The following is a 57,671-nucleotide window of genomic DNA, read 5'->3' on the forward strand; positions in this document are numbered from 1 at the left end:
GAAGAAGTTATATTTACATATAAAGACGAAAGTAGACCAATTACAATTGAAAATAATATAAACACAACATACATAACATTACCAGCAAGACCTGAAAGATAAAGAATGCAGTTAGAAGTTCACCATTTCAGAAACTTCGAACACAAAACGTTCGATTTTCAAGAAAAAAATTTAATAATTGGAGAAAATGCAACAGGAAAAACAAACATACTAGACGCAATATACCTAACTCTTAGAGCTAGAACGAAAAACAATATACCAAATCAAAGCCTAATACAATTCTCAAGAGAAAATGCCCTTATAAAAAATAACATATATGGCAAGAGAATAGAAATGTTAATAAATAAAACAAACAAAACAATAAAGCTTAACGATAAAAAATTAAATTCTACTATTGTTTTATGGCATTATTTTAAAGTTTTTTATATAAATCACTTTGATTCTTTACTTTTATCTCAAGAACCAAAAAACAAGAGAAAATTTTTAGATGATGCTATTTTAAACGCAAATCCAGAAAAAATCAAATTATACAAGGATCTTAAAGCTTTAAATACGCAAAAAAATTACATTTTAAAACACAAAAAAGATAAAGAATTAATCAAAAGCTATGATATCAAGTTAACCCAATTATCTCAAGAAATATCAAATTTAAGAGAAAACGTATTGAATAATATAATTTTAAATACAAAAGAATTCCTTAAAGAAGAAGATATTAAAGTAAAATTTTATAAAACCCTAGAATCAAAGGAAATGGAAAATAAAGACATAATTGAAGAAAGAACAAAAAGAAATATAATCAATCCATCTAGGGATAATTTTTCAGTAAAAGTTAAAGACATAGATTCAACTTTCTTATCCACTGGTGAGATAAAGAAATTCTCGATGGCTCTTCACCTTGCCAAGATAAATATATTTAAAGAATATAACTGTATCTCTCTTTTTGATGAACTAGACTCCTTTTTTGATAAAGCAAATTTAGAATTACTCTCAAAATGGGTTCAAAAAATAAAGGGATATGTCTTTATCACGTCAAACTCAGATCTAGCCCTCGAAAACTTTAAGAAAATCTTTTTATAGGTGAGTTAACGTATGATAAAACTTGAAAACATAATCTTAAATCAATTACCAAAAAATTTAAAAGAATGTCTTATAACTGAAAAAAACTGGGAAGAAATAGTGGGCTTAAAACTGTCACAAATATCAAGACCAATAGGGTTAAATAATAGAACTCTTATTATTTCTACAAACCATCCTACAATAAGTAGAGAACTTTCGCTTTATTCAAATATAATTATTGATAGAATTAAAAAGAAATTAGATATAAATGTTGAAAAATTAAAATTTAAAACTTCAGACTATAAAGTAGATAAAAAAAGTAATACTGAGGATAAAGATAAAGAGACTCACCTAAAAATAGACTATCCAAATTACATTTTGGAGATTGAAAACAAAGATATCAGAGAAAAAATATTAAACATATACAAAACATTAAAAATAAGAAAAATAAAGTGCAACGAAGGAGATGAATAATTTTATGAAATATACCTCAAAGGATATTGTAGTTCTAGAGGGAATGGAAGCAGTAAGAAGAAGACCAGGAATGTATATTGGTTCAACCGGTATAAAGGGTCTCTTACATTTAGTATATGAAGTAATAGATAATTCTGTAGATGAATTCATGGCAGGATACTGTAAAAAAATTTCTGTTATAATACACAAATCAAATTACGTTACAATTGAAGACGATGGCAGAGGAATCCCTACAGATATACACGAACAAACAAATAAAAACGCACTAGAATTGGTTTTAACAACACTTCACGCCGGAGGAAAGTTTAATGATAAGGTATATAAGGTATCAGGAGGGTTACACGGCGTCGGAGTTTCGGTAGTAAACGCGCTTTCTGAAAGATTTATTGCAACAGTATATAGGGACGGAAAAATATTTGAACAAGAATTTTCAAGAGGCATACCAATATCAGAGTTAAAAATCATCGGAGAGAGCGATAAACATGGAACTAAAATAAAATTTTTGCCAGATAAAACAATTTTCAAAGATATAACTTGGGATGTAGATGAATTAAAGGCAAGATTTCAAGAAATTGTATTTCTCAACCAAGGTTTAGAAATAAACTTTCTAGATGAAAGAATAGGTGAAAGAGAAACCTTCTATGATGAAAGGGGTATACTGGGTTTTGTTGAATATTTAAATAAAAACTCAAAGCCCCTATACTCTCCTCCTATAGTTATACAGGGTGAGTATGATGAAGTATATGTAGATATAGCTCTACAACACGTTGATTCGACATATGAAAATATAATTTGCTTTGCTAACAACATTGCTACAAAAGAAGGCGGCTCTCATCTAACAGCTTTTAAAAACTCTTTAACTAAGTTAACAAATCAGTATGCAAAGGATAAAAAAATCCTTAAAGATGAAGAAAACTTCCAAGGAGAAGATGTTAGAAGCGGTTTAACGGCTGTAATATCAGTAAAACTAAAAGAACCGTTATTTGAGGGTCAAACAAAAACCAAACTTTCATCACCTGAGGCCAAAAATGCAGTTGAGAAACTCATGGAAAAATTTATCATAGAATTAGAATCTAAACCAGACGTTGCCAATATGATAATGAAGTCATCCCTAGCTGCAAAGGAAGCAAGAGAGGCTGCAAAAAAGGCAAGAGATATGGTCAGAAAGAAACACGATTTTACAACGGGCATCTCCCTACCAGGAAAACTTGCTCTTTGTTCCTCAAAAAAACCAGAAGAATGTGAATTGTTTATTGTAGAAGGAGATAGTGCGGGAGGTTCAGCAAAACAGGGAAGGGACAGAAGATTTCAAGCTATTCTTCCATTAAGAGGGAAAATACTTAATGTTGAGAAGGCCAACATAGATAAAATTTTAGCTAATCAAGAAATAAAGGCCCTTGCTGCTTCAATCGGTTTGTCATTTTATGAAGAAGATAAATCACCAACAGAGTGGATAAAAAATCTTAGATTTCATAAAATCATAATTATGACTGATGCAGATGTTGATGGTTCTCACATTAGAACACTTCTGTTAACTTTATTCTTTAGGTATTTTAGGCCACTAATTGAGATGGGAAAGGTGTTTATAGCACAACCACCTCTTTATATGGTTAGAAAAGGGAAGGAAAGAAGATATGCTATGAATGACGATGAATTAGGTAGTATACTTGCTGAAATAAAAAATCCTGATTCCATTCAAAGATTCAAAGGTTTGGGAGAAATGACTCCTACACAACTTTGGGATGTTGCAATGGATCCTAAAAAGAGAACAATTTTAAAGGTTTGTATAGAGGATGCAAGCGAAGCTAATAGAATTTTTGAAATTCTCATGGGAGATAACGTAGAATACAGGAAAGCATTTATTGAAAGATATGCCCGGGAGGTAAAGAATTTAGATGTCTGAGATCACAAGAATAGTAGAAGAGGAAATTAAAGATTCATATTTAGATTATGCAATGAGCGTAATAATAGGTAGAGCTATACCTGATATAAGAGATGGTTTAAAACCAGTTCAAAGAAGAATAATATATGCTATGAGTGAAATGGGAATGACATATGACAAACCACACAAAAAATGTGCAAGAGTAGTTGGCGAAGTTTTAGGAAAATTTCATCCTCATGGAGATACAGCAGTATATGATACCCTTGTTAGGATGGCTCAGGATTTTACTTACAGATACCCGTTAATTGACGGTCACGGCAACTTCGGATCTTTGGATGGTGATAGCGCAGCTGCAATGAGATATACAGAAGCAAGATTAGCAAAAATTTCAAATGCCCTTATTTCAGAGATGAGTTATAATATCGTTCCAATGCAGGATAACTTTGATGGTTCCTTAAAAGAACCAGAAGTATTACCTGCTAAATTTCCACAACTCCTAGCAAACGGTGCTTCTGGAATAGCAGTAGGTATGGCCACTTCTATTCCTCCACATAATTTGGGAGAACTTATTGATGCCCTTCTTTTAATTTTAAGAAATCCTCAAGTAGCTGAAGAAGAACTCTTAAAAGTGCTTCCAGGACCTGACTTTCCTACAGGAGGAATAATAGTAGGGAGAAACGGAATTAGAGAATACTTTCTAACGGGTAAGGGCAAGATCGTTTTAAGAGGTAAATATGAAATAGAAACTAGTCCTAAAAATAGCAAACTTGTTATTAAAGAAATACCGTATTCTGTAAATAAAGCTATTTTAGTTGAGAAAATAGATCAGCTTATCAAGGAAAAAAGGTTAGATGGAGTATCAGAAGTAAGAGATGAATCTGGTCGAGAAGGAATAAGAGTTGTTTTAGAACTAAAAAAGGGCGTAAACTTAGATAAAATTGTAAAAAAACTTTATAAGCACACTACATTACAAATAACCTTTGGTGTAATAATGCTTTCTTTAGTATCAGGCGTTCCTAAGGTTTTACCAATAAAAGATGTGCTACTTCACTTTCTTACGTTCAGAAAAGATATCCAAAGAAAAAGACTTGAAAAGGTACTTGAAGACTTAAAGAAAAGATTAGTACTTCTTGATGCCTTATCAAGGGCTTTAGAAAGGATAGACGAAGTAATTGAGATTATAAAGAAGTCACTCAATCCAGCAGAGGCAAAACAGACGTTATGTAAGTTTCTCCAAATAACTGAAGAGGGAGCACAAGGGATACTTGATTTAAGACTACAAAGACTAACCTCTTTAGAAAGAGAAAAAATTCTTAAAGATCTAGAAAAAACTTTATCAGAAATTAAAGAAACTGAATTTGCACTAAACGACGAAGAAAGGTTTTTAAAAATTTTAGAAGAAGAACTTATTGAAATAAAGTCAAACTTTGCTGATAAGAGAAGAACAGAGATCTCTTTAGATTTTGAAGAAGAAGACATTGTAGAAGAAGATATTCCAGAAGGCGAAGTTATTGTTACAATAAGTAAATTGGGTTTTATAAAGAGAATGAGAAAGGATGTTTTTGAAAGACAAAACAAAGGCGGAAAGGGTATCGATGGAATCCAAAAAAGTAGCGCAATTCAAGACAGAATCCAAGCTTCTATTGTTTTGTCAAATAGAGACAGAATATTATTTATATCTTCTAAAGGCAGAGCCTACACTCTTTTAGCATATAGTATTCCTGAGTTTTCAAGAACAGCAAGAGGTACAGGTATAGCAAATATCTTGCCGCTTTCAGAAGACGAAAAAATAAATTTTATGGTTCAAATAAAAGAGGATGAAGTAAAAAAGAACATAATACTAGCTACTTCAATGGGTTATTTAAAAAAAATTAAACTTCAAAATATAATTTCAAAAAGAAGAAATGGAGTAATTGCAATAAGATTAAATGATTCTGAATCTGTAGTTGGAGCCTGTATGGTATGCGATGATAAATTTTTGCTTTATTCTAGTAATGGATTTGCAACTCTGGTAAACCTTAAAGATTTAAGAAACATGAGTAATAATTCACACGGCGTCATCGGCATGAGACTATCTAAAGACGATAAACTTTTAGGTATAGTTCCTAATTCTCAGTATTTTATAGTAATTGATAAAGACGGCAACGGCAAAAAGGTTAGTGGTGATAATTTCACCAGTCATAAAAGAGGAACCAAAGGAGTTAGGGTATCTAAGACAAAACTTGCAACGATCTTGAACTATAAAGAGGGTATGGATTTAATTATATATACAGAGAAGGGTAAAGTTATAAGAATTGATATCGATTCTGTTAAGCAATTATCTAAAAATGCAAAGGGAATAAAGCTTCAAAAGTTAGATGGTACTGATAAAGTTTTGGATGCGACTATTGTTAGACCTAATACTGATCCGGTTGAAGATAATTTATGAATATTACTACAGTTAGTTTAGAAATAAAGTCACATATAAAACTATCTGAACTAGAACTTGCTAAGATTCTAGAGACAGAAGTAGAAACTTTAAGAAAGGCTTCTTTACACTTACTTGAAGTAGGAGGAAAAAGAATTAGGCCAACATTAGTTTTTTTAAGTGCACTTTGTGTTAATCAAGACATAGAAAAAGTTATAAAATATGCTGCTGTAGTTGAAGGTATACACCTTGCTACTCTTATTCACGACGATGTAATCGATGAGTCAAATGTAAGAAGAGGAATGCTAAGCGTAAACGGAAAATATGGTTTTAAGGTAGCAATTCTTTCTGGTGATTTTATTTTAGCAAAGATAACTCATTTTCTTTCATTATTGGAAAACAGAGAACCTCTAAGGCTTATGGCAGAAGTGATAATGCGTATGGCCGAAGGAGAAGTTATGCAGCAAGAAGATCTTTTTAAAATAGTCCCAATAGAAAGGTATATTGTAAGATGTACAAATAAAACTGCTAAATTAATTAGTTCATCAGCATTTCTAGGGAGTATTGATGTTATTGAGAAAAGAGATATCTTCGCTGAATTTGGATTAAATTTGGGAATAGCTTTTCAAATTATTGATGATATATTGGATTTTACTGGAGAGATGAAAAAGTTAGGCAAAGTTCCAGGTTCGGATTTAAAATCAGGGGTAGTTACTCTACCTGTTCTGCTCCTTTCTAAAAAGAGAAAGGAGGTAAAAATGCTTTTAGAAGAAAAATTTGAAGATGGAATCAATAAAATTATAGAAATGGTAAAAAACGAAAGTGTACTAAAAGAGAGTTTTAATTTTGCAAGATATTATTCAAATCGTGCAATTGAATGTTTGAAAGAGCTAAAGATTAATAATGTTTACACAAGAACTCTTATGGATTATGTAAAAATGCTTGAAGAGAGAGTATCTTAATTTGCCCGAAGAAATAATTGAGAAGATTAACAACCTAAATGAATTTTACAAACCTGGAACTAAAATTGACGTATTTTTAATACTTAGGTCTGTAGGCAAAGAAGACTTAGACGGGCCCTATGCCTCCTTGATTTCTTTTTTAGACAACAACGAAGTACTGTGGATAGAAACTCCAATGAAACAGGGATATCCTCTTATACTAACTTCAGGAGATTTAGTATTAATTAACATTAAAAAAGGAAAGATAATATATCAGTTTCAGGGCTTAATTCTGGAAAGAAAAAGAGAACCAAATACGAATCTTTTCCTTTTTGCGCTAAATGCAGCCAAAGAAGTTAAAAAAATAGAAAGGAGACAGTTTTTCAGGTTACCTGTAGTGTTAGACGTGAAGCTAACAATTAAAAAAGATATTAAAGACAAAGATTCTATAAATTTTAAGGGTAAAACAAAGGATCTTTCAGGCGGTGGGGTGAAGGTTGTCTTTAAATTGAGTGATTACAAAGAAATCATCAAATTGATAAAGGAAGAAAATTTAGTTTTTATTGAATTTGAAATTGATAAAAAGAAGAAAATAAATCAAAAAATCAAATTTGTCAATTCGTATACAGATAATGAATCAAAAATTGGTTTTATATCTTTTTGTTTTGAAAATATACCTCGGGGAGTCCAAGATTCAATTATTAGATTTCTTTTTGCTAAGCAAAGAGAGATGAAGCAAAAGGGGATAGAGTTTAATGACTAATATTTTAAATTTTGAACTTTATTTGTTAAACTTAAATAAATAGACTAAAAAACTTTGAAAGGATAAATGATTTGTTTATTTCTATTCTTACTTTAATAAGGATAAAAGATGTTAAATGAAAAGTATCTTTGGTCAAAGTATAGAAATAACCCAAACCAAGAAAATAGAAATTTACTTGCTCTTAATTATCTTCCGTTAGTAAAAAGAGTTGCTGCAAAGATATACACAAGTATACAGGGAAAAGTAGAGTTTGAAGAACTCTTAAATTATGGCATTTTTGGTCTATTAACTTCGATTGAAAGATTTGAGGAATTTCGTAATCTTAAATTTGAAACCTTTGCTACCCATAGAATTAGAGGAGCTATACTTGATGGTTTAAGACAAATCGATCCGTTGAAAAGGGGGACTCGCTCAAAGGTAAAAAAGATAGACAAGGCAATCAGCGATTTAAAGTCATCACTTGGCAGAGAGCCAAACGATAAGGATATTGCTGATTATTTAAATATAACTCAAGAAGAGTTGTTAGATTGGTATGCTGAAATAGATGCCCCATCAATTTTTCAAAATGATGCCTCTAACTCAGAAAAATCTTATATTGACCTATCAATGGCTATTGAGTCCCTAGACGAGAGAGAAAAACAAATTATAGATCTGTATTATTATGAAGACCTTTCTTTGGATGAGATTGCAAAAATTTTAAATATATCAATTTCAAGAGTATCGCAAATTCATGGTAAGGCTCTCATAAAACTAAAATCTCATTTAGAGGGGGACAAATGAATATAGATCTAGATCTTTCCATTGATAAAATGCTTGCTACAATTTGTATTAGGTTACAAGAAGGCGAAGCTCTACCAACTGTTGAAGAACTAAAGCAATATCTTGCAAAGGGTGGAATAAACTACGGCATAGATGAAAAAGCCTTAGAGCAAGCTATAAAAAATCCTGGGTCAATTATAGCAGTGGCTAAAGGAGAAAGTCCTACTGAACCAATAGACGGGGTGGTTGAGTACAAATTTCCTTTAAAGACAGAAATAAAACCTAAAGAAGATAAGAGTGGAAATGTAGACTACTTTGATTTAGGATTTGTTTTTAATGTAAAGGCGGGAGATCTGCTTGCTACAAAAACTCCTCCAGTAGAGGGGAAACCTGGACATGATGTGACTGGAAAAGTTTTGATGCCAAAGAAGCCATTTAATCCAAAGTTTGTAGCTGGCAAGGGGGCGAAATTATCCGAAGATGGGTTGTCTATATTTGCAGAAGTTGCAGGAACGCCTAGACTTATAGATGGAAGGGTCGTAGTTTTACAAACTCTTGACGTTGATAAAGATGTAGATTTTGCAACTGGAAATATTGTATTCAACGGCTCTGTTAACATAAGAGGAAGCGTTTTGTCTGGATTTTCTGTTGAGGCAGATGGAGACGTTATAATAGCTGGGATAGTTGAAGAGGCTACTGTTAAGGCAAAGGGTAATGTAATAATAAGATCGGGCTTTGAAGGTGGAGCAAAGGGTCTCCTTCAGGCTGGAAAGTCGGTGAACGTCAAGTTCGTTCATAATGGCAAAGTTTTTGCAGGTGAGGACGTTTTAATTGAATCAGAAGCATTTTTTTCAAGAATTACTGCTGGCAATAAGATTATTATGCAAGGTAGAAATTCTCAAATAACTGGTGGAAACGTAGAGGCGGGTATGGAAATTAGATGTAGAGCTATAGGTTCTTATAAACACACAAAAACATTAGTAAGTGCCGGAGTAGTTCCAGGTTTAAGGGAAAAGCTAGAGGGAGTGACGAATAGAATAAAGTCAATTGAGGCACAAATAAAAAAAGCAAAAGAGTTGGAAGAGAAGTTTCTCTACTTAAAAAAAAGGCAAAAGGAAAATTTTCCTCAAGCTCAAGCTGAAGCTCTTGAAAATGTGCAAAAAACTATAGAATCTTACATAAACCAGAAGGAATCATTGCAAAAGGTTAAAGAGGAGATAATTAAAACAAAAGAAGAAAGAAAAGGTGGGAGGATAATTTCAGATATAATATATCCAGGGGTAGTTGTGACGATTGCAGATATATCACAGGAAATAAAAGAAGAAATAAGAGGTGCAAATGTTAGAATTGAAGAAGGAGAGTTAAAGTTTTATTAAATGAAGTGGGTATTAATTGTGGGACTTTTAATAATTGTTATTGTTGGTGTGGTTGCTGGCTTGTATTTTAGCGGCACTGTGAAATTTCCTTTCTTACCGTCACGAGAATCTAAGGCAACTCAAATTGAGAGTACTAGCGTTGCACAAAATCAAATTCCACAACAAACTTCAACACCAATCCAAACAGTAAGTGCAACACAAAATAACACTGGAAACAACACTTCAATTAACAATAGTCAAAAAAACATTATTCAATCTGCTGCAGAGAAAGTAAAACAGCAAGAAACTTTGAAGTTACAAAGAGAGGCAAAGGTTTTGTCCAATATGGATCCATCTGATGCTGCAAAGATTATAGAGAATATGGACGAAAATCAAGCTGCAAAGATACTCAGCTATATGAATAGTAAAGAGACATCAGATATACTTTCTGAGCTCACATCAAGCAATCCAAAGAAGGCTACAAGACTTTTAAATATGATGGGGGCGTCACCTGGTGGCTAAAAAAAAGAAAGGATCAAGTGAAAGTGGGGGTGGTGCAGGCCATGACAGTGCTGGTGGAATGAGATGGCTTCTGACCTACTCAGACATGATAACTCTCTTAATGGCCTTTTTTATCCTGTTATTCTCTATGGCTACAATCAATGCATCGAAGTTTGCTGCAACAGCGCAAGCTCTAAGAGAGGCGTTTGGAGGATATACAATTCTTGATAGGGGTTCTTCGGTTATAGGAGAACCAGGTTCAACTACTCAAAGTGCTCCAGTAGTGCCCGATTCTGCATTAAAAGCACAGGAGGCTTCTTTAAAGATAGCAGAGATTTTGAGGCAATCGTTAAATCCAGAACAATTTTCAGTTATTCAAACTGAAAGGGGTTACTTAATTTCTATCTTAACTGACAAGATTCTTTTTGATTCTGGAAAAGCCAATCTAAAACCTGATGCCTTTCCACTCCTTACTAAAATTGCAGCTGTTCTAAAAAAGATCGACAATGAAGTATATATTGAAGGGCATACTGACAACGTTCCAATTCATACAGTAGAATTCCCATCCAATTGGGAGCTTTCAGCTGCAAGAGCTGCATCTGTAGCAAAATATTTTATAGAGCAGGGTATATCTCCTTCAAGGTTAGTGATAGCGGGCTACGCAGATACCAGGCCTGTAGCGTCAAACGATACCCCTCAAGGTAGACAAAAAAATAGAAGAATTGATATCCTTATAACAAAGAAATAAAGAAATTTGATAACAGGAGGAAAAAGGTGAAGTTATTTTCAAACAAAAAGATGTTAATAATATTAGTTATTTTAGTTATATTAGGTGGAGGAATTGGTTTTTACATTGCAAACATGCTTATGCCGAAACCTGCTCCAAAAGAAAAACACGAGCCTATCTTTTTTACTTACCCTTTACAGGAATTTGTGGTTAACACTAAAGACGGAAGATTTCTAAAAGCTAGTATTGTTTTAGAACTAAACGAAGAGATACCTCTTAAAAGTGAAGCTGCTGCGGCAGAAGGTAAAAAGGTTGTCTTAGAACCAAAAGCTAAGCCAATTTTGGATGCTCTAACTCCTGAACTAAGAAATGCTGCTATAATTATATTGTCAAGCCAGACGTATCAAGATTTAATAACCTCTCAAGGTAAAGAAAGGCTTAGACAGCTACTATTTCAGAAATTTAACCAGATTGTTGGACGTGACATTGTAAAGAATGTTTACTTTACAAACCTTGTTATGCAATAATATTTTACTTGAAAAATTATAAAGGGGTGTAATTATGGCAAGGATATTAATTACTGATGATGCTACTTTTATGAGGAAGATGTTAAAGGATATCTTAACAAAAAATGGTCATGAGGTGGTTGGAGAAGGAACAAACGGCTTAGAGGCTTTAGAAAAATACAAGGAGCTCAAGCCAGATCTAACTTTATTAGATATTACTATGCCTGAAAGAGATGGTCTTTGGGCGCTCAAAGAAATTAAGGCATTTGACCCTAATGCTAAGATTATCATGGTTTCTGCAATGGGTCAGCAAGCTATTGTAATTGAAGCTATACAATCAGGAGCAAGGGATTTTGTCGTTAAACCTTTCCAACCAGATAGGGTATTAGAGGCTGTGAGGAAGGCTCTTTCCTAAATTGATTAAGTTAAACGTTCGTCCTTTTAATACATTTGTACTGTTTTTTTTAGCAACAATTCTTTTTTGTAGTAGTGCCTTTGCAGCCTCAAAGGACATTAAAGGCCCTCTCCCCCCCTTTTTTCAGGATAATAATTCTGTATTTAATATAAAATTTGAAGATAACACCCCTAAAGATGTATATTCCTTTAACGTTAAAGACAAGCAGAGCAATACGTCTCCTAAAAGCGATAGCAGAGTAAAAGATGTTGTCTCTACTCATGAAACTGTTAAGGATCTAGCTGTAAACGGATCAAATTCAATTCAAAATTTTAATAATTTTCTAACTCAAGAGAGTCAACCTTCTAACGCGTTACCACCTGAAAGTAACAATAATAAAATTCTAACAGATACGACAAACAGCAAAAATTTGATAAATACTGTAAACACCGAATCAAATGAAAAAAATTCATCATCTCTAAAGGATCCCTTCTTAGCAACGCCCTCTTCAACAAAAGATCAACCAAATGAAACTAAGTTAGATATTATGGGATATCTAACAAGGTTTTTTGTATTTTTGGTCTTGTTAGTTTTAATACCTATGTTGATTATTAAGAAAATAAAAGGAAAGTTTAACGCTACCTATTATATGCCAAAGTCCTCTAATAGTTTTATCCGTGTTATCGACAGAGTTGTGCTTTCATATTCTGAGTTATTAATAGTTGAAGTTATGGATAAATATTTCCTTCTTTCCATATCTAAAAACGGTGAAATAAAATTATTAAAAGAATTTGATACTATAGGTATCTTTCCTGAAGGAGAAAATTCTGAAAAAAAGCTTGTAAAAAGCAGTTTTTTAGAAGTTCTAAGAAGATTTAGACAAGAAGTAAAACAGCTAAAATAAAAGTTGACAGTGAAGAAGTGTTTTTTCCTATCATTTTTAATTGTTGGGCTAATTTTACTTAACTTTAATAGCTTTGCTAGTGCAGCTCCAAACATTAATATCGATCTAGGTGCTAATTCTCCAAACGAAATTGCCAATTCCCTAAAGGTCTTGTTCATTCTTACGATCCTTGCTTTTGCACCTTTACTTATTTTAATGACTACCTCTTTCTTGAGACTAATAATAGTTTTTGGTTTCTTGAGAAATGCTCTCGGAATTCAACAAATAATTCCTGGTCAAATTATAATTGGGCTTTCCTTGTTTTTAACGCTTTTTATAATGACCCCCATTATCCAAAAGATTGAACAAAGCGCGTATATTCCATATCAAAAAGGTCAAATTACTTTTCAAGACGCAATCGAGAAAGGATACATACCTCTTAGAGATTTTATGCTTCATAATACTAGAAAGAGCGATTTAAACCTTATGATAGAACTTTCTAGATCTCCAAGACCTAATTCTATAAATGATATTCCACCGACTGTTGTTATAAGCTCATTTGTATTGAGCGAACTAAAGACATCCTTTATAATCGGAATAGTAATATATTTACCATTTATAATAATTGATCTTGCAGTTGCAAGCATATTGATGTCTATGGGCATGATGATGATCCCGCCTGTAATGATCTCTTTGCCCTTAAAAATACTCCTTTTTGTTTTGGCCGATGGTTGGTCACTTTTAGTAAAAAGTTTGATTGCAAGTTTTACACTTTAGGAGGTTTAAGTGTCTAGAATAAGACTATTCCTTGTTGAAGATTCACTGGTTATAAGATCAATCCTAAAAAGGATGCTTCTTGAGGAAACCGATATAGAGGTAGTCGGAGAGGCTAGCAAGGTAAAGGATGCTATAGATGGAATAAATTCTTTAAATCCAGATGTGGTGACCCTTGATGTAATATTACAAGATGGTTCTGGACTTGATGTTCTAAAGAAGTTTTCAGATAGTAAAATTCCCTTTATAATGCTTAGTTCTTTGACAACTGAGGGAGCTCAAGTAACAATTGATGCGCTTAACTACGGTGCGTTTGATTATGTTGCTAAGATTAACCCGCCGCTTGGGATTGTGTCTATTAAGGAAGAACTCTTGAAAAAGATTAGGGCAGCTTATCTTGTAAAGGGTAAGATAAGAGTAAAGTCATGTATCGAGTGCCTGCCGTCAAAAAAGGCAATTGCGAAAGTAGAGAAAAGAGTTGCAAACAAAGCAGTTGCAATAATTGCATCTACAGGAGCACCGCCTCAAATTAGAAAGGTTGTATCAGAATTAGATCCTGTTTTTGATGCATCTTTAATAATAGTTCAACATATGCCTGTTGGTTTTACAAAGCTCTTTGCAGATAGTCTTAACACAATTAGTCCATTTTCTATAGTCGAAGCCGAAGATGGGCAAATGCTCCTAACTAATACTGGGATTGTAGCAAAGGGTGGATATCACCTAAGAGTAAAAAGTGACAAATCAATATATTTAGATGATAAAACTCAAGCTTATTTTGGTTTAAGGCCAGCGGGAGATATGACTCTTGAAACGCTTGCTCCACTTTTTAAGGAAAAACTCTTGGTAGTTATTATGACTGGGATGGGATCAGATGGTACAAATGGAGCAAAAGTTGTTAAGACCTTTGGCGGAAAGGTATATGCTGAAGATGAGTCATCTTGCGTTGTTTATGGGATGCCAGGTGCAATTATACGTTCAAATTTGCAAGATAGAATAGTAAGTTTGTCCGATATACCCAATGCTATAATGGAGTTTGTTAAAAATTATTAAAATCAAGAGACGAGGTAAAAGGTGGACGATCAAAAAGATTATAAAGAATTTACCGAAGAGATATTTAGATTAACAAACATCCCTTTACACTTATACAGGGAAAACCAAGTACGAAGAAGAGTGACTCTATGGATGAGCTTTTTAGGCATAAAGACTTTTAAAGAATATTTGAATTATCTTAAATCAACTCCAAAAGCAATGGATGAGTTTAAGAAGAAATTTACTATTAACGTTTCTGAGTTTTTTAGAAATCCAGAACTTTTTGAGGAGTTGCGAAAGTACATACCCAATTTAGCAAAAAATACTGATATGTTAAGAGTTTACAGCGCAGGCTGTTCTGTCGGAGCTGAAGCTTATACTGTTGCAATTATACTTGAAGAATATTTTAAGGACATAAATTATCACATCTGGGGTTTAGATATTGATGAGGAGGCTCTTGAGAAAGCAAAATTGGGAGTTTATACTCAAGATTTTTTTAAAAGTGCAAAGAGAGAGTTGATTGATAAATACTTTAATAAGCTATCAGAAAACGAATATCAGATTAAAGATAAAATAAAAGAACACACAACCTTTTTAAAAGGCGATTTAATTTTAGGCAAACCACCGAGATCGGATTTTGATATTGTGCTTTGTAGAAATGTGGTAATATATTTTGATGAAGAGGCGAAGGAGAAGGTATACACAAATCTAAGCAATAGTCTTAAAACAGGGGGAATTCTTTTTGTGGGAGCTACGGAAAGAATTTTCAATGCAAGAAGGTTTTCCCTGGAATATGTTTCGTCATTTATATACAGAAAGGTCTGAGGAGGTTCCATGGGATACGAAAGGCTTGAGGCTGACCACTTAGATGCTTTAAAGGAATTAGGCAATATTGGGGCGGGGAATGCTATTACTGCTCTTTCTACTTTTTTAAATACTGAAATAAATATGGAGGTTGTTGAGGCAAAGCTTGCAACTTTTAATGAAGCTGCCAACATATTCGGTAGTCCGGAGACTGAAGTAGCGGGTGTTTATTTGGCAATTTCAGGTGATCTAAAGGGACACGTTCTATACCTTTGGCCAGTACAGAGCGCGAAGTCAATAGCGGGTATGCTTATGGGAATGAATCCAGAAGAGCTAGAATTTGATGAAATGACGATGTCTGCAATTTCTGAGATAGGAAACATTATGTCTGGTTCTTATATAACTGCTCTTTCAACATTTACGGGTATGACGTTTGAACTTAGTCCTCCTGCAGTGGCCGTTGATATGAATGGAGCACTATTAGATGGGATCATATCCCTGACTGCTGTAGGTGACAAAGTTTTAATCATACAAACAAGTATGGTTGCGTATGGTATAAGAATAGCTGGCGTTTTAGTCGTCTTGTTTGAACCAGACTCTTTATTAAAACTTTTAGAGTCAATCGGAATGGGTGTTTAATATGGCTGAATACTTTTGTGGTATGGGAGAATGGGCTGTGGGTCAAGCTGGAGATGTACTTTGTGCGAGAGGCCTTGGTTCTTGTATAGGTCTTGTTCTTATCGACAACAAAAAACGCATGGCTGCTATGGCTCATGTTATGCTTCCATCTTCAAATGGCAAGGTAGATATGCCTGCTAAATATGCAGATACAGCAGTTGTGTTTCTTTTAGAACAGCTAAAGAAAAACGGTTCTAGCATGGATATTAGTTGTAAAATGGCAGGTGGATCAAAGATGTTTAACGTCTCTGAATCTTCTCTTCTTGATATAGGTAGAAGGAACGCTGAAGCCTTAGAGAAATCCTTAAAAGAGGCGGGAATTAACCTTGTAGCTAAAGATGTAGGGGGAAGTTTTGCCAGAACAGTAATTTTTGATGTTATGAAAAGAAAATTTTTGGTTAAAACAATTGGTCGAGGTGAGGTAGAGATCTGATGAGTCAAGGGCTTGTTCTCGATCTTTCAAGGAACGCAATGCTGATTTTACTTTTAATAACAGCACCAGTTTTACTTGTTGCTTTATTTATCGGTCTTTTTTTGGGGATATTTCAGGCTGCTACACAGCTACAGGACATCACCATATCGTTTGTGCCAAAGCTCTTAGCAGTTATAATTGTACTATTTTTGTTAGGGCCTTTTACGCTAAACGTTCTAACAAATTACGTAATAAGATTATACCAAGATATTCCTAATATCATAAAATGAACGATATATCCCTCTTTTGGGATATAATAATGCGTTCTTTAATGCCAGTACTCAGATTTTCTGGCTTTTTCGCTGTTGCTCCATTCTTTAATACCCAGGTAATACCCGTTAGAGTTAAGGTATTATTAATTTTGATCCTTTCAATGCTTATCTCGATAAACATGAAGATAAACGTTCCAGATAATCCTATAGTTTTTATATTTTCTTCAATTTCTGAGGTCATAATAGGAATGTGGATAGGCTTTATTTTTTACCTGTTTTTATGGATTCTCGAATTTGCGGGGGGCTTTTTTGATATGCAGTCAGGAATGGGTATGGCTGCATTCTATGACCCCCAAATGGGCTCTGAGACATCAGTTTACGGTAACTTCTTTACATTGTTGGGACTTTTAATATTCTTAATTGGTAATTTTCACTACCTTCTTTTAAAGATATTTGTCGAAAGCTATTACGTGTTACCTGTGGGACAATTTATTAAATCAGGACCTTCTTACCAATTGCTAATGACAACTCTAATATGGACGATGACAGCAGGCCTGCAGTTGGCCTTGCCCGTAGTACTAATTTTGTTTCTAATAGACTTAAGTTTGGGAATTATGGCTAGAACTGCACCTCAATTAAACGTTTTATTACTTGGGCTTCCTTTGAAGATCCTAATAACCAGTGTAGTAATAACAATATTTTTAGGTTTCGCTTTACCTTTTATAAACCAGTGTTTTAACTACATGAATAGCGTTTCAATGGAGTTAATCAATGCCCTTCGATGAAGGAGACAGAACAGAACCGGCTACAGAAAGGCGGCGAAGAGAAGCCAGAAAAATGGGGCAGGTTGCTAAATCTCAAGAATTGTCGAGTATTTTGGTTTTTTTTGGAAGTTATGTTGTATTGCAATTCTTTTTAATTATAGGCTTTAACAATTGGTTCAACGTTTGGAGAAAGTTTTTCTCTTTTGATAGCCTTGACTTAAGTCTTCAGTATCAAAATTTTATAGTTGCTTTCTTAGTCCTTACAATTCCCCCAGTAATAGGGGCTTTTTTTATGGCAATTTTTTCAAATATACTACAAGTTGGTTTTGTAATAACCCCGCAGGTTTTGATCCCAAAGTTTTCCAATCTTGATATCACAAAGTATTTTAAAAGGTTGCTATCCTTTAGGGGTTTTGTAGATCAGGTTTTAAAACCGTCAATAAAAATACTTATTCTTGTATATATACTAATTTCTTCTTTATTAGAAGTCTTTTTAAAAATTCTTAATCTAAGTTTTATAGACATTCATAAAGGTTTTAAAATAGTATTAGATATTGTTTCTTCAATACTTGTAAAAACAATGGTAGTATTGTTCTTTTTTGCCTTGGTTGATTACCTTTTTCAAAGATGGCAATATGAAAAGAGTATAAGAATGAGTAAGCAGGAACTTAAGGAAGAATTTAAGACAACAGAGGGTGATCCTTTAATAAAGGCCAGAATAAAGAGATTACAAAGTGAGTTGGCAAGAAGAAGGATGATGCAGGAGGTTCCAAAGGCTGATGTTATCATTACCAACCCTACTCACGTAGCAGTTGCTATTTTTTATGATCCAGAAAAATTTAAGGCACCTAAAGTTGTAGCAAAGGGGATGGGATTAGTGGCTGAAAAGATTATGGAAATAGCTAAAGAAAACAATGTTCCCTTGGTAAGAAATGAAATGTTAGCCAGAGCACTATTTAAAGAGGTAGAAGTTAATTTTGAAATTCCAGAAAAATTTTATAAAGCTGTTGCAAGCATTTTAGCAACGGTGTATAAGAAGAAAAAGAAGGTGATTTAATTTAAAAAAAGAGTTGTGGCTTTAAAATATGATAAATCAAAGGGCCCCCCAAAAGTTGTTGCAAAGGGGCAAGATGAGCTTGCTGAGAGAATTATAAATTTGGCAAGATTAAATAAAGTGCCAGAAATAAAAGATCCTAAACTTTTAGCAGAACTGTATAAAGTTAATGTTGGTGACGATATACCAGTAGGACTATATGAAGCAGTTGCAAAAATAATTGCAAAGATCTACTTATTAAAAGGCAAAAAGAATATTGACCAGTGAGTCATACATGCAATGATTTGATGATATACTTAAAAATATCAATAGTTAGGGGTGATCAGAGTGATTAGTTCTATTGATATGCAAGGGGTACTTATGCAAATAACTGAATCAGGAAGGGCGCAGCTTGCCAATCCTGGTTCAAGAGTGGATGCTGCTCAGCAATCAATGGCTATTCAATTTCAAAAGATCCTGGAAGAGAATAGAAATAAAGTAAAAAAAACAGAAGAGACAGAAAAGGCTTCGGCAGTTAAAAGGGTGTCTCACAGACAAACAAAAGGAGAACACGATAAGAACAATAAAGGTTTAAATGTGGTGATTTGAGGTGGAAGTGATAATCTTATTATTTCAAATAATAGTTTTAGGAATTTCCATTTTTTTCTTGTATAGCAGAGAAATGAAGTTAAGGGACATCTATTCGAAACTTCCATCTGAAAGCGAGATTTTGGAACTTGAAAGTGAAATGAGAGAAATACTTTATGAACTTAAGGATTCATTAAGAAAGGTAAAAAGTTCTGAGGCAGATAAATCTAAGGTAAAAGCACATGAAATAAAAGAAGATGATAATAACCAAGAAGATTTCGTTAATAGTGATGTTGATAGTAAAAATAATCAGCCTAAATCTTTGGAGCAAAATGGAGTATACGACAGCGTAATAGAACTTTTCTATAAAGGTTTGTCTGAAGTTGAAATTTCGAAGAAACTTAATCTCCCACGGGGGAAGGTAGACCTTATTTTGAGCTTAGAGAAACTTAAAAAAAGACTTTAAAGGAGGCTTTTAACTTTGGAAAAAAACAGTTTAACTTCTGATGTTTATGAGATTCAGCTTGTAGTTTTTAAATTAGCCAACGAATTTTATGGTATTGAAATATCTTCTGTTCAGGAAATAATTAAGATTCAAGACATTACGAGAGTACCGAAGGCACCGGCTTTTGTAGAAGGTGTTATAAATCTTAGGGGTAAAATAGTACCAATTATAGACTTAAGGAAAAGGTTTGAATTGGGTCAAACTGAGCGCACAAAAGATACTAGGGTTATAGTTGTAGAAACCTCAGGGAATATAGTAGGGTTTATTGTTGATCTTGTTACTGAAATTTTAAGGTTTTCTTCTGATTCTCTTGAACCACCCCCACCCATTTTCTCTGGAATCGATGCAGAATATATAAAGGGCGTTGCGAAGGTCGATGAAAGGCTTATCGTTTTATTGGATATTAATTTGATCTTTAAGGGAGAGGAAGAAGAAAGCTTAAAGATGTTAGAGGCAGGCAAGTAGGAGGGGAATATGGATATTGATATAAATGAATATAGATCAATTTTTTTAGAGGAAACAAAAGAGCTCATTGATCAGTTTGAAAAATCACTTTTAGAGCTAGAAAAGGATCCGAATAACACAAACGCTATACAGTCGCTTTTTAGGGCTGCTCATACCATAAAGGGTTCATCTGCTTCCCTTGGTTTTGATTCCCTTTCCAAATTTACTCACAGCCTTGAAAATCTTATGGATATGGTAAGGAACTCAAAAATTCCTCTAAATCAAAATATTATAGATATACTTTTTAAAGGCCTTGATTACATACAAGAGGCTATTGATGATATAGAAAGTGGTCATAATGGCGACATAGATTCATCTGAGCTTCTGCAGTTGATAGAAAAAGCAAAAACTTCTCCGTCTGAATTAAGCGTTTTACCTGATGTTTCTAAAATAGAAAAAAACGTTTCGCGCTCTTTGGAAGAGCTAAATGATATTGAGACTGGAGTTATAAATGAAGCATTTATTAAAGGACTAAATGTTTTTGTTGTAAAGTTTTCGTTAGCACAGGGATGCCAGATGAAATATCCAAGGGCGTATATGGTTTTAAAGTCTCTTGAGCAACTTGGAGAGGTATTTAAAACAGTACCTGAAGTTACTGATATTGAACAGGAAAAGTTTGGTCTGGATCTTGTTTACTATATAGTAACTAAATCAAGCGAAGAAGAGGTAAAGAACGTTGTACAAAGCATTGCAGAAATTGAGATGGTAGAGGTAATACCATATGAATCAACTAGAACAGAACAGATACAAAAGGTATCTCAAGAAAGCATTGAAAAAGACGATAAGAGTGAAATAAAAGTTAAGGCTGATTTTAAAAAAAGCCAGACCATTAGAATTAGCGTTGAAAGACTTGATAATTTGATGAACCTTGTGGGGGAACTTGTTATAGATAGAACTAGGCTTATAAAGATTAGTGAGGATGTAGAAGAAGCCCTATCTGGATCTGATTCGGTAACTTCGCTTGCCGAGGTTACTACCCATATGGGCAGGACAATTAATTTGCTTCAAGATGAAATACTAAGAACCAGAATGCTTCCTGTTTCACACATATTTGAAAGGTTTCCACGATTGGTTAGAGATCTATCACATCAATTGAATAAGCAAATAGACTTCATTGTTTCTGGCGAAGAGACAGAATTAGATAAATCTATAATTGATGAGATCGGTGAGCCTCTTGTTCATCTTATTAGAAACTCACTTGATCACGGAATTGAGCCTCCAGAAGAAAGGAAGTCAAAAGGTAAACCCGAAAAAGGAAAACTTATGTTATCTGCAAAACAGGAAGAGGGATACGTTGTTATTCAAATTGAAGACGATGGAAGAGGATTAGATCCAGACAAAATTAGAGAAAAAGCAAGAAAGAAAGATATAGTGTCGCCGAATATCCTTGAGCAGATGGACGATCAGGCTCTATTTGAACTTCTTTTCTTGCCAGGCTTTTCTACAGCAGATAAGGTTTCAGAGGTTTCGGGTAGAGGAGTCGGACTTGATGTTGTAAAGTCTGTAGTTGAAAGATTAAATGGTTCTGTATCCTTAAGCAGCAAATTAGGAGAATATACGCGCTTTACACTGAAATTTCCTCTTACACTTGCCATCATTCAGGCCTTGCTCGTTAAGGTTGGTAAGGAAGTTTATGCCCTACCATTAAACGTAGTTTTAGAAACAAGATTTTTGGAAGAAGAAGAGGTAAAATCTATACAGTCTCAACAGGTAACCTTGTTTAGAGGTGAAGTTTTGCCAGTTTTAAGGCTTGCAGATATATTTGAAACTCCTGGAAGGGAGAATTTTCAGGACAATTTTCTTGTAGTAGTTTCTACCTCTGATAAAAATGTTGTACTTTCTGTAAGCGATCTAATCGGGAATTCAGAGGTTGTTATCAAGCCTCTTGGCTATATTGTCAATAAGGTGAAAGGTTTCTTTGGGGCAACTATATTGGGAGATGGTAGGGTAGCGTTGATTGTAGATACTGTTTCTTTGATGAGTGCGGTGAAAGAGAAAAACTTCATGAAGGTGGGTTAGAAATGATAGATCTTTCTAAAAAAGCAGAAGAGAACATGAAACAAATTTTGGAGAGGGTATCTGATATACCCCCTTTGCCGCACATAGTAATAGAAGCCTTAAATATAATAAAAGACCCAAAATCTACTGCGGTGAACCTAGCTAGTGTTATAAGCCAGGACCAGGCTCTTACAGCAAGAGTTTTGAGACTCTCAAATGCTGCCTATTTTGGATATGCAAGACGGATAAAGACTGTTACAGAAGCAATTGTAATACTGGGTTTTGGGGTTGTTGAAAATATCCTCTATGCAGCAGCGCTACATGCACACCTATCCAAAGAGGTTGAAGGTTACGAACTTCAAAAGGGAGCCCTTTGGGAACATTCAATGTCTGTGGCAATTGGTGCGAAGACATTGGCAAAGTTGATTAAGTATCCTAAGCCAGAAGAGCCCTTTACTGCGGGTATACTCCACGATATAGGCAAAACCATTATTGGCAAATTTGTTCAGAAAGAGTTTGTGATTATAAACGAACTAGTGGAAGAGGGGAAGTCTTTCCAAGAGGCTGAAATAGCTGTTCTTGGTTTTGACCATGCATATCTGGGTGGCAAAGTAGCAGAAAAATGGAATCTACCTCCAATGTTGGTTGAAGCTATAGCTCATCACCACAGTCCGATGGATGCTAAAGAATATCTAGATATAGTATGTATTGTGCATATTGCTGATGCGGTTGCTCTTATGAGCGGGCAAGGCATTGGCGCAGATGGACTTTTATATAGATTAGAACCAAAGGCTATGGAAACTTTAAATATTAAAGAAGAAGATCTTGAAAAAATCTACTCTCAAGTAGTTCAGGCGTTTATAGACCATAGGCAGCTTTTGGAGTTAGACTGATGATAATTAACGACCCTGTTTTTAAAATACTTGGTTTTGGTCTTTCAGGCGCATATAAAAGAAACGAGGTTCTTGCTCAAAATATTGCTAATGCCGATACTCCGGGATATAAATCCTACGATGTTAATTTTATGTCCGAACTAAAAAAAATCCTTCAAGAAGAACAAGATAATTTACCCTTAAAAGTGACTAACCCTTTGCACATAAAAAACACCCCCACTCTCAGCGAAAACTTTAAAGTAATAAAGAGAAATGAGGGCGTATATACAAATGGCAACGACGTTGATCCAGAGAGAGAGAATGCAATGCTTCTAGATAATGCCCTTTATTATGAATCATTGCTTGGTAGTATATCTAAAGAGTTTACGATCTGGATGAACGTGGTATCAGAAGGCAAAAAGTAGTTCAGATAGTTATATTATTTAGAATATAATTAGCTTTAAGATACTGATGGAGGTTAAGATGAAAAGGGTAACTCAGAAACACGGACTTGATATTTCAAGTTTGATATCTAGCTCTGGCTCATTTAAAGAGAATTATAAGGCTGATTTCAAAAGCGTTTTGAAGGAGACTGAGAATAAAAAAAATTTAACCGCTTCTTCTGGCTCAAAATTTAGTGGTCTAATATCTTCTTCGGGTGCTGTCTTCTCTTCAGAAATCAGTTCATCTGTTGCTCAGATGCCATCTGCTAACCAAAATTGTGATAAAGATGAAGTAAATCAGATAGCTTATAGTGACTGGGAAAAAGAGCTTCCAGATATAGCAAATGAATATGGCATAAAGCCAAGTCTACTAAAGGCGATAGTTTTAGCTGAATCTAACGGGAACCCAAATGCTGTTTCGCCCGATGGGGCAATAGGGTTAGGCCAACTTATGCCTTCTACTGCAAGAAGTTTGGGTGTAGAAAACCCCTTTGATCCAATAGAGAATCTTAGAGGGACAGCAAGATATTTTTCGAATCTCTTAAAAACCTTTAAAAATGTTGATTTAGCGCTTGCTGCATACAATGCGGGTCCTGGCTCTGTTGAAAGGTTTAACGGTATACCTCCATATTCTGAAACCATTAATTATATTAGACGCGTTAAGAGTTTAATGGTTTCGGTTTCAGTTTAAATTTGTTCAGGTCATAGTTTGAAACTTATTAAAAAGTGTAATCTTAAAAGTATTAAGTGTAGGCTATTTATTGTAATTGTTTTATCGTTTTTTTTGCCTCTTCTATTTTTCTTGTGCAATTTTTTTATTGAGTATCAGGATTTAAGAAGTGACATCTCTACAAATCTTACCTTTGTGTCAGAAAGATATAAAGATACAATAGAAGATTTTATCTCAAGCGAATTTTCTAAACTAGAATTGATTGCCTCCCTTGAAAGCGTAAAAGGCGCCTCCCCTGAGTTGGAATCTACGTTAAGAGCTGTAAAGGTAGCGTTTCCTGAAGTTCTGAGTATTTCATATGCTAATATATTAGGCCAAATCGTCTACTCATCGAACAATGTAAAAGGTATTTCTGTTGCCAATATGGGGTATTTTATAAAAGCTGTAAAGGGAGAGAGATCGGTTTCTGGGCTTCTTTTGTCAAAAATTGATGGTGAGAAAGTAATAGTTTTTGCTGTACCAGTTTTTTCAAGACAAAATTTTGTAACAGGTGTTTTGATTTCAGAAATACCAATTAAAGTTTTTTATAATCTTGTAGTACCATTAAATAATTTAATGAGTAAGGAAGGGCTTAACGTTCGTTTTGCTTTGTTAGATCAGAATTCAAACGCGATCGCTTCTATTCCTAGTAATTCTTATCAATTTACTAAAAATGATTTCAGAAATTTTTTGTCAAATCCTATTAATGTTTTTAGTCTTATGTTTTTTGATAGGTGGCTTAGCAACGAGGTGAGCTTAGCTGGTACTGGTTGGTCAGTATACTGTTCTATCCCCTCTTTGTCTTATTTTGGAATTTTTAAACTAACCTTTTTTGAAATATTTGTTAGTCTTTTAATCCTCTTTCTCTTATCTTTTATTAGTTACTTCTTTGTCTATAAGGAACTAGCAAAGCCTCTTAAGGTGCTCGAGGAGTTGTTTAGCAAACAAGGGGAAAGTATTAAACAGATATGTTCTATTAATTTAAATACATTTACTTTAGAGTTTAGAGAGCTGTTTAGCAATGTTATTAAAATTTGGATAGAGTTAGATCAAAAGGATGCTAAATTAGAAGCAGCGAATAAGGAGTTAAGAGCTGCAGAAAAAAGATATAGAGCTTTAGTTGAAAATTCGCTTACGGGAATATTTATGTTTGCACCTGATTTTACCTTTAGATATGTAAATGTACAATTTGCTAGCATTTTTGGATATTCTGTTGAAGAGCTTTTAGTTAAATCGCCACTTGATCTGTTTACACAGGATGGTCAGGAGGCAATAAGATCAGTGATTACCGAGGAAGGTACTGTAAAGGACGATCGGTTTCACTCAATTGTTACAGGTGTTCATAAGAACGGTACTTTACTGTATATAGAAATGCTTCTGACTTATCTCCTTGATGACGATGGCGTATATCTATTTGGTACTATAGCCGACGTTTCAGACAAGGTAGCCTATCAGAGAAACCTGGAATTTTTGAGCTATAAGGATTCGCTTACCGGGATATATAACAGGAGATTTTTCGAGGAGGAGTTAGCAAAGCTTAGCATTTCAAAACTAAAAAGAAAGGTTGCAATAGTTGTTGTAGATATTGATTGTCTAAAGTGGGCAAATGATAGAATTGGACACGCAGAGGGGGATAACTTGATAATTCGCACTGCTCGTTTATTAGAAGACATCTTTAAAGAAATTGGTTTAGTTTGTCGAATTGGTGGGGATGAGTTTGCAATAATTTGTACAGATTTTAGAAATGATGAATTAAACTTTGCAATTGATAGGCTGAAAAGGAGTATGGGATTAACCGAGGGTGAGCACGTGCCATTATATCTTTCCTTTGGCGTAGCATCTGGTCATGTGCCAGGAGATGATTTGCAGGAGATCTTTAGAAGGGCTGACGATGCGATGTATCTGGATAAAGGATCTCATCATGATGTTGTGTACAACGTATTAAAAATTTATGCAAAGGAACGTGGTATTGAATCCTAGTCTTTTGGTAGGCAGAAGCTAAGCGGTGAGGCTATTAGAGGTATTATGGCTATAACGTAAAATGCTGAAATTAATCCGTAGCTGTCTGCTATCATTCCTAGTAAAGGGGCAATTATTCCTCCAACACTAACTGCAAGTCCAATAGTTACACCTGATGCCAAACCCATACTATTGGGAAGGTATTTCTGTCCAAGAACTACCATTGGGCTAAATGCCATATATACTGCAAAACCTATAGGCACTAAGAGTGCCATTGCTAAAACTTTATTGTCTATAAAAGGGAACAAAAGAAGGGCTGGCAATAGAATAATAAAACCCAACCTAACTATGTTGACGTATCCAAGCCTATCGGCTAAATTGCCACCTATTATTGTTCCTATAGCTCCCATTAAAAAGAAAACAGCAAGCGCAGTACTTCCTTCTGTTTGTGAAGCGTGGTAATAATTTATCCACAAAAGATGAATAAAGGTATTTAGGCCAAAGAATATGCTTGATCTGCAAAACACTATGCCAGTGAGAATTAAAAATGCACCAATCTGGTTTTTTGTATTTCTTGCCCAGGCAGTTTTCGTTTCTTTTGGACTTTTAAGTATTTTGTCAAAAAACGGAATATGAGGTATAAACAGAATTGCCATAAAAAGGCTTAATATAAATAAAATAATTGTAGCATGGAACCCAAAATGCAATATTGCTATTGTAGCTAAGATCGGCCCAAGAGCATAGCCACCATTGCCTCCAAGCGCAAACAATGAAAGACCGCTTGCCTTTTTACTCCCTGCGAGTTTGTTAGCCAAAAGAGCCCCCTCTGGGTGAAACATAGCAACCCCTAATCCGCTAATCGATATAATGCAAAACAATATTATATAATTTGGAATATACCCAGACAGACCAATGCCAAGTCCAGCTAAAAATATTCCAACTATCATCATCCATACTCGAGCGTGTTTATCTGCCATTATTCCAAATAATGGTTGAACTAAGGATGACAAAAAGTTTGCGGCGAAAATAAGGCCAGCTGCTTGGGCGTAATTTAGACCGTGTACAGTTATCATAAAGGGGAGCAAAGCTGGGAGCGCACCCTGATTTAGGTCGGTAAAAAGATGTCCCATCGTTAACAAAAATAAATACTTATAGTTCATTTAGAACCTCCAAGGGTATAACTGGTTTTTTAATATTTTAAATTATTAAACAGTTTATTTCAAAAGCTTTTTATATGTCAAATTTTTTATTTACTGTCTTGGTCAAAAATTTGCTATACTGATGTCTCTATAAGCTTTATAACTTTTATAAAAAATTTATTGGATATGGAAGGTGATAGTTATGGATCGTAATGAAAATGACAAGATAGTGTTTGAGAGTGGAGCAATTTATGAGGGAAGCACGCTCAATGGGGAACCTCATGGAAAGGGGAAGATGATCTACGTTGATGGTACAACTTACGAAGGTGATTTCGTTAATGGTAAAAGACATGGAAGGGGAAAGATTATTTGGTTAACTGGCGATGAATATGATGGTGAATGGGCAAATGATAGGATAAATGGCTATGGTACTTTCACTTTTCATGATGGTAGGCAGTACGTTGGCGAATGGAAAGATGACAAAGAAAACGGTTATGGGAGACTTAGCTTTCCTGATGGACGCTATTACGAGGGAGATTGGGTTGATGGTAAGAAGCAGGGTAAAGGCGAATTTTCCTGGCCTGACGGCACCTTTTATATAGGGGAATTCTACCACGATCACTTTAACGGCCAAGGTATATTCTGTCAGGCTGACGGCACCAGGTTTGCTGGTACATTCAATATGAACAGGACTGAGGGTAGAGCTGTGGTTACATATGCTGATGGTTCATGGTATGCAGGCGGCTATCTTAATGGCAAAAGACATGGATTTGGGGTACTGGTATTGCCAGACATGACAAGATATATAGGTGAATGGAAACAAGATTTAAAACACGGAGAGGGTAAACTCGTAAATCCTGATGGGAAAATAGAAAATGGGGTTTGGGAAGATGATGAACTTGTAGAAAAATAAGTTCTATTCATTTCCCTAATTTTTTGCTATTTATTATGTTTATGAATCTATAAAAATTATTAATTTATTATATATTTAATTATAGATTTACTTGATTTATAATGTAAATAATTGTTTAGGATTTACCCAAAGGAGGGTAAACAGTGAAAGTAGCTGTAGCTGGCAAGGGTGGTGTGGGGAAGACTACTGTGTGCGCATGGTTTGCTGACTTTCTTTCAAGAGAGGGAAAAGATGTTCTCTTGATAGATGCCGATTCAAACGCAACGTTGGGCTTGACTTTGGGGTTTTCTGAAAGTCAATTGCCTACTCCTATATCTGAAGAATTAGAGCTAATTAATTCAAGAGTGGGAAGCGGGCTTATAAATCTGAATCCAAAGGTAGAAGACATTCCTGAAAGATATTCTGTTAAAAAGGACAACATTAAGCTATTAGTCCTTGGAGGCATAAAGGCTGCTGGTAGCGGGTGCTCTTGTAATGCAAATGCGTTTCTAAAGGCCCTCCTTGCACATGTAGTGTTAGAAAGAGATGAAATAATTTTGGTAGATTTGGAGGGGGGGATAGAACATCTGGGTAGGGGTACTGTAGAGGGAATGGATGCGCTGATAGTTGTAAGCGAGCCAACATTGGTAAGTTTTAAAACAGCAAAAAACATATCTTCAATGGCATCTGAACTTGGATTAACAAAAAGGTTTCTTATTTTTAATAAAGTATATCAGGACAATTTCAAGTTTGATGCTTCAGGATACTTTGATAATATCAATTTTATTGATTTTATACCCGATCTTGTGAGATTAAGCACTTCTAATTCATGTATTTTGGATATCGAACAAAGAAAGGCGTGCGACTCAGTTTTTTCTGAGATATATAAATATCTGAATAAGGAGGACTAAAATGGCACGAAGCCAGGAAGAGATTGAAGAGCTAAGTATCTGTAAGGATGCTCAGATAATGATCGAAAAGGCCGAAAAGGACGGCGTTGTTACTGTATGGGATAGGTTTAAAGCTCAGCAGCCACAATGTACATTTTGTAAACAGGGCCTTTCATGTAGAAATTGTTCTATGGGACCCTGTAGGATAGTGCCTGGCAAGGAGAGAAGCCTTGGCGTGTGCGGTGCTAATGCAGATACAATTGTAGCGAGAAACTTTGGTAGGGGAGTTGCGGCTGGCGCTGCAGCCCACTCTGATCACGGAAGGGATCTACTCGAAACTCTTGATGCAGTTGCAAACTCAGAGACGCAAGGCTATGAAATTAGAGATGTGGCCAAGCTCCTAAGGATAGCCAAAGAATTGGGCATTGATACAGAGGGAAAAGAAACTTTGCAAGTAGCAAAGGATCTTGCCAGCACTCTTTTTGACGAGTTTGGCATGAGAAAAGGTAATATTGGTTTTACGATGAGGGCACCAGAGGTAAGAAGAAAGCTCTGGGAATCCTTAACAATCTCGCCAAGAGGCATAGACCGCGAAGTGGTAGAAATGATGCACAGAACCCATATGGGCGTAGATCAGGATCCTGTAAGCTTACTTTTGCATTCTGCAAGGGTGTCGCTTTCTGATGGCTGGGGAGGATCGATGGTAGCTACCGAGTTGTCAGATATTCTCTTTGGCACCCCTAAGCCAGTGGAGTCAAAGGTTAATCTGGGAGTGCTTAAAGAAGACGAGGTAAACATACTCGTTCATGGGCACAGCCCGATAGTTTCAGAGGCAGTTCTGACCGCAGTTAGAGATAAAAACAACATTGAGAGAGCAAAGGCGGCAGGCGCAAATGGCATAAATTTAGCTGGTCTTTGCTGCACTGGCAATGAGCTTTTGATGAGACAAGGGATTCCTATGGCGGGGAATCATCTTATGACAGAGCTAGCTATCGCTACAGGTGCTGTGGAGTTAGTCATAGTAGATTATCAGTGTATAATGCCAGGCTTGATTCCTGCAATGAATTGTTATCATACTAAAATGATTACAACCTCGTCAAAGGCGAAGTTTCCAGGGGCTGAGCATGTAGAATTTAGTGTAAAGAATTCGCGAACTCAGGCGCAAAAGCTTGTTGAAATGGCAATTGAGCTCTACAAGAAGAGGGATAAAAACAGAGTTTTAATACCTGTTGAGCCCGTTCCAATGATGAGCGGTTTTTCAAACGAGGCAATATTAGAAGCCTTAGGCGGATCTCTTGCTCCACTTCTGGATGCCATAAAATCTGGGAAGATAAGAGGGGTAGCAGGGCTCGTTGGTTGCAATAACCCGAGAAGGAAACATGATTATTGCCATGTAACACTTACAAAAGAATTAATTAAAAATGATATATTGGTTTTAGGAACAGGCTGTTCTGCAGTAGCCATGGGCAAGGCAGGACTTTATATGCCAGAAGCAGCATCACTTGCTGGCCCTGGTTTAGCCTCAGTTTGTAAGGCTCTAAATATACCTCCTGCACTGCATGTGGGAAGCTGCGTAGATAATTCAAGAATATTGCATCTTTGCGGTTTGGTTGCAAAAGAGCTCGGAGTTGATATCTCTGATCTTCCTGTAGCAGGGTCAGCGCCTGAGTGGTATTCAGAAAAGGCACTATCTATTGGGCTTTATTTTGTAGCAAGCGGGGTGTATACTGTCCTGGGAGTTACTCCAAACATTACTGGCAGCAAGCTTGTCACAGATTTAGCACTTGATGGCCTAACCAATGTCTTGGGAGCATGTTTTGCTGTGGAAACTGACCCGCATAAGATGGCAGAACTGATGATTAAACATATAAATAAGAAGAGAAAGAAGCTTAATCTGCCTGTATAAATTTGCACAAAACATAAAAGGCCACCTAAGTGGCCTTTTATTAAGCTTTAATAATAAAGTTTATAAATAAACTATTATATAAGGAGATATTATGGGGAAAATATTGTCTATTAATGTCAGCAAGAATAAAGGCGAAATTAAAAGACCAGTTAATGAAGTTTTATTGATAAAGGATTTTGGAATTGAAGGTGATGCACACTTTGGCTTTGGTCACAGACAAGTTAGTCTTTTGAGTATATTTAGCCTTAATAGAGCGAGAGAAAAAAATAAAGACTTGAGTTTTGGAGATTTTGCAGAGAATTTTACTGTTGATATGGATTTGAGTACACTTAAGGTAGGAACGAAATTAAAGTTGGGCAATTCTATAATATCTATTAGTCAAATTGGAAAAGAGTGTCACACAAGGTGTGAAATTTACAAAAAGACAGGAGATTGTATAATGCCTAAAGAAGGCTATTTTGCCTCGGTAGAAGAGGGGGGAGTAGTTAAGGTTGGTGATACAATTGAAATAGTTGAGAAGTGATAAATTAAAAAAGGGGTAAGTTATGTTTGATGTTGCAGTAAACAATTGTCTTATACCAGACTTTGAAAAAAATACATTTTTAAAGGTTTGTGTAGGCATTCAAGGAAATCTAATTTCATATATCGGTAAAAAAAGGATTGATGCAGAAGTTGTAATTGAAGCAGAAAATAAAATACTTACTCCCGGTTTAATTGACGGTCACTGTCACGTAGAAAGTTCGATGTTGCCTCCATCTGTTTTTGGAAATTTGGTTGCACAATTTGGTACTTTATATGTAGTCTCAGATAATCATGAGATTGCTAATATTCTTGGGGTAAAGGGAATTAGGCTTTTTATGAAGGATGCAAGGTCTTCTTTGTCAAAGATCTTTTTTGCTATACCATCAAGCGTTCCTGCTACAAGATTTGTGAAATCTGGTGCAAAGATAACTGCAAAGAGTATAAAGAGGCTAATAGAAGAGAGAGATGTAATTTCTATAGGAGAGATGATGAACGTATACGGTGTTATAAATGATGATGAGCCTTATAGGTCAATAATAGAACTTGCAAAAGAAAAAAATATTTTAATCAATGGCCACTTTCCTTTTAAGGATCGTGAAATGTTAGGTAGATACATTTCAAAAGGTATTTCAGATGATCACGAAAGTGAGACCTATGACGATCTGAAAAGCAAAATAGAAGCAGGAATGTTCGTGTTTATCAGAGAGGGCAGCGCTGAAACCACACAAGATCTGGCTTATAGGATAATTTCAGAATATCCAGATAGGGTGGGTTTTTGTACAGATGATAAAAACGTTTTTGATCTTAAAAAAACTGGAAGCATAATATTTAATTTAAGAAAGGCTATAAAATTAGGCATAAATCCTATACTTGCCCTGAGGGCTGCAACTTATAACACCCTTAATCATTACGGTTTAAATAAATATTCTCAAATAAAAGAGGGCAATTTTGCCAACCTTGTTTTATTTAAGGACTTTAAAGAATTTGAAATCAGTAAGGTAATAGTTAACGGGAAAATAATAGAAAGATTTAGCAAAGAGAAAAAGAGGTTTTCAAAATTATTCTTTAATACCTTTAAAGTAACCAAAGACGATGTTGTAATACCTGAGATAGAGGAGAGATTAAAGTCTTTTTGTATTTTAGTAAAGGACAAGAGTCTTATTACAGAACTATTTTCTACTGAGAAAAACGAATTTGATCTATCAGGAGACATTCTAAAGTTAGTAGTTATTTCTCGATACGAGAAAAGTAAAGGTGCAGCGTGTAAAATTAAGGGATTCGGATTAAAAAGAGGGGCTATTGCAACGTCTATCTCTCATGATTGCCACAACGTTATATGCGTAGGAGCTGACGATCTGTCTATTAAAAAGGCTGTTGAAAAGGTGTTTGAGCTAAAAGGAGGCCTTGTCTATTTTGATGGAAATGAATTTACACAGGTAGGGCTGCCATTAGCTGGAATATTGTCAGATTTAGATGAAGATAGTTTAATCGATGATCTTACCAGGATAAACAGTATTGTTAGAAAAAATGGTTCTTCCTTAAGTGATCCATTTGGAACATTAAGTTTTATGGCGCTTGAAGTTATTGGCCATGTGAAACTAACTGTGAATGGGCTCTTTGACGTTGATAGATTTAAGTTTATTTAACTTTTAGCCCAATAAACCCTTGCGTTTTCCAGAAAAAAGTTAACTTATTTATTCGTGTAAGTGCGCTCAGGTGACTCTTTATAACAGTCACAGCAATCCAGTATTGAGCAAGAGAATTATTTATTTCAAGAGATGATAAGACATCAGATATTATCTCTTCAAAAGACACACTCCTCTTTAGGTGCGACCACTTTTGTCCCTTTCCCTTTAAATGAAAAAGCGGTTCTGAAGTGGTCAGCATGCCCGTGAGTCAGAAGTAAATATTCTGGGTTTATTTTTTTGTGGTTGTGCATCTCCCATGGCGTATCTATCATACAATTATCATAAAATCCGCAGTTTACTGGACCCAAAATACAGTATATTTTTTTACCGATTTTCTCTTTCATTTTTTTATTATATCAAAAAATGCTTCGCTTCATTGAAATTAAAATTTATTTTGATAAAATGTAAAAAATAATAAATGGGGGTATGCCATGAAATATTTAAAAGTTCTAGCTGTTTTATTTTCTATGTTTATCTTCCAGGGGATAGCATTTGCTGATTTTGTAACAGTAAAGGACCCCAACACTTCTTGCCAAATAAAATTGTTAAAGCCTTTAGGACAAGGCGAGTCTATTTCGTGGTCGGGAGCTTGCGAGAACGGTTTTGCAAGTGGGGAGGGCATTTTTGTTATCTATGATAAAAATGGTGTTGAAAAATATAAATATTCTGGAGCGATGAATGATGGCATCAGAGAAGGTTTTGCAACTATTGTTACGAAAGAGCTTACATATGAAGGGTATGTTAAGAATTGTCTTCCAGAGGGAAAAGGTAAACTTACATATTCATCAAGCACGTCGAATATAGTTTCATATGAAGGGGAATTTAGAAATGGTCTTTTTAATGGAAAGGGAACCATGATTTATAAGGACAAAAGCGTCTATACTGGGGAATTCAAAAACGGCTTGAGAGACGGTTATGGAACGTTTAAAGACTCTAATGGAAAAGTTATTTATGACGGCATTTGGAAAGAGAACGTATTCTTAGGAAAAAATAGCTCTGAGAATTAAAAGCTAAATGAGATAGAAGACGTTGTTATACCAAAGGACTTGGATAGTTTTTGGGGAATAAAATTTGGAATTACAAAGAAGGAATTAGAAGATATCTTAAGACAAAAAAACCTAAACTATTCATTTAAAAACTTGTCAGGTAATTCATTTTTCTATATAGAAAAGACAACCTTTTATAAAACCCCTTCAGTAATACATCTTTATCTTAATGAAAGGGGGCAATTTTATAAAGGCGGGGCAGTTTTATTCGTAAAAGAGGAAGATGCAATGGGATTAGTAAATTCTTTGGTGAGCGATCTCAACCAAAAATACGGTCATTTTTATAGCGATAAAGGTGAGTATTTAGAAAGAGAAGTTCAATGGCTCTTTAGGTCGCCTGAAGGTGTACAAAGTGCCATATCATTGGCTCTTAAAGCTGATCCCAACTTTCCTGGCTTTATCGATGTCTTCCTTCTTTACACTCATGGTGTTGAGGTTGATAAGGTGCAGAAAAATCAAGAAGAAAAAACACGCGATCTATGAATGTTCTATTTCAAAGTTAATTTTTTCCATTACATCCTTGTAAAACATCTTTGGAGTTACGTTAAATACAATAAGAAAAGCCTTCTCCCAGGATATGTTGTTATGCATTAATTTGTACATCTGCTGGATTCTGGAAAAGTCGTCTCCTGTCAGGTGGAGTACCATAAGGGTTGCAAGCTGATAAACTGGTATGCCCTTAGCCATACAATCTCTCCATGTATAGTCATTTAGTGTTTCTGGATCTGGTAGAGGATTGTGCGTTTTTTTTACATATATATTTAATCTTGCCAGTGGATCTTGAAATGCTATCTCTTTTGAAGTAATGCCAGCCTTTACCATGGCAATATACCTAAATGCCTCTGGGGTGCCCTCTTCAAACCATATAGGAACGTTTTGTTGTTTTCCGAATTGCCTTTGGACCTGGTGAAATGTCTCATGTGGAAGAACCCTAAATGCCTCTGCTTTGTACTTATCAAGCCTTTCAGAACCCTTAATTATAATAATAGGCGCCTTTGTAGAACTTTCTCCAGCTGAGATGGCTGCATCTTTTTCTGCTAAAGATTCTGAGTAATGAAAATACTCAATTAAAGCATTCTTATAGTCTTCTTTGTCCTTTGTTAAGATTACATTTATTCTTTCGTTTAATACAAAACCATAATCTTTTATCATCTCGTTGGTGGTATTAAGTGCCAATTTTATATTATCAATTTCGTTTTGGGTAACTCCAGGTCTGATTATTAACTGAAATATCTCAGCATTTGCTACACCGTTAGGAAGAGCTGACAATAGGAAAATAAAGAAGAATATTGTAGAAACAAGACGTTTGATCATATTCTCTCCTTAAATTTAGAATTTGGTATATGCATATTATATCTTATAAATTTAAAGTAACCGGGAACATCCTTTTAAATTTCTGTACATCTTCCTATATAATACATAATATTAATTTTCAAGGGAGGTTTTGGTGGTGGATAGAAATCAATTAGATGGGATGTTACAAAGAACGCTAAACAAAAGATATTTTAATGTGATTTTGCCATTATTTATTGCTTCTGTATTAGCCTTTCTCGATCGCCTCAATCTGAGCTATGCTGCACTGACTATGAATAAGGACCTAGGATTTTCACCTGAGGTTTTCGGCTTTGGTGCAGGTATTTTGTTTTGGGGATACGTACTTTTTGAGGTTCCTGGCGCTATAATTGCTGCTAAATGGAGCGCATCAAAGTGGATTGTGAGAATTCTTGTTACATGGAGTATTGCGACCTCTCTTATGGCCTTTGTTAGAACGCCAATAGAGTTCTATATTGTTCGATTTTTAATAGGAGCCGCTGAGGCAAGCTTTTATCCTGTTTGCTATGCTATTTTTTTCCCAAGATGGTTTGCCCCAAATGAAAGGGCTAAAGCAATTTCTATAATGCTTACTTCACTATTGGTTGCAAGTATCATTGGCTCGCCTTTGGCTGGTATTATAATTGGTGCATCAATGTTTAATATGGCCGGCTGGCAGCTTTTATTCCTTATAGAAGGTTGTCTGTCACTTCTTCTTGGCATAGTTTTGTGGTTTTGGCTTAAGGATTGGCCAAAAGATGTTAATTGGTTGACAGCTGAAGAAAAACTTCTTTTTTCCGATTTTTATCAGCATGAAATAGCTGCAAAAAACAATGTAAGAAAATATACTTTGTGGGAAGGGCTTAAAGATCCTGAGGTTCTAAAACTTGGATTTACATATTTTATGTGGATTGTGGGATTTTGGGGCTTTGGTTTTTGGTTGCCCACTGTTTTAAAATCAGTTTCTGGTTTATCTAATGCAAATGTAAGCTTTTTGGTTACGATTCCAATGGTGTTTTCTCTAATAGGTTTTTTAATTGTTGGCAATTCTTCTTCGAAGAGACGAGAAAAGAGATATCATGTAGCGATACCCCTCTTTATGGGGGCAATAGGTCTAGCTGGTACAGTGCTTATTCAAGACCCAGTTTTAAACTTTGTTTTTATTAATCTTGCTGCAATTGGCGTCTATAGTGGTATGGGTGTATGGTGGTCTATCCCTACTACTTTTTTATCTGAGACTGCAGCTGCGGGAGCTGTTGGATTGATTAATTCTATCGGTAACATTGGAGGTTGGGTTGGCCCATTTTTAATAGGAATTGTAAAGACATACACAGGTTCTTATACGATAGCATATCTGTGCTTAGCTATGTCTTTGGTTATTTCAGGGCTGTTAATTTTAACTTTACCAAAAAGGCGTCCTACTGATAGTCTTTAGCCATAAAAATTAAATTCGACCACTTGACATTTATTTGTTGAGCAATATAATATTTTACTGTTAGCATTCATCAAAAGTGAGTGCTAACAATTGTTAAAAACTTATGGAGGTGATTCTATGAATCTTAAACCATTGGGCGATCGCATTATTGTAGAGCCTGTGGAAGCTGAAGAGAAGACTGTATCGGGCATTGTACTGCCGGATACTGCAAAGGAGAAGCCACAAGAAGGAATCGTGGTAGCCGTTGGTCCAGGTAGGATTCTTGATAATGGGACAAGAGTTCCATTAGAGGTAAAGGTAGGAGATAGAGTTGTATTTGCCAAATATGGCGGTACAGAGATTAAGATTAACTCAAAGGATTATCTAATTCTTTCAGAACGTGACATATACGCTATTAAAGGATAATTAGGAGGTGAATTTATGGCTGCTAAAATGATAGCATTTGATGAAGAGGCAAGGAGAGCACTTGAGAGAGGTGTCAACGCTGTTGCTGATGCTGTAAAGGTGACGTTGGGACCAAAGGGTAGAAACGTGGTTTTAGAGAAAAAGTGGGGATCCCCTACAATTACTAACGATGGTGTAACAATCGCAAAGGAAATTGAGTTAGAAGATCCTTATGAAAATATGGGAGCACAGCTTTTAAAGGAGGTTGCGTCAAAAACTAATGATATAGCTGGTGATGGTACAACTACTGCAACCGTTCTGGCTCAGGCTATGGTTCAAGAGGGTCTTAAAATGGTTGCAGCTGGCGCTTCACCACTTTCTATTAAGAGAGGAATAGACAAAGCTGTTGAAGTTGTAATTCAAGAAATTAAAAAGATGAGCTTGCCTGTTGAAACCAAAGAAGCAATTGCACAAGTTGCAACAATATCTGCTAATGATAGGTTTATTGGAGAGAAAGTTGCGGAAGCAATGGACAAAGTCGGGAAAGATGGCGTAATAACCGTTGAGGAGTCAAAAGGTATTGAAACTAGCGTTGATATAGTTGAAGGTATGGAGTTTGATAAAGGTTACGTATCTCCTTATCTTGTTACCGATCCTGAAAGAATGGAAGCAGAACTTGACGAACCATATATTCTTATTACAGACAAGAAGATAAGTGTTCTTAAAGATATTTTGCCAATTCTTGAGGATATAGCAAGAAACGGTAAGCCAATGCTTATCATTGCTGAAGACGTCGAGGGCGAGGCTCTTGCAACTATTGTTGTTAACAAGCTTAGAAAGACATTAAATGTGGTTGCTGTAAAGGCACCAGGTTTTGGTGATAGAAGAAAGGCAATGCTTCAAGATATAGCCATTCTAACTGGTGGTGACGTTATATCAGAGGATGTTGGTTTGAAGCTTGAAAATACTAAAATTGAAAATCTTGGAAGAGCGGAAAAGGTAAAAGTTACCAAAGAGAAGACAACGATTATCAATGGCAAGGGTTCAGTTGAGGCTATTAAGGGCAGAATTGCTCAGATCAAAAAGGAAATCGAACAGACAGATTCAAACTATGACAGAGAAAAACTTCAAGAACGTTTGGCCAAGCTCTCAGGTGGCGTTGCGGTTATCAAAGTAGGGGCTGCTACAGAAACCGAACTGAAGGAGAAGAAACACCGTATGGAGGATGCCCTTTCTGCTACACGCGCTGCTGTTGAAGAGGGTATAGTACCTGGTGGTGGAGCTACGCTAATTCATGCCTTGAAGGCTCTTGAAAAGTTAGATTATGAGGGCGAAGAAAAGGTTGGACTTGAAATTGTTAAGAAGGCACTCCAAGTTCCCTGTAAGCAAATAGCATTGAATGCTGGCTTTGAGGGTTCAGTTGTTGTGGCAAGACTTAAAGAGGAAAAACCGGGCATCGGATTTGACGCTTCAAACGGAACCTATGTAGACATGGTAAAGAGTGGAATTGTAGATCCTGCAAAGGTGACTCGTTCGGCAGTTCAAAATGCTGCTTCGATTGCGGGTATGATCCTTACTACTAATACCCTTGTTGCTGATAAGCCTAAGAAAGAGTCTCCAATGCCATCTGCTTCAGGCGGCATGGGAGGCATGGGAGGTATGGGAGACTTCTAAAATATCACATCTAAATTTATAAATATCTTCTTTTACTTATTCCCCATTCCAGTTAGCTGGAATGGGTTTTTTTATAAAATTTAATTAAACAATGTTATTGAGCTTTAAATTGAATATTTTTTTGTTTTTTTGATTTATAATTTATAATATACATATAGATAAAGGGATTTAATATTTTAATTAATAGTAATAATTATTAAATCTGAAGGGGGCAACATATGAAAAAACTCTTTAAGTTCTTTTTGGATCTCTCTTTACGGAAAAAGTTAGGTTTTTCTGTCTTTGTAAGCTTTCTTGTTTTTGGCCTATTTCTTTCGGGCGGTGGTCTGCTGCAGTTAAGCAATGCCTTTAATGCTTCTGCAAACTATGACGTAAAGACTCTTTACGATGGTGCAAACATGCTTATTGAGAATGACATATCAACGGCAAAACAAATGGCTATAGTGATTTCAAAAGAACCTGATGTAATTTCTGCAATTAAGTCAAATAATACGGCACAGCTTCAAACTATTTTAAGCAGCTATGTGAAGGATCATCCAGGATTTTATATTACTGTAGTAAACCCTCAGGGACAAGTATTAATGAGGGGGCACGATCCTGAAAAGAGGCTTGATTATCTAAAAGAAGCTACTGAGATAGATAGAGCTCTTAAGGGAGAAGTAGTAGCTGGATTTTCAAAGGGCAATGTCTCGGGTTTATCTATTAGGGCAGGTGCACCTATAAAGGACGAAACTGGCAAGATCATTGGTGCGGTTTCAACAGGCATGATGATATCTGGGTCTACTCAAATTGTAGATCAGATTAAAGAGAAAATGGGGGCAGAAGCTACATTTTTTGATGGTGATACACGTGTTAGCACTACTCTCACTAAACAGGATGGTTCACGCGCTATCGGAACCAAGATGGATAACCCAAAGGTTATAGACACTGTCTTAAAAGAAGGCAAACCACTACAAATTAAAATTTCTCTTTTTGGCAAGCCTTACTACTCATATTATGCACCCTTGAGAGATATAGATGGTAAGGTTATAGGGATGTTTTTTGTTGCAAAGAGCGCAGAGTTCTATGATTCTCAGTTATTTAACTTTACATTAATACAATTTGGCCTTAACTTGCTTGCAATCATCATAGGTATCGCACTACTTTTGTTCGCTTTAGAGATATTCTTGATGAAGCCAATAAACAAAACTGTTGACGGAATAGAGAGAATAGCGAGGGGAGATATCAGCACTAAGATGCAGCGAGTATACGAAGATGAGATGGGCACTATTGCAAAATCTATTGAAAGAATGAGACAAAGCCTTGTAAGCATTATCTCTAATATCAACTCATCTTCGAACGAGATTTTAAATATTTCAGACCAACTATTAAAAGTATCTGATTCGGTATCTTGTGCGGCTCAGGAAGCTTCTAAAACCTCTGAGGGTACTGCAAAGGGCGTAGAAACTCTCTCCAATATTGCGCAAAAGTTGACAAATAGCGCTCACGTGCTTATTGGAGGTATTAGTGCTATCGCAAAGGGAGCAGAAGAGCAGGCCACGAACGCATCTTCAATTGCGGAAAGCATAGCAAATATTGCAAAGAATATCGATACACTCCAAAAGGCTAGTATGGGAGTAAATAACCTTGCAAATACTGTAGATAAAAAGGCTAAGAACGGTCATGATATTCTTGCCAAAAGAGAAGAGTTGGCCGAGAGAATTGCAAAAGCAGTTGACGATTTGTCCAAAAATATCGGCATTCTCGATCAAAGATCTGACGATATCGGCAAAATTGTCGATCTAATTTCAAATATAGCTGATCAGACAAATCTCCTTGCCCTAAATGCTGCTATAGAGGCTGCAAGGGCTGGAGATGCCGGAAGAGGCTTTGCTGTAGTAGCTGATGAAGTTAGAAAGCTTGCTGAAGAATCGCAGAAGGCGGCAAACGAAATAGCTGTCTTGATAAATGAAACAAGAAGGGAAACTAAGGCTGCATCAGCGTCAATGGCTGAGGCATTGTCCGAGGTGGATGCAGGAAGGTCCCTCTCATCTGAGGTAAAGGAATCCTTTAATATGATTACTGTTAATATTGCAGGATTGTTAAAGCAGATAGCTAGAGCAAAGGATAGCGTAAATGAAGTTACAAGTGGCATAAAGAATATTGAGGCAAACGTTAGTAACTTAGCTGCACTTTCAGAAGAATATTCTGCTAGTGCAAACGAGATGAACAATGCTGCTCTAGATGTCCAAAAAGAGGTTGAGAACGTAGCCGCAATTGCTGAAGAGAGTGCTGCTTCTACAGAAGAAATATGTGCAACCACACAGGAGCAGACAGGAATGATGGAGCAGCTTAGAAAGATGTCAGAATCCTTAAAAGAAAAGATAGAGAAGCTTGATAAAGAAGTTGATAAGTTCAAACTATAAATAACCGGATATTTTTAAATTTAACAAAACCTAGAAAGGGCGATGCAAATAAGCCCTTTCTAGGTTTATAAGGTACGATTTGATTTCCCTAAATTCTGTGTCTTGACCGAAAAAGCCGCCTAAATCATTTGCAGAAACAACTCTGTGGCAAGGAATAATAATTGGCAGAGCATTTTTCCTACACGCATTGCCAACTGCTCTTGTTGCGAGGGGCTTGTTAATTTCTTTTGCTATGTCAGAATACCTTTTAACTTCAGCGTATCCTATATCCAAAATTTTTTGCCAAACAAGCTTCTGAAATTCAGTACCTGAAAACTTGTAACGAATGTTAAATTTTTTTCTTTTTCCATTTAGATATTCAATTATTTGACTTACTTCGTCTTGTAACTTTAAGTCATCTCTCTTGATCACGTTTTCCTTGTAGAACCGAGAAAAACTATTATCATTAAGAAATACCTTTATAACTGACTCGTTTTCTTTTACTATATATATACTAGAATATCTGTAAGAAATAGAAGAAAAATAAATCACTTAAGGAGTTTTACTAACTTTATTTCAAAGCCATCTTTTTCGTTTGGTTTTACTTTTACTATAAATTCAACAGCGTAGTTGGTTTTGTACATAAAGTTTGTGCCCGAGATAAAGGCTGCACCAGTATTGTCCTCTATTACTGTGTCTGATTTTGTGACCAACGTTCCCCAAATTTCATTTGTGTTAACTGGTCTTGACCATCCGAGAAATCTGGCATTTAGTCTGACAAATTTATTTATATACTTATCAGGATTATCTTTAATATCCCTTAGTGTAACCAAAGGAATTTTGTCAGCTGGCGAAATATAAACATCATAAGTTAGTGCTTTTGAATTCTCTTTGTCTGATTTGACAATTATCTTTGTATTTGAGACATCTTCGGCAATTGCTTTGAAATAATAGATTTGATGGCTTGGCAAACTCTCATCTCGCGTTAATTCAACGAGGCTCTTATCGTAATCTATAGAAAACTTACTATTATCTTGATTTTCTATACTAATTTCAAAATATTCGCCAGGCAATACAAGGTTTGTCTCTCCTTGTTTAAGAAGCATTTCATTTTGAGAGAGATCGCTAAGGTTAAATTCTGCATATGAAGTTTTTGCGACTAGTATTAGCAAGGTTAAAATTAAAAAGATAAAGGTATACTTTTTCATTTTTTTCTCCTTCATTTCTAAGTTATTTTAAACTCTTTTGGCTGTATCTCTTTCCAATTTGTATTGCTATAAATTATAATCTCTAAATCGATTAACTTCTTTATTTCTTTGTCAAAACTAAATATTGAATCATGACCCGGAATAAAATTAGTTGCTATCCTTTTTGCTCTTTTCAACGACTCTCTATAGTCGTTTATGTCTCCAAAAACAAGCAGTGTGTCTAATTCGTTGTAGAACTCTTTAATATTTTTGACAGCATCTCCTCCTATCAAGGTTTTAGTCTTTTCTAAAAGATATCCCATAGATCCTGGCGTGTGTCCAGGTAAATCTATTGCGACTATGTCATCTAAAATCTTCTCGTTATCTCTCAAAATTATGGGATTTCTATTTAAAAGATAACTTATCATAGACTTGGGTACGTAAAGATCTGATGCCTTTTCGAATGAACCGCTTGTAATGTAGTTATATTCTCTTTCTGACAAATAAATCTTAGCATTTTCAAAAAGCTCAATGTTTATTGCATGGTCAAAATGAAAGTGAGTAAGAAATATCCCCTTTATTTCTGATATGCCTACTTTATGACTTTTCAGCGAATCCAAAAGCTCTTGTCTATCCCCATAGCTGCCAGTATCGAAAAGAAAATAACCATTTGATGTTGCCATCAATACTACATTGCACCATCCAAGCCACCCTCTGTTTGATTTTGCAGGAAAACCCTGTAAAACAACTTTCAATCTATCCATTTTCTGCCCCCAATATTTTTGATCTTAATATATTATAGAGGAAATCTTGTCATAACAATATATAATTTTAAGAAACTAGATTAAATAAGAGGTGAATAATGTTTGACTTTCAAAGATATCCATATCCCTCAAGAAGACACGTTTATCTTGCAAAAAATGGAATGGTACTAACCTCTCAGCCACTCGCATCTCAGGCGGGTCTGTCTGTTTTACAAAAGGGAGGCAATGCTGTTGACGCAGCATTAGCTGCCGCTGCCGCCCTTACGGTGGTTGAACCAACTTCATGCGGAATTGGTGGAGACTCATTTGCTATTATTTGGAAGGATTGTAAACTTTATGCATTAAACTCAAGCGGGTTTGCACCTTCAAATATAAACCTTGAGCTCTTAAACAAGAAAGGCTTTAAGAAAATGCCTAGATTTGGTTTTGAATCTATTACCGTTCCAGGCGTAGTTTGGGGGTGGGGAGAGCTTTCGTCAAAGTTTGGAAGGCTAAGTCTTTCTGAAGTATTTGCTCCAGCAATAGATTTAGCCCGTTATGGATATCCTGTATCTCCTCTAATTTCTAGATTATGGGAAAATTTTTACAATCTTATCTCTGAACAAAAGGGAGATGAGTTCAGGTACTGGTTTGAAAACTTCGCAAAGGATGGAGCACCAAAGCCTGCCTCAATATTTAAAAACGAAAATCTTGCCAGAACCTTAGAGGAATTGGCTATAACTAATTGCAAGTCCTTTTATGATGGTTTAATAGCAGAAAAAATCGTTTCATTCTTTAAAAAACACAATGGTTATATAACCGAGATCGACCTGAAGGATTTCAAAGGAGAATGGGTAGAACCTATAAAAATTGACTATCATGGATATGATATATGGGAGCTTCCCCCAAACGGTCAAGGAATAGTTGTTCTTATGGCATTAAACATCCTAAAACGCTTTGAAATTCCAAGGAAGGATAGCTTGTACTTTCACAGGTGTATTGAAGCGCTAAAATTATCCTTTGAAGATGCCCTATCTTATGTTGGAGATATTAAGTATATGAATAAAGAGGTCTCAGAGTTCCTTAGCGAGGAATATGGGCTTAACAAGTCAAGGATTATATCAGATAGAGCATTTTTGCCAAAAACTCAAAGTGCGTATTGTGGGAATACTGTATATCTTTGCACTGCTGATGGCGATGGGAATATGGTTAGTTATATACAAAGCAACTACATGGGTTTTGGATCTGGAATAGTGATAGATGACACCGCAATTGCTATGCACAACAGAGGAGCAAATTTCGTTCTTGAAGAGAATCATCCAAATTGTATTGCACCAAGGAAAAGGCCATATCATACAATTATCCCTGGCTTTATAACAAGAGGTAATATTGCAGTTGGGCCATTTGGGCTAATGGGTGCCTTTATGCAGCCTCAGGGTCATGTTCAGGTTCTTGCAAATATGATTAATTTCTTGGACAACCCTCAGGCTGCACTTGATGCCCCAAGATTTCAATGGCTTGGTGGCAAAAAAGTGCTTGTCGAAAGTGGAATTGATAAAAGTATAATAGATGATCTTTTAAAAATGGGGCACGATATAGAAGTTACTACAGATTCAATAAGTTTTGGTCGGGGGCAGATTATTGTCAGATTAGACAATAAAGTTTTGGTCGGGGGATCAGAGCCAAGAGCCGATGGATATGGCGCATGTTATTAAATATAGATAATATAAATCAAGTATTATCTGTTGATCCAAATATTTTAATTAGGGACATGAACTTAGAACTGTTAAGGGGGAATCTTGTTTTCTTGCCAACTGCCAATCAGCTTTATTCGCAGCTAAAGCTTATTGACCTTTTTTATTTAAAATTGCCTAATCCGTCTCATCATCTTTATGGTTCTATCTTTAATTTTGCTCTGGGCGGTAGTTTTGAGACAAAATTTGGTAAGAAAATTGACTTAAATAAAAAGGTTGTAAAGTGCGCGAGCGGTTATGATTTTACAAGATTTTTGTTAGGCTTTAAAGAGTTTGCTAAACCGACAAGTTTAGTGCTCAGACTTCACCCAAATAGAGAAAACAAGGTTTTTAATTTTTATCTCGAAATTTCTCAATTAGCTAATTTGAATTCTATTTTAGAACAATTAAGAATTGAGCCCTTTGCCTTTTATTTAATAAATAAGCAAAATTCTTCTGATAACTTCTATGTCACCCTTATAGTTAGAAAAGAGGTATCAGGTGAGATTGAAAGTAAGTTAAAGGTTTTAAATGACAATAATTTAGAAAATCATAAAGTTGTAGAACTAAGTTTTCCTAATGATGCGAGCTTGATTAAAAGAATAAAGTTTGACAAAAAGGACTTTGTTAATGAGGCAAGATGTATTAAAAATATTTTAAAAAACCAAAATATTAACTGCATAGAGATTCTTTTCCCGCTAATAAACCTTGTTTGTTTGGTTTTTAAAGAATTTAGCGATCTGGAAAAATTCGAAAAAGCCTTTTTGGCTAAATTTTCAGATGATCAAGGTTTTTATTCTTACGACTTTAATGATAAGGTTAATAAAATAAAGGCTAATATCCTTAAAGTAATTCAAAAAAATGATTTCAAAAATACTTATATTAATTATATTAATAGCTCATCAGCATCATATCCTAAATTCAAAAAAGAACTTGAAAGAGTTGCAAGCAAGAAAAACATAACTGACGATGCAGAAGATCTCTATTTGTACTCTTATGATGCAACGTTTAAGAGCTCTTTGCCTGAAATAGTAGTTTTCGGAGAGTCCACCCAACAGATTTCTAAAGTCTTGAGTCTTGCGAGCAAGTATAAGATTCCTGTTACCTGCAGGGGCGCTGGCACAAATCTTTCCGGGGGGAGCGTGCCATTAAGAGGTGGAGTATCCCTTGTGCTAACCCAAATGAATAAAGTTATTGAACTTAGTGAGAAAAATAGATTAGCTGTTGTAGAGCCTGGAGTTGTAACAAAAGAGCTTGCAGATTTTGCTTCTAAAAAGGGACTATTTTATCCTCCAGATCCTGCAAGTAGTGCATGGTGTACTATTGGCGGCAACGTATCAGAGTGTGCAGGAGGGCCAATGTGTTTTAAATATGGTGTTACTAGAGACTACGTTGAATTTCTTGAAATTGTTTTGTCAGATGGCAGTGTGATAAGAGTAGATGCATTTCAACATCCAGAGGTAATTGATTTGTTTATTGGTTCTGAGGGTACATTAGGGATATTTACAAGGATAGGCTTAAGACTTATAAAAAAACCAGAAACAAGAAATCTCTTTTTGATAAGCTTTAAAGATCTCAAAGATGCGGCAGCTTGTATAAACGATATAATAAGCCAGGGTATAATGCCTAAGACTTTTGAGATAATGGATAGAAGTGCTATAGACTTAGTAAAGGAATATGTCTTTTTTGATATATCTTTTGACACAAATGCCTTGCTTATTTTAGAAATTGATAGTTCTGTGGAAGAAGTTGAATCTGATGTAAGTGTAATTAAAAAATATTTGAATTCGAAAGGTTTTAAATTTATTTTGGCTAAAGATAACTTTGATATGGATAAGGTTTGGACTTTGAGAAAAGCTATATCTCCAGCGTGCGGAAAAATAGCTCCTACAAAGATCTCTGAAGACGCTACCGTACCGCGTTCGAAAATTTCTGATATGATAAAAGGGATTAAATCAATTGCCAAAAAATACTCTTTGAAGATAATAATCTTTGGACACGCTGGGGATGGCAATTTGCATCCAAATATACTTACTGATAAGAGAAATGAAGATGAGATGGCAAGAGTAAATGAGGCTATAAGGGAAATATTTGAATTGGCAATAAGTCTTGGCGGCACGCTTTCAGGTGAACATGGTATAGGTTATATGAAAGCACCATATTTAGGTCTTGAATTTGATGAAGAGACTATAAAGCTTGGAAGAGCAATAAAAATTGCTTTAGATCCAAATAATATTTTAAATCCAGATAAGATTTTCGTTTAAAACAACTAGTTGACAAAAACCTTCTGAAGTATGATAATAATAATAATTATTAATATTATTAAGGAGGTTTGAAAATGTCATTTCCGCTTTTAGGTGAAAAGATTGAAAACAAAAAGGTTAAAACTACTCACGGCTTGATAAATCTTCCAGATGATTATTCAGGAAAGTGGGTTGTTTTATTTAGCCATCCCGCTGATTTTACACCAGTTTGTACAACTGAATTTGTTGCTTTTCAGAAAAAGTTAGATGATTTTAAAGCACTAAACACAGAACTCATAGGTCTTTCGATAGATCAGGTGTTTTCTCACATCAAGTGGATAGAGTGGATTAAAGAAAAACTTGGGGTAAGTATTGAATTTCCTATAATTGCTGATGATATGGGTGATGTAGCGAAATCCTTTGGGATGATACAGCCTGCAAAGGGAACAAATACAGTTAGAGCAGTATTCGTGATTGATGATAAGGGTGTTTTAAGGCTTATCTTGTACTATCCGCAAGAGTTGGGGAGAAATATAGACGAAATTCTAAGAGCGGTTAGGGCACTTCAAGTTTCTGACAAAAATAAGGTTGCTATTCCGGCAAATTGGCCTGAAAACGATTTGGTTGGAAGGGATGTAATAGTTCCACCACCTTCTGATGTAAGTGGCGCAGCAGAAAGATCAGGTGAGGCTAATTGTTTTGATTGGTGGTTTTGTCACAAGAGTCTTAAGTAAAACTTATAATTTTTTAGATTTAATGTAATAACATTTTGGCAGCTACAGAATTATTAATTTTGTAGCTGCTTTTTTTTGGATATTTTTAACCGTAAATTTTCAAAAAAACACTATTTTATGTCTTTATTTATGTTAACATATTAATCTATGCAAAAAAGAATTGACTGGGTAGATAAAGCGAAATTTTTTGGGATATTCTGGATAGTTTTTGGCCATACTACCTATTTTTCTCCTGAAATATTAATTAAATATGCCTACTCATTTCATTTAGCTCTTTTTTGGTTTATAGCAGGTTTTGTATTTAATCCAAAGTTTGATATGACTCCTCGTCAAGTTCTTTTAAGAAACATAAGAAGATATATCATCCCCTATTTCTTTTTTGGAATTCTTATTTATATATATTCAGTGATTATCCTGACACCACATAAAATTGTTTTTCTTACATATTTTACAAATCTTTTAATAGTAAAGGAGAATCAATTTACAACTCCCCTTTGGTTTTTGCCTGCGATATTTTTTGTCTCTACTGTGTATGACTATTGTTTAAGGCTTTCAATGAAGAGGTATATAATCTTCGTTATTTTTATTTCCTGTATATGTATTGAAACACAAATTGAAGCTATAAGCTCTTCTTTAAAACTTTTTGACAATACACAGCTATTCTGGATAAGAGCTATTAGAAGCTATGCAATTTTATTTTTTTGGGGGATAGCAGCTGGTTTTATATGGTTTGGCTTGGGATACCTTTTCAAAAGCTCTAAATTTTTGAATACCTTGCTAAATAACTTTATCGGGGTAAATAGATTTAAAGTGTTTTTTCTTTTATTTGTTTTCCTTTTAAACATGGTGCTTTTTTTACTGATTGATGAATTTGATTTGTTTCATGGTCTATTTTTTTCTGATTTTCTGGGATATTTTGTTACCATTAGCGGTATAGCCTTCTGGCTTTATGTATCAAATATTACAAAAAATAATCGCTTTATGCTTTACTTAGGCAAGAATACCCTAATAGTTTTCACCCTTCATGAGGCAATATTTTATTTGTTTCAAAAAGTTAACGAATATCTTTTTTGCAACTTCGGTTTCCCCGATCTTTTTATAACCAGAAAAAGACTTTTTATCGAACAGTGTGTCACTGGATTTAGCTTGACAGTTGTTTCCTTGCTTTTTTCTGTGCTTGTAATATGGTTTCTAAATAAGTACTTTTATATCTTTTTAGGGAGAAAGATTAAGGGCAGTAATTAATAATTAATGAATAAAAAATTAATAATTGTGTTTTATAATAAAAGGAAAAAATTAAAGGAGTTCTTATGCAAAGGACAAAGGCGCTAATATTGAGTGGAGGCAAAGGGACAAGGCTTAGGCCCTTTACCTATACCTTTACAAAACAACTTATACCTGTAGCAAATAGGCCTATACTCTACTTTGTTATAGATGATATATTGCAAGCTGGAATAGAGGATATTGGGGTAATAATAGCTCCTGAGACAGGTGAAGAGGTGAGAAGAGTTCTTGCAGAGTACACTTTTGATAATAAAAAAATTGATTTTAATTTCATTTTGCAAGAAAAACCTCTTGGTCTTGCTCATGCAGTTAAAATTGCTCAAGATTTTCTAGGCAAAAGTCCCTTTGTGATGTTTTTGGGAGACAATCTAATAGAGGATGGAATAAGTTCTTATGTAGATAAATTCTTTTCTGAAGAGCTTGACGCCCTAATATTTCTCAAAGAAGTAGAAGATCCTACAAGGTTTGGGGTAGCTGTTTTAGATGAGTGCGGGAACGTAAAAAAGCTTGTAGAAAAACCAAAGAACCCACCCTCAAACCTTGCTCTTGTTGGCGTCTATATTTTCTCAGAAAAGATCCACGACGCAATAAAGCTTATAAAGCCTTCCTGGAGAGGGGAGCTTGAAATTACAGATGCAATAGACACTATGGTTTCAAAGGGGAATTTCGTAAAAGCCCAAGTCTTGGAAGGTTGGTGGTTGGATACAGGAAAGAAAGACGATATCTTAGAGGCAAACAGGATAGTCTTAGATGAAAAAATAAAGAGAGAAATCTTAGGTGAAAACCTTCATTCCAAGATTATTGGAAGAGTACAAATTGCCAAAACCGCAAGGATTGAGAGGAGTGAAATAAGAGGCCCTGCAGTTATAGGAGGGGAGGCAGTTATAATTGATTCGTTTATAGGACCATACACTAGTATTGGTGACAGATGCTATATTGAGAAAAGCGAAATTGAACACTCTGTTGTTCTTGAGGAGAGTAAAATTTTCGGTGTAGGGAGAATTGATGCCTCTTTAATAGGCAGAAGGGCATATATTTCTAAAGAAGAAGAATTAGTTAAAGCATATAGGTTTTTCATTGGTGATGATGCTCAGGTTGAGGTTTGTTAATGAGGGCAATCCTTTTGGGAGCGAATGGTCAATTAGCAAGGGAATTTATAAACAACTCAGTAAATTTTAATCTTCAATTGATACCATTTGATAAAGGAATGCTTGATGTAACCAATTTTTTTGAACTAAAAGAGGTTATTAAGATATATATGCCTGATATAGTGTTAAATTGTGCTGCGTACAATCACGTTGATAAGGCTGAATCTGATTGGGAGGCAGCCTATAAAGTTAATGCGCTTGGTCCTAGAAATCTTGCTGTATTGTCGAACGAGCATAACTTTATTCTTGTCCATTTCAGTTCAGATTATGTTTTTGACGGTCTATCTTCAAAACCTTATCTAATTTACGACAAACCAAATCCTATTTCAACTTATGGCAAGTCAAAGCTTTCAGGCGAGAAGGAGATTACCTCTTTGTGTTCGAAATACTATATAATTAGGACTAGTTGGGTGTTCGGAGATGGGACGAACTCCTTTCCAAGAAAGCTTATTGAGTGGTCTAGAGGTAAAAGGGTCGTAAAAATTGTGTATGATCAAGTTTCTAGCCCAACTAGCGCAAGATATTTAGCTACAAAAACAATAGATATCATTAAAAATTTACCTTATGGCATTTATCACGTTACCAATTCTGGATATTGTTCAAGATATGAGTGGGCTAAATTTATTTTTGATTTTTTGAAAATAGAGGTTGAGCTTGAACCTGTAAAATCAGATGAGTTTGTTACTCCTGCAAAAAGGCCTTCTTTTTCTGTTTTAGACAATTTCCCTCTTATTGGTGATGAAGATTGGAAAGAGTCCACTACTAATTATCTTTTATCCACTTCACAATTGTGATATGATAACTTTATTGATTTACAAATTTTTTTTGAAAGGGGAGAAAATATGCCCTGGCGCATTTTTATAAATAGCTTTTTTATTCTGTTTTTATTGGTAATTCTTTCTCAATCTTCTTTTGCATCTGAGGCCACTTCGGGAAGCGGTTATATGAAGGTTACGGCCTTCGCTGTTGAAGGCAACAAAAACGTTGCAACTGAAGATATTTTGTCTGCAGTTCCCTTTAGAATAGGTTCTATTATTACTCCAAATGATGTTCAAGAAAGCTTAAAATCAATATACGCGCTAGGGTATTTTAGCGATGTAAAAGCTAAGACGAAACCATTTGAAGATGGTGTGGAGCTTATCTATGAAGTAACAGAGAATCCAATCCTTAAGGGCATACTTATACAAGGTAATAGTGTAATTCCAACTGATAAAATCTTGAGCGTTATGAATTTACCTACGGGCAAAATTTTCAACTACAATGAGATGGATAAAGCACTTAAAAGAGTTGAAGATTACTATGCTAGCCAGGGCTATACAGCAGCGAGGATTATGGATGCAAGCCTTTCTCCTTCGGGATATTTGTTAGTAACTATAGCAGAAGGAAAGATTCAGGCCATAAAAATTTTAGGCAATCATAAAACTGTTGAACACGTTATTAGACGAGAACTAACTGTAAAGCCGGGCGACATATTTAATTACAATAAAGTAAAGGCCGATATTAACAGGCTTTATGATATGAATATCTTTAGTGATGTAGGTGTAATGTTTGAGCCTGGAACGAAGCCGGGCGAAATATTTTTGGATATAGACGTTAAAGAGAAGAAAACTGGTACTGTTACTTTTGGAGCTGGATATAGCACAGCATATAGCGCAATTGGTATGATAAGTTTGTCTGATAACAATATGTTTGGTAGAGCTCAAACCATGTCGATTGGTTTGCAGTTTGGCACAAAGCAATCTTACTATTCGATTAGCTTTTATGATCCAAATTTTAATGATCACAATATGTCATTTGGTGCAAATTTGTACAATTATAGAACTTATGACCTATTAATTGGCGGATATACTACTGATGAGAAGACGGCAGGATTTAATATGTCATTTGGATTCCCGATTTTCGATAAATACACAAGACAAACTATTACTCCTGGATATGAGAGGGTTCACCTATCTACAACGCAACCTGTAAATCCAAACGATCAGTATGCAAGGCCAAACGGTTCATACAGATCTTTAACTTATGCAATATCAAGAGATACCAGAGATCAAACTAGAGATCCGCGTCAAGGATATTTTGCTAGTGTAAGCATATCCCAGACGAATGGCTTTCTTGGAGGATCTAGTCTATACTCATTTGAAAAGGTGATTGCCGAATTTAGAGACTATATACCTCTAGATAGGTCAAAGGAGCACGTACTTGCGGGTAGATTAATGGGAGGTACTTCTATAATTCCTTCTGGCAAAATAATGCCAGTATATTATCAATACTATGTTGGTGGTCAGGGAACTGTTAGAGGGATAACAGACAACAAGTATTTTGGAAGATATTTTGCGATTGGTAATTTCGAATATAGATTTCCATTTATAAGAGGCACTAGAGGTGCATTGTTTACCGATATTGGAGATGCCTGGGGTGGTAATAGCGATTGGCCTGATTTCAAACTTCATGCGGGTGTTGGTGTTGGTATTATGCTAAATACACCGTTTGGTCCCGTTCGTATTGATGGTGCTTATTCTACTAACCACTTCAAGGGATACTTTGGTATGGGCAATCCTTTCTAAGTTTATTAATATTTCTTTAATTAATTTATCTAATAATTTATTAGAGATAGAGTTAAAATGTGTGTTGGTAGTTCGTTGAAAATAAAAGGAGGGCTTTATTTGAAAAAGAGTATTCTGCTTTTTATTTGTGCAATTTTGATGTTTTTTGCATTTCAGACAAGAGCTATGGCAAAGGACAACGTAGTTGCCTATATCGATCTTATGAAAGTTGAGGCTGGAGTAAATGAATTAAAACCTCTTATCGATCAAAAAAATCAGCTTGAAATTCAGTTTGAACAGTTAAGGAATCAAAAGCAACAGGAATTCGCTCAAGCTCAAGCATCTGGTGAATCTCAAGAACAGCTTAAAAAGTTATACGATCAGATTAACCAAGAACTTGCTGCTAAGGAGAAAGAAGTAGAGGCTGCAAGAGCCGCTATTGATGCAAAGTTACAAACTGTACTTCCAAAAATCAAAACAGCTATTGATACTGTAGCAAAACAAGTTGGAGCCTCAATAGTTCTAGATAATGCTATAGTTTGGTGGGGCGGAGTAGATATTACTGATCAAGTAATTGCTAAGGTGAATGGGCAATAAACTCTTATCAGAAATTGCTAAAGCGGTTAATGGAACACTGAGGGGTGAAGATTTAAGTGTTAAGGACATTAAACCCCTTAATATTGCTTGTGAAGAAGATTTAAGTTTTGTTTTGGATAAAACCAATAACGAATTAGCCTGCTTTTCAAAAGCAGGCGCTTTTCTTTGTTATAAAGGATTTGAAACTACTAAGCCTGTTATCGAGGTTGATTCACCTAAATTGGCGCTTTCTAAGGTCATTAACATTTTTTATCCTATAAGTTATAGGGAGCCATTGATACACAAGAGTTCTGTAATATCTGAAAATGCTTGGATCTCTGATAAGGCATATGTTGGACCTTACTGCGTTATAGAAGAAGGAGCGGTTATAGAAGATAATGTTGAGTTAGTTGCCTTTGTTTATATCGGTAGGGAAACCAAAATAGGCAAAGGTACAAGAATATTTCCTTTTGTAAGTATTAGAGAGAAATGTAAGATAGGAGAAAACTGTGTAATTCAGGCAGGTGCGATGATAGGCAACGATGGTTTTGGATATGCTACTGATTCTTATGGTCATCATACATGGATACCACAAATAGGTGGAGTTTCAATAGGCGATGAAGTAGATATAGGTTCAAATACTACTATAGATAGAGGATCGTTTGTTGACACCGTTATCAAGGATAATGTAAAAATAGACAATCTTGTGCAGATTGGACATAATTGTACTATAGAAAAAAGCGTTATACTTGTGTCAATGGTAGGACTTTCTGGTTCTGTACATGTAAAAGAAAACGCTGTTCTTGCAGGCCAAGTTGGAGTAAAGGATCACATTACAATCGGAAAGGGTGCTACAATTCTTGCAAAATCTGGTCTTATGAAGGACGTCCCAGATGGTGTAACGGTTATGGGATATCCTGCAAGACCGTATGTTGATTTTTTTAAAGAGAGAATCTTAATTGAGAGATTGCCAGAAATTGAGAGAAGGATTAAAAAATTAGAAGAGAAAATCGAGAGCTTAAAGGATCAAAATAATAACGAGTGAAGTAAAAGAATCATTCTTATCATGTATAGTGTATTTTAAAATATTATTTCCTGAGAGATGTCCAGGATACTATAAGGGGTGATTTAGAAAAAAATGAAAAGCCATATTAAATTACGACAACCTTGTTGCTATATAATCTTTCTTTCTTTATTAATATTATTTTTATTTTCTTTTTCTAACTATGCCTTCTCATCAGACTTGATAGAAGAATATCCAAATGCTTCAATTGATTGGGGCAAGAACCAGATTAGCGCCGTTGGTTTTGGTGTTGGTGGGTTTAATAGTGCTAATCCATTTGAAAGTTCTTACCAAGCGGCAATGAAAAACGCTAAGGACAGAATGATTTCTGTAATTATGATGTTAAAAGACACTAAAGGCGTTAGCTTGAGAGAGCTTTTGTCCAATCCAGAAAATATGAGCAAACTTAATGCATGGATTGAAACACTTAACGTTAAGGTTTTAAAATACTCGGATAATAGTGTTAAGGTAATATTAACTGGAACATTAAAAGATGCACCTGATTCTCTAGAAAAAGCCCTTGGAGTTGAGTTGCAATCTCCAAATTAACTAATGCGATTTTTGAAGGGATAGGTATTCATACAGGCAAGATGTGCAAGATAAAAGTTTATCCATCCGATGGGGGTCTCTGGATAAAGAAGAACGGTTTGTTTTTTTCAAATTTCCAAGAAATGGTTAAACCATCTGAGAATGCAACCGTAATTGAAAACAACTATTTTAGGTTATCTACGGTTGAACACCTTTTTTGTGCGCTTGCTATGTTAAAAGTTAACGATGTTGTAATAGAAATTTTAGAGGGTGAGGAAGTTCCAATTTTAGACGGAAGCGCTATTAAATTTTATAATGAACTTTCTAAAGTCTTTTCAAAAAAAAATAAAAAAAATATTTTTAAATCGCTTAAACAACCGTTATTTTATAAAGAGAACGATTCCTTTGTATATTTTTTCCCATACAAAAGGTTTGAAGTTAGAGTTTATCTAGATTATACTACAAAAGGTCTAGGGCTTCTTAGCGGTGAATTCATTTTTGGAAGAGATAAGAAGGAATCTATTTTAAATGCAAGAACCTTCGGTTTTATATCCGATTACGAGTTGTTGAAATCAAAAGGGAAGGCTCTAGGAGCAAGTTTGGATAATGTGCTCGTATTTGACGATAAAGGTAGGCCATTGAAGAGAATGAGAAGTGCAAGAGAAGTTGAAAGGCATAAAATACTTGATTTTATAGGAGACCTCTACCTTAATGGGTTTTTGCCTCGTGCTCAAATAGTTGCTGTTAGGCCTAATCACAGAATAAACGCAACAGTTAGCAAGATTCTGAACAATAACTTCAATCCTTAAAAAGTATTTCTAAGGAGGTGCTGTATTGTACGATATAAACGATATTATGAAGGTTTTACCTCACAGATATCCTATGCTTTTGGTTGAAAAAATACTTGAGCTAGAACCAAATGTTAGGGCAGTTGGTTTAAAAAACGTGTCAAATAATGATCCCTACCTTATTGGTCACTTCCCAAACGATCCTATCTTTCCAGGTGTTCTTATGATTGAGGCAATGGCACAGGTTGCAGGTTTTTTGTCTCTTGTTTCTTTAAACAAGGAGGGGACAATTGCATTCTTTAGTTCTGTAGATAAAGCAAAATTTAGAAAGATAGTAAGACCTGGTGATACCCTTATCATGGAGGCTAAGGTATCAAAGATAAAATTGCCATTTTGTAAGATGGATTGTACAGCTAAGGTTGAAGATAAGCTTGTATGTGAAGCAGAATTAATGTTCTATCTTCCTAAATAAATATGGTTAACATTCACTCTACAGCAATAGTATCTTCTAAGGCTATAATAGGTGAAGGAGTTGAAATAGGTCCATTTAGCATAGTTGAAGATGATGTTGTGATTGGGGATAATACTCGTTTGGCTAATAATGTTTTGCTCAAGAATGGTACTAGAATTGGCAAAAGCTGTTTTATATCTACGGGTTCTTGTTTGGGACAGGATCCACAGGATTTTCATTATAAGGGCGAAAGAAGCTTTGTAACAATTGCTGACAATGTTACTATAAGAGAATATGTAGTAATTCACAAGGCAACAGGGGAAGGGGAAGAGACTTTTGTGGGAGAGAATTCATATTTAATGTGTTATACCCACTTAGGTCATAACGCAAAAGTTTATGACAATTGTACTTTGGCAGCATATGTTGTATTAGGTGGACATGTAACGGTAGAAAGAGATGCCTTTTTAGGGGGTGCATCTGCCTTTCACCAATTTGTAAGAGTTGGCAGAATGTGCATGGTTGGTGGCCTTTCTAAAGTAGTTCAAGATATACCTCCATTTGTAATGTGCGATGGAAATCCTGCGAGGCCAAGGGGATTAAATTTAGTGGCATTAAGAAGGAGGGGATTTTCCCAAGATAAAATAAGTGCAATAAAAAGAATATATAAGATTTTAATAGAGGAAGTTCATCCAAAGGATGAATTGATAGATATACTAAAACGTGATTTTTCTCAGTATGAAGAACATAAAGATTTTATTGATTTTATTACAAAGAGCAAAAGGGGTTTTAGACGTGTTCAAAGTAAATAGTGTAGAGATTGGTGGAGATAATTTGTTCTTCATTTTGGGTCCTTGTGTTATTGAAAGCGAAGAACATGTAATAAAAATGGCAAATATTATTAAAGAAATAGCAAATTCGCTTAATATTCAGGTTATATTTAAGAGTTCATATGATAAGGCAAATAGGACATCCCTTGTTTCATATAGAGGCCCTGGAATTAGGGAGGGATTAAGAATTCTTAGCAGAGTTAAAAAAGAAGTTGGTTTACCCATAACTACAGATGTTCATAGTGTAGAAGAGGTGTTTATTGCATCTGAGGTAGTAGACATGATTCAGTTGCCAGCTTTTTTATGCAGACAAACAGATCTTCTTGTATCTGCCGGCAAGACAAAAAAACCCGTAAACATTAAAAAAGGCCAATTTGTAGCCCCACATTCAATTGGTCCAATGATTGAAAAGGTAAAATCTAATGGTGAAGATAGGGTTTGTATTACTGAAAGAGGCTATTCATTTGGATACAATAACTTGGTTGTCGATATGAGATCAATTCAAATCATGAAATCATTTAACGTGCCGGTAATATTCGATGCGACTCATAGCGTACAAT

At 35.2% G+C, this 57,671-nt stretch carries 61 protein-coding genes (1 of these 61 running past the window's edge); 55 read left to right on the forward strand and 6 right to left on the reverse strand.

Going from position 1 to position 57,671, the window contains the following annotated elements; translation table 11 throughout:
* Positions 1-105 precede the first annotated feature (105 nt).
* The 30 genes from ACWIUX_RS04795 to ACWIUX_RS04940 all read left to right on the forward strand — a co-directional run bounded on the left by ACWIUX_RS04795 (position 106) and on the right by ACWIUX_RS04940 (position 26,013).
* Complete coding sequence (locus tag ACWIUX_RS04795; protein WP_448589589.1) at positions 106-1,077, forward strand: DUF2813 domain-containing protein; 972 nt, start codon at positions 106-108, stop codon at positions 1,075-1,077.
* A 12-nt stretch (positions 1,078-1,089) separates the two neighbouring features.
* Positions 1,090-1,530: a DciA family protein gene (locus tag ACWIUX_RS04800; protein WP_448589590.1), complete on the forward strand. Its 441-nt coding sequence runs from the start codon at positions 1,090-1,092 to the stop codon at positions 1,528-1,530.
* Positions 1,523-3,433: a DNA gyrase subunit B gene (locus ACWIUX_RS04805; RefSeq protein WP_448589591.1), complete on the forward strand. Its 1,911-nt coding sequence runs from the start codon at positions 1,523-1,525 to the stop codon at positions 3,431-3,433. The genes ACWIUX_RS04800 and ACWIUX_RS04805 overlap by 8 nt, the downstream gene beginning before the upstream one ends.
* Positions 3,426-5,840: a DNA topoisomerase (ATP-hydrolyzing) subunit A gene (gene gyrA, locus ACWIUX_RS04810; RefSeq protein WP_448589592.1), complete on the forward strand. Its 2,415-nt coding sequence runs from the start codon at positions 3,426-3,428 to the stop codon at positions 5,838-5,840. Before ACWIUX_RS04805 ends, gyrA begins: the two co-directional genes overlap by 8 nt.
* A complete protein-coding gene (locus ACWIUX_RS04815; RefSeq protein ID WP_448589593.1) occupies positions 5,837-6,781 on the forward strand; it encodes a polyprenyl synthetase family protein in 945 nt (314 codons plus the stop codon). The genes gyrA and ACWIUX_RS04815 overlap by 4 nt, the downstream gene beginning before the upstream one ends.
* A gap of 1 nt (position 6,782) precedes the next feature.
* A complete protein-coding gene (locus ACWIUX_RS04820) occupies positions 6,783-7,523 on the forward strand; it encodes a flagellar brake protein (RefSeq protein ID WP_448589594.1) in 741 nt (246 codons plus the stop codon).
* Positions 7,524-7,631: 108 nt separating this feature from the next.
* Positions 7,632-8,303, forward strand: a complete 672-nt coding sequence (locus tag ACWIUX_RS04825) for a sigma-70 family RNA polymerase sigma factor (protein ID WP_448589595.1) — start codon at positions 7,632-7,634, stop codon at positions 8,301-8,303.
* A complete protein-coding gene (locus ACWIUX_RS04830; protein ID WP_448589596.1) occupies positions 8,300-9,658 on the forward strand; it encodes a FapA family protein in 1,359 nt (452 codons plus the stop codon). Before ACWIUX_RS04825 ends, ACWIUX_RS04830 begins: the two co-directional genes overlap by 4 nt.
* 18 nt (positions 9,659-9,676) lie before the next feature.
* Complete coding sequence (locus ACWIUX_RS04835; RefSeq protein ID WP_448589597.1) at positions 9,677-10,159, forward strand: MotE family protein; 483 nt, start codon at positions 9,677-9,679, stop codon at positions 10,157-10,159.
* Positions 10,152-10,886 carry an OmpA family protein gene (locus ACWIUX_RS04840; protein ID WP_448589598.1) on the forward strand — a complete coding sequence of 245 codons (735 nt, stop codon included), beginning with the start codon at positions 10,152-10,154 and terminating at the stop codon, positions 10,884-10,886. Before ACWIUX_RS04835 ends, ACWIUX_RS04840 begins: the two co-directional genes overlap by 8 nt.
* Positions 10,887-10,912: 26 nt before the next feature.
* Positions 10,913-11,392, forward strand: a complete 480-nt coding sequence (locus ACWIUX_RS04845) for a flagellar basal body-associated FliL family protein (RefSeq protein ID WP_448589599.1) — start codon at positions 10,913-10,915, stop codon at positions 11,390-11,392.
* A 34-nt stretch (positions 11,393-11,426) separates the two neighbouring features.
* Complete coding sequence (locus tag ACWIUX_RS04850; protein ID WP_448589600.1) at positions 11,427-11,786, forward strand: response regulator; 360 nt, start codon at positions 11,427-11,429, stop codon at positions 11,784-11,786.
* Position 11,787: 1 nt separating this feature from the next.
* Entirely contained in the window at positions 11,788-12,669 is an 882-nt protein-coding gene (locus ACWIUX_RS04855; RefSeq protein WP_448589601.1) for a flagellar biosynthetic protein FliO, read from the forward strand.
* Positions 12,670-12,678: 9 nt separating this feature from the next.
* On the forward strand, positions 12,679-13,425 hold the full coding sequence (fliP, locus tag ACWIUX_RS04860) for a flagellar type III secretion system pore protein FliP (RefSeq protein ID WP_448589602.1): 747 nt from the start codon (positions 12,679-12,681) through the stop codon (positions 13,423-13,425).
* A 9-nt stretch (positions 13,426-13,434) separates the two neighbouring features.
* Positions 13,435-14,472 (forward strand): chemotaxis-specific protein-glutamate methyltransferase CheB, encoded by a 1,038-nt coding sequence (gene cheB / locus ACWIUX_RS04865; RefSeq protein ID WP_448589603.1) that lies wholly within the window; start codon positions 13,435-13,437, stop codon positions 14,470-14,472.
* A 21-nt stretch (positions 14,473-14,493) separates the two neighbouring features.
* Positions 14,494-15,276: a CheR family methyltransferase gene (locus ACWIUX_RS04870; protein ID WP_448589604.1), complete on the forward strand. Its 783-nt coding sequence runs from the start codon at positions 14,494-14,496 to the stop codon at positions 15,274-15,276.
* A gap of 9 nt (positions 15,277-15,285) precedes the next feature.
* Positions 15,286-15,894 carry a chemotaxis protein CheC gene (locus tag ACWIUX_RS04875; RefSeq protein ID WP_448589605.1) on the forward strand — a complete coding sequence of 203 codons (609 nt, stop codon included), beginning with the start codon at positions 15,286-15,288 and terminating at the stop codon, positions 15,892-15,894.
* A 1-nt stretch (position 15,895) separates the two neighbouring features.
* Positions 15,896-16,366: a chemotaxis protein CheD gene (locus ACWIUX_RS04880; protein ID WP_448589606.1), complete on the forward strand. Its 471-nt coding sequence runs from the start codon at positions 15,896-15,898 to the stop codon at positions 16,364-16,366.
* Complete coding sequence (locus ACWIUX_RS04885) at positions 16,366-16,635, forward strand: flagellar biosynthetic protein FliQ (protein WP_448589607.1); 270 nt, start codon at positions 16,366-16,368, stop codon at positions 16,633-16,635. The genes ACWIUX_RS04880 and ACWIUX_RS04885 overlap by 1 nt, the downstream gene beginning before the upstream one ends.
* 29 nt (positions 16,636-16,664) lie before the next feature.
* Positions 16,665-17,402, forward strand: a complete 738-nt coding sequence (gene fliR / locus ACWIUX_RS04890; protein WP_448589608.1) for a flagellar biosynthetic protein FliR — start codon at positions 16,665-16,667, stop codon at positions 17,400-17,402.
* Positions 17,389-18,438, forward strand: coding sequence for a flagellar biosynthesis protein FlhB (gene flhB / locus ACWIUX_RS04895; RefSeq protein ID WP_448589609.1), 1,050 nt, complete (start codon positions 17,389-17,391; stop codon positions 18,436-18,438). Before fliR ends, flhB begins: the two co-directional genes overlap by 14 nt.
* 15 nt (positions 18,439-18,453) lie before the next feature.
* Positions 18,454-18,702 (forward strand): EscU/YscU/HrcU family type III secretion system export apparatus switch protein, encoded by a 249-nt coding sequence (locus ACWIUX_RS04900; RefSeq protein WP_448589610.1) that lies wholly within the window; start codon positions 18,454-18,456, stop codon positions 18,700-18,702.
* A gap of 60 nt (positions 18,703-18,762) precedes the next feature.
* Positions 18,763-19,023, forward strand: coding sequence for a hypothetical protein (locus ACWIUX_RS04905; protein WP_448589611.1), 261 nt, complete (start codon positions 18,763-18,765; stop codon positions 19,021-19,023).
* A 7-nt stretch (positions 19,024-19,030) separates the two neighbouring features.
* Positions 19,031-19,468, forward strand: coding sequence for a DUF6115 domain-containing protein (locus ACWIUX_RS04910; protein ID WP_448589612.1), 438 nt, complete (start codon positions 19,031-19,033; stop codon positions 19,466-19,468).
* 15 nt (positions 19,469-19,483) lie between these two features.
* Positions 19,484-19,972, forward strand: a complete 489-nt coding sequence (locus tag ACWIUX_RS04915; RefSeq protein WP_448589613.1) for a chemotaxis protein CheW — start codon at positions 19,484-19,486, stop codon at positions 19,970-19,972.
* A 9-nt stretch (positions 19,973-19,981) separates the two neighbouring features.
* The gene (locus ACWIUX_RS04920) at positions 19,982-22,030 is read left to right on the forward strand and encodes a chemotaxis protein CheW (protein WP_448589614.1); all 2,049 of its coding nucleotides are present in this window, start codon (positions 19,982-19,984) and stop codon (positions 22,028-22,030) included.
* A gap of 2 nt (positions 22,031-22,032) precedes the next feature.
* The gene (locus tag ACWIUX_RS04925) at positions 22,033-22,902 is read left to right on the forward strand and encodes an HDOD domain-containing protein (protein WP_448589615.1); all 870 of its coding nucleotides are present in this window, start codon (positions 22,033-22,035) and stop codon (positions 22,900-22,902) included.
* Positions 22,902-23,306 (forward strand): flagellar basal body rod protein FlgB, encoded by a 405-nt coding sequence (flgB, locus tag ACWIUX_RS04930; RefSeq protein WP_448589616.1) that lies wholly within the window; start codon positions 22,902-22,904, stop codon positions 23,304-23,306. Before ACWIUX_RS04925 ends, flgB begins: the two co-directional genes overlap by 1 nt.
* Positions 23,307-23,364: 58 nt before the next feature.
* The gene (locus tag ACWIUX_RS04935; RefSeq protein ID WP_448589617.1) at positions 23,365-24,015 is read left to right on the forward strand and encodes a lytic transglycosylase domain-containing protein; all 651 of its coding nucleotides are present in this window, start codon (positions 23,365-23,367) and stop codon (positions 24,013-24,015) included.
* 18 nt (positions 24,016-24,033) lie between these two features.
* Positions 24,034-26,013, forward strand: a complete 1,980-nt coding sequence (locus ACWIUX_RS04940) for a diguanylate cyclase (RefSeq protein ID WP_448589618.1) — start codon at positions 24,034-24,036, stop codon at positions 26,011-26,013.
* Here ACWIUX_RS04940 and ACWIUX_RS04945 read toward each other — a convergent pair.
* Positions 26,010-27,152, reverse strand: coding sequence for an MFS transporter (locus tag ACWIUX_RS04945; RefSeq protein ID WP_448589619.1), 1,143 nt, complete (start codon positions 27,150-27,152; stop codon positions 26,010-26,012). The genes ACWIUX_RS04940 and ACWIUX_RS04945 overlap by 4 nt on opposite strands.
* A gap of 181 nt (positions 27,153-27,333) precedes the next feature.
* Between ACWIUX_RS04945 and ACWIUX_RS04950 the strand changes: the two genes are divergently transcribed.
* From ACWIUX_RS04950 to ACWIUX_RS04970, 5 genes are all read left to right on the forward strand, one after another.
* Positions 27,334-28,044 carry a hypothetical protein gene (locus ACWIUX_RS04950; protein WP_448589620.1) on the forward strand — a complete coding sequence of 237 codons (711 nt, stop codon included), beginning with the start codon at positions 27,334-27,336 and terminating at the stop codon, positions 28,042-28,044.
* A gap of 143 nt (positions 28,045-28,187) precedes the next feature.
* On the forward strand, positions 28,188-28,934 hold the full coding sequence (locus ACWIUX_RS04955) for an ATP-binding protein (RefSeq protein ID WP_448589621.1): 747 nt from the start codon (positions 28,188-28,190) through the stop codon (positions 28,932-28,934).
* Between the two features lies 1 nt (position 28,935).
* Entirely contained in the window at positions 28,936-30,819 is a 1,884-nt protein-coding gene (gene cooS / locus ACWIUX_RS04960; protein WP_448589622.1) for an anaerobic carbon-monoxide dehydrogenase catalytic subunit, read from the forward strand.
* Positions 30,820-30,910: 91 nt separating this feature from the next.
* Complete coding sequence (locus ACWIUX_RS04965; protein WP_448589623.1) at positions 30,911-31,342, forward strand: MOSC domain-containing protein; 432 nt, start codon at positions 30,911-30,913, stop codon at positions 31,340-31,342.
* A gap of 22 nt (positions 31,343-31,364) precedes the next feature.
* Positions 31,365-32,987, forward strand: a complete 1,623-nt coding sequence (locus ACWIUX_RS04970; RefSeq protein WP_448589624.1) for an adenine deaminase C-terminal domain-containing protein — start codon at positions 31,365-31,367, stop codon at positions 32,985-32,987.
* Here the strand turns inward: ACWIUX_RS04970 and ACWIUX_RS04975 are convergent.
* Entirely contained in the window at positions 32,980-33,156 is a 177-nt protein-coding gene (locus ACWIUX_RS04975; RefSeq protein ID WP_448589625.1) for a hypothetical protein, read from the reverse strand. The genes ACWIUX_RS04970 and ACWIUX_RS04975 overlap by 8 nt on opposite strands.
* Before the next feature lie 304 nt (positions 33,157-33,460).
* On the opposite strand from ACWIUX_RS04975, the gene ACWIUX_RS04980 reads away from it, so the two are divergent.
* Together ACWIUX_RS04980 and ACWIUX_RS04985 are read left to right on the forward strand one after the other, a co-directional pair.
* The gene (locus ACWIUX_RS04980) at positions 33,461-34,036 is read left to right on the forward strand and encodes a hypothetical protein (protein WP_448589626.1); all 576 of its coding nucleotides are present in this window, start codon (positions 33,461-33,463) and stop codon (positions 34,034-34,036) included.
* Between the two features lie 39 nt (positions 34,037-34,075).
* Entirely contained in the window at positions 34,076-34,558 is a 483-nt protein-coding gene (locus tag ACWIUX_RS04985) for a hypothetical protein (protein WP_448589627.1), read from the forward strand.
* Here ACWIUX_RS04985 and ACWIUX_RS04990 read toward each other — a convergent pair.
* Positions 34,553-35,389: a hypothetical protein gene (locus ACWIUX_RS04990; RefSeq protein ID WP_448589628.1), complete on the reverse strand. Its 837-nt coding sequence runs from the start codon at positions 35,387-35,389 to the stop codon at positions 34,553-34,555. The two genes, ACWIUX_RS04985 and ACWIUX_RS04990, sit on opposite strands and share 6 nt — an antisense overlap.
* Before the next feature lie 136 nt (positions 35,390-35,525).
* Between ACWIUX_RS04990 and ACWIUX_RS04995 the strand changes: the two genes are divergently transcribed.
* From ACWIUX_RS04995 to ACWIUX_RS05010, 4 genes are all read left to right on the forward strand, one after another.
* Positions 35,526-36,821, forward strand: a complete 1,296-nt coding sequence (locus ACWIUX_RS04995) for an MFS transporter (RefSeq protein ID WP_448589629.1) — start codon at positions 35,526-35,528, stop codon at positions 36,819-36,821.
* Between the two features lie 117 nt (positions 36,822-36,938).
* Positions 36,939-37,226: a co-chaperone GroES gene (groES, locus tag ACWIUX_RS05000; protein WP_013755425.1), complete on the forward strand. Its 288-nt coding sequence runs from the start codon at positions 36,939-36,941 to the stop codon at positions 37,224-37,226.
* Between the two features lie 15 nt (positions 37,227-37,241).
* Positions 37,242-38,879: a chaperonin GroEL gene (gene groL / locus ACWIUX_RS05005; RefSeq protein ID WP_448589630.1), complete on the forward strand. Its 1,638-nt coding sequence runs from the start codon at positions 37,242-37,244 to the stop codon at positions 38,877-38,879.
* A gap of 218 nt (positions 38,880-39,097) precedes the next feature.
* On the forward strand, positions 39,098-41,284 hold the full coding sequence (locus ACWIUX_RS05010; protein ID WP_448589631.1) for a methyl-accepting chemotaxis protein: 2,187 nt from the start codon (positions 39,098-39,100) through the stop codon (positions 41,282-41,284).
* A 30-nt stretch (positions 41,285-41,314) separates the two neighbouring features.
* On the opposite strand, the gene ACWIUX_RS05015 is transcribed toward ACWIUX_RS05010, so the two are convergent.
* The 3 genes from ACWIUX_RS05015 to ACWIUX_RS05025 form a co-directional block, all read right to left on the reverse strand.
* The gene (locus tag ACWIUX_RS05015) at positions 41,315-41,695 is read right to left on the reverse strand and encodes a methylated-DNA--[protein]-cysteine S-methyltransferase (RefSeq protein ID WP_448589632.1); all 381 of its coding nucleotides are present in this window, start codon (positions 41,693-41,695) and stop codon (positions 41,315-41,317) included.
* Positions 41,696-41,811: 116 nt separating this feature from the next.
* Entirely contained in the window at positions 41,812-42,471 is a 660-nt protein-coding gene (locus tag ACWIUX_RS05020; RefSeq protein WP_448589633.1) for a hypothetical protein, read from the reverse strand.
* A gap of 17 nt (positions 42,472-42,488) precedes the next feature.
* Positions 42,489-43,214, reverse strand: coding sequence for an MBL fold metallo-hydrolase (locus tag ACWIUX_RS05025; protein WP_448589634.1), 726 nt, complete (start codon positions 43,212-43,214; stop codon positions 42,489-42,491).
* Between the two features lie 98 nt (positions 43,215-43,312).
* On the opposite strand from ACWIUX_RS05025, the gene ACWIUX_RS05030 reads away from it, so the two are divergent.
* From ACWIUX_RS05030 to kdsA, 14 genes are all read left to right on the forward strand, one after another.
* Positions 43,313-44,908: a gamma-glutamyltransferase family protein gene (locus tag ACWIUX_RS05030; protein WP_448589635.1), complete on the forward strand. Its 1,596-nt coding sequence runs from the start codon at positions 43,313-43,315 to the stop codon at positions 44,906-44,908.
* The gene (locus ACWIUX_RS05035; protein ID WP_448589636.1) at positions 44,899-47,190 is read left to right on the forward strand and encodes an FAD-binding oxidoreductase; all 2,292 of its coding nucleotides are present in this window, start codon (positions 44,899-44,901) and stop codon (positions 47,188-47,190) included. Before ACWIUX_RS05030 ends, ACWIUX_RS05035 begins: the two co-directional genes overlap by 10 nt.
* Before the next feature lie 74 nt (positions 47,191-47,264).
* Positions 47,265-47,903 carry a peroxiredoxin gene (locus ACWIUX_RS05040; RefSeq protein WP_448589637.1) on the forward strand — a complete coding sequence of 213 codons (639 nt, stop codon included), beginning with the start codon at positions 47,265-47,267 and terminating at the stop codon, positions 47,901-47,903.
* A 147-nt stretch (positions 47,904-48,050) separates the two neighbouring features.
* Complete coding sequence (locus ACWIUX_RS05045) at positions 48,051-49,148, forward strand: acyltransferase family protein (protein ID WP_448589638.1); 1,098 nt, start codon at positions 48,051-48,053, stop codon at positions 49,146-49,148.
* Positions 49,149-49,213: 65 nt separating this feature from the next.
* Positions 49,214-50,296, forward strand: coding sequence for a glucose-1-phosphate thymidylyltransferase (locus ACWIUX_RS05050; protein ID WP_448589639.1), 1,083 nt, complete (start codon positions 49,214-49,216; stop codon positions 50,294-50,296).
* A complete protein-coding gene (gene rfbD / locus ACWIUX_RS05055) occupies positions 50,296-51,129 on the forward strand; it encodes a dTDP-4-dehydrorhamnose reductase (protein WP_448589640.1) in 834 nt (277 codons plus the stop codon). The genes ACWIUX_RS05050 and rfbD overlap by 1 nt, the downstream gene beginning before the upstream one ends.
* A 48-nt stretch (positions 51,130-51,177) precedes the next feature.
* Positions 51,178-52,899, forward strand: a complete 1,722-nt coding sequence (locus ACWIUX_RS05060) for a BamA/OMP85 family outer membrane protein (RefSeq protein ID WP_448589641.1) — start codon at positions 51,178-51,180, stop codon at positions 52,897-52,899.
* A gap of 99 nt (positions 52,900-52,998) precedes the next feature.
* On the forward strand, positions 52,999-53,475 hold the full coding sequence (locus tag ACWIUX_RS05065) for an OmpH family outer membrane protein (protein WP_448589642.1): 477 nt from the start codon (positions 52,999-53,001) through the stop codon (positions 53,473-53,475).
* Positions 53,465-54,499 carry a UDP-3-O-(3-hydroxymyristoyl)glucosamine N-acyltransferase gene (gene lpxD, locus ACWIUX_RS05070; RefSeq protein WP_448589643.1) on the forward strand — a complete coding sequence of 345 codons (1,035 nt, stop codon included), beginning with the start codon at positions 53,465-53,467 and terminating at the stop codon, positions 54,497-54,499. Before ACWIUX_RS05065 ends, lpxD begins: the two co-directional genes overlap by 11 nt.
* A 93-nt stretch (positions 54,500-54,592) precedes the next feature.
* Positions 54,593-55,066, forward strand: a complete 474-nt coding sequence (locus tag ACWIUX_RS05075; protein WP_448589644.1) for a hypothetical protein — start codon at positions 54,593-54,595, stop codon at positions 55,064-55,066.
* A gap of 20 nt (positions 55,067-55,086) precedes the next feature.
* On the forward strand, positions 55,087-55,854 hold the full coding sequence (locus ACWIUX_RS05080) for a UDP-3-O-acyl-N-acetylglucosamine deacetylase (RefSeq protein ID WP_448589655.1): 768 nt from the start codon (positions 55,087-55,089) through the stop codon (positions 55,852-55,854).
* A 25-nt stretch (positions 55,855-55,879) separates the two neighbouring features.
* Positions 55,880-56,305 (forward strand): 3-hydroxyacyl-ACP dehydratase FabZ, encoded by a 426-nt coding sequence (fabZ, locus tag ACWIUX_RS05085; protein WP_448589645.1) that lies wholly within the window; start codon positions 55,880-55,882, stop codon positions 56,303-56,305.
* Between the two features lie 2 nt (positions 56,306-56,307).
* Complete coding sequence (gene lpxA, locus ACWIUX_RS05090; RefSeq protein ID WP_448589646.1) at positions 56,308-57,093, forward strand: acyl-ACP--UDP-N-acetylglucosamine O-acyltransferase; 786 nt, start codon at positions 56,308-56,310, stop codon at positions 57,091-57,093.
* Positions 57,077-57,671, forward strand: partial view of a 3-deoxy-8-phosphooctulonate synthase gene (gene kdsA, locus ACWIUX_RS05095; protein ID WP_448589647.1) — the 5' portion only. It continues 212 nt past the right edge of the window; the window shows 595 of its 807 coding nt (coding positions 1-595); the start codon lies at positions 57,077-57,079; the stop codon falls past the right edge of the window. Before lpxA ends, kdsA begins: the two co-directional genes overlap by 17 nt.

It is taken from the genome of Thermodesulfobium sp., from assembly GCF_053498235.1.

Coding starts and splice junctions, on each gene's coding strand:
- ACWIUX_RS05045 (WP_448589638.1), top strand. CDS start 48,051: ATGCAAAAAAGAATTGACTGGGTAGATAAAGCGAAATTTTTTGGGATA.
- ACWIUX_RS04980 (WP_448589626.1), top strand. CDS start 33,461: ATGAAATATTTAAAAGTTCTAGCTGTTTTATTTTCTATGTTTATCTTC.
- ACWIUX_RS04880 (WP_448589606.1), top strand. CDS start 15,896: ATGGCTGAATACTTTTGTGGTATGGGAGAATGGGCTGTGGGTCAAGCT.
- ACWIUX_RS04795 (WP_448589589.1), top strand. CDS start 106: ATGCAGTTAGAAGTTCACCATTTCAGAAACTTCGAACACAAAACGTTC.
- ACWIUX_RS04945 (WP_448589619.1), bottom strand. CDS start 27,152: ATGAACTATAAGTATTTATTTTTGTTAACGATGGGACATCTTTTTACC.
- ACWIUX_RS05060 (WP_448589641.1), top strand. CDS start 51,178: ATGCCCTGGCGCATTTTTATAAATAGCTTTTTTATTCTGTTTTTATTG.
- groL (WP_448589630.1), top strand. CDS start 37,242: ATGGCTGCTAAAATGATAGCATTTGATGAAGAGGCAAGGAGAGCACTT.
- lpxA (WP_448589646.1), top strand. CDS start 56,308: ATGGTTAACATTCACTCTACAGCAATAGTATCTTCTAAGGCTATAATA.
- ACWIUX_RS05025 (WP_448589634.1), bottom strand. CDS start 43,214: ATGGATAGATTGAAAGTTGTTTTACAGGGTTTTCCTGCAAAATCAAAC.
- ACWIUX_RS05035 (WP_448589636.1), top strand. CDS start 44,899: ATGTTATTAAATATAGATAATATAAATCAAGTATTATCTGTTGATCCA.
- flhB (WP_448589609.1), top strand. CDS start 17,389: ATGCCCTTCGATGAAGGAGACAGAACAGAACCGGCTACAGAAAGGCGG.
- ACWIUX_RS04965 (WP_448589623.1), top strand. CDS start 30,911: ATGGGGAAAATATTGTCTATTAATGTCAGCAAGAATAAAGGCGAAATT.
- ACWIUX_RS04805 (WP_448589591.1), top strand. CDS start 1,523: ATGAATAATTTTATGAAATATACCTCAAAGGATATTGTAGTTCTAGAG.
- ACWIUX_RS04970 (WP_448589624.1), top strand. CDS start 31,365: ATGTTTGATGTTGCAGTAAACAATTGTCTTATACCAGACTTTGAAAAA.
- ACWIUX_RS04875 (WP_448589605.1), top strand. CDS start 15,286: ATGGGATACGAAAGGCTTGAGGCTGACCACTTAGATGCTTTAAAGGAA.
- ACWIUX_RS04950 (WP_448589620.1), top strand. CDS start 27,334: ATGGATCGTAATGAAAATGACAAGATAGTGTTTGAGAGTGGAGCAATT.
- ACWIUX_RS05020 (WP_448589633.1), bottom strand. CDS start 42,471: ATGAAAAAGTATACCTTTATCTTTTTAATTTTAACCTTGCTAATACTA.
- ACWIUX_RS04920 (WP_448589614.1), top strand. CDS start 19,982: ATGGATATTGATATAAATGAATATAGATCAATTTTTTTAGAGGAAACA.
- ACWIUX_RS05010 (WP_448589631.1), top strand. CDS start 39,098: ATGAAAAAACTCTTTAAGTTCTTTTTGGATCTCTCTTTACGGAAAAAG.
- ACWIUX_RS04935 (WP_448589617.1), top strand. CDS start 23,365: ATGAAAAGGGTAACTCAGAAACACGGACTTGATATTTCAAGTTTGATA.
- lpxD (WP_448589643.1), top strand. CDS start 53,465: ATGGGCAATAAACTCTTATCAGAAATTGCTAAAGCGGTTAATGGAACA.
- ACWIUX_RS04885 (WP_448589607.1), top strand. CDS start 16,366: ATGAGTCAAGGGCTTGTTCTCGATCTTTCAAGGAACGCAATGCTGATT.
- rfbD (WP_448589640.1), top strand. CDS start 50,296: ATGAGGGCAATCCTTTTGGGAGCGAATGGTCAATTAGCAAGGGAATTT.
- ACWIUX_RS04925 (WP_448589615.1), top strand. CDS start 22,033: ATGATAGATCTTTCTAAAAAAGCAGAAGAGAACATGAAACAAATTTTG.
- ACWIUX_RS05075 (WP_448589644.1), top strand. CDS start 54,593: ATGAAAAGCCATATTAAATTACGACAACCTTGTTGCTATATAATCTTT.
- flgB (WP_448589616.1), top strand. CDS start 22,902: ATGATAATTAACGACCCTGTTTTTAAAATACTTGGTTTTGGTCTTTCA.
- ACWIUX_RS04815 (WP_448589593.1), top strand. CDS start 5,837: ATGAATATTACTACAGTTAGTTTAGAAATAAAGTCACATATAAAACTA.
- ACWIUX_RS05050 (WP_448589639.1), top strand. CDS start 49,214: ATGCAAAGGACAAAGGCGCTAATATTGAGTGGAGGCAAAGGGACAAGG.
- ACWIUX_RS04825 (WP_448589595.1), top strand. CDS start 7,632: ATGTTAAATGAAAAGTATCTTTGGTCAAAGTATAGAAATAACCCAAAC.
- ACWIUX_RS04990 (WP_448589628.1), bottom strand. CDS start 35,389: ATGATCAAACGTCTTGTTTCTACAATATTCTTCTTTATTTTCCTATTG.
- ACWIUX_RS05040 (WP_448589637.1), top strand. CDS start 47,265: ATGTCATTTCCGCTTTTAGGTGAAAAGATTGAAAACAAAAAGGTTAAA.
- ACWIUX_RS04850 (WP_448589600.1), top strand. CDS start 11,427: ATGGCAAGGATATTAATTACTGATGATGCTACTTTTATGAGGAAGATG.
- ACWIUX_RS04800 (WP_448589590.1), top strand. CDS start 1,090: ATGATAAAACTTGAAAACATAATCTTAAATCAATTACCAAAAAATTTA.
- ACWIUX_RS05030 (WP_448589635.1), top strand. CDS start 43,313: ATGTTTGACTTTCAAAGATATCCATATCCCTCAAGAAGACACGTTTAT.
- ACWIUX_RS04830 (WP_448589596.1), top strand. CDS start 8,300: ATGAATATAGATCTAGATCTTTCCATTGATAAAATGCTTGCTACAATT.
- gyrA (WP_448589592.1), top strand. CDS start 3,426: ATGTCTGAGATCACAAGAATAGTAGAAGAGGAAATTAAAGATTCATAT.
- cooS (WP_448589622.1), top strand. CDS start 28,936: ATGGCACGAAGCCAGGAAGAGATTGAAGAGCTAAGTATCTGTAAGGAT.
- groES (WP_013755425.1), top strand. CDS start 36,939: ATGAATCTTAAACCATTGGGCGATCGCATTATTGTAGAGCCTGTGGAA.
- fliR (WP_448589608.1), top strand. CDS start 16,665: ATGCGTTCTTTAATGCCAGTACTCAGATTTTCTGGCTTTTTCGCTGTT.